Here is a 42,151-nt window from a genome sequence, read left to right as displayed (position 1 = left end):
GAAGCGGGCCGGGGATCCTGAGAGCTAGCCCAAAGGCTTAGCTTAAAACAGAAATGCGCACGGCAAACGCGAAAAATCACGGACATTGTCTGTGATTGTGAAGGAATTAAATACCGTGTGCATGATACGAATGTGAGTTGAATATGATTGAGGGTAGGCACAGATGAGACGTAAATAGTTATTTACAAATTAACTATTTATCACTGGCCATTTCTAACTCAGCAAAGCGCGACATATCATTTTGGGAAGATAATGCAGGCTCAAATTCACTATTCATAAAGCGTTCTACCACTTTTTCTAGCTTAATGTGTATGCCGTTGTTTGAATCCGAATACCCCAATTGGTAACCCGCTTCAAAGGCCAATATTATTGCTTTTTTTGTATTCATAACCACGTCTATTCCTTCGTCTGTTATCGCCTGTCAAAATTATATATTTTATAACAGGTTGAAAATCAATCTATCATATCCATTAGGTGCTTATCTACAGGAAAGTAAATTTTTTCACATTTTCCCGGTTGGTAAGCAATCATTTATCCTATATAGGAATTGTTTCAATTTGCAGAAGGTGTGTGGGGCGATTTGCATTCAGTTTTCGTGTGCAAGAGTGACTTGAGCCGAATCTTTTATTGGGTTAGTATCAAAATGTCATGTTCAATGGCATATCATAATTAGAGACATATCATAAATTGATTTTTCGAGGATGCGAAGTTAATGGAAGGAATATACCAGTTTGTTCAGAGTACTTTCTCTGAAGTTTGCAATATAGATAGTGAAGAGATCACGCCAACGACCAATTTGTTTTCAGACTTGGGCATAGAAAGCATGGACTTTATGGACGTGTGCTATTTAATTGATGAGAAATACAGCATTCGTATTCCCATCGGTGAGTGGATGGGACGGGTTAATGAAGGCGATGAGTCTGCTGCAGACTTATTTGTATTTGAAGGCTTTGTGAAGGCGGTATCTAAGCTAGTTGAAGCTGAATTTGCTTAATGCTACTTTGTCGTTCTAAGATGTGATATCTAAAAGTAATTTATAAACACAACTCTGCCCGTATGCGTATACCCTATGCCTGTGCGGTTGCCTGTGTCTGATGTCAGCTAGGTGCGCTAAAGAATAGTAACTAGTGGACGCCACACGTTACGTGTATGAATGTTTATTTTAGATAGGCCAATTATAAATAATATGATCTGCTGTTGTGCGCAATCGCTGTGTTTTGCGCGACTGAAAGCTGCTAGAGCATGCAAACGGCTGACATATTTTCAATACTGTTACAAAACCGCTGGGTGCGCATTCACAGATAGTTAGGTATCGCGCATGAAGTGGTGTTATCGGTCAGAAGTTTTGGAGAAAACTCATGGATAGTTTGCAGTCGTTTGATGATAACGCACCAATAGAGAGGGTCATTACTGCACTTTTAAAAGATGGAGCCGTTATTCTTGATAAGTTGATCAGTGATGATGAAGCAGAGCAATTAAAAGCTGAAATTGAACCTGCGTATGATGCATTTCATGGCAAGGCCAATTCCAAGTTCTATGGGTTTAAAACCCGCAGGGCTCTGAGGCTGTTTGAGTACTCAAACAAAGCAATTGAGGTGTGTAGCCACCCTCGAGTTCTTGAGATCGCGGACAATATATTGCTACCGCATTGCGACTATTATCAGATAGATAAGTCAGTAGGCATTGAAATCTTCCCCGGTGAAGATAAGCAAGCAATACATCGTGATGACGTACAATATCCAATCCAAATGCAGGGTATGAACTTAATGTTTAGCTGCTTAGTCGCATTGGATGAGTTTACCCATGACAATGGTGCGACCTTGGTGGTGAAAAATAATCGCAGTATTCACAACGAGCCGACTTACGATCAAGCCTGTTCTGCGGTCATGAGCAAAGGGTCCGCGGTGGTTTATTTGGGCAGCACTTATCACGGTGGAGGCAGTAACGACAGTCTTCATTCGCGCAGTGCACTAGCCACCATGTACAGCCTTGGTTGGCTAAGGCAAGCTGAAAACCCATATTTGTCACTGGCGCCAGAAACCGTCGAGAAATTACCACTGAGAACCAAGCAGTTACTTGGGTACAGGCAATTTGGCAAATACCTTGGTCACTATCCTCGGGACCCTGAGCGGCGATATCCTGGTGGGTATTAATCTATGACACCTTTTCACTATTATCAGAATTAGCAAGAATCAGAGTTGCAACATGAATAAATTGGCACCAAAAAACGGCAAATATACAAGTTATCAGGATGTGATCGCAACCGATAAAATTGCCCCGCCGGAGGATATGCATACGCACTCTTCGGCGCAATATGATTTTCACTCTATCTCTAAAGCCCGCTATACCGAAGCTGAATACCATGATTTGGAGATGAAAAAAGTGTGGTCGCGGGTCTGGCAAATGGCGTGCCGGGTCGAAGATATCCCTGAAGAGGGGGATACCTTTGTCTATGAGATAGGCCACCTATCCTTGATAGTTGTGCGCGTTTCGGACGATGAGCCGCAAAGCTTGAGTGAGACTAAGGTAATCAAGGCATATTATAACTCCTGTCGCCATCGAGGACGTAAACTGGTTGAGCATAACACCAGTGTGCAATGCATCAGATGTCCGTATCATGGTTTCACTTGGTCTCTAGAAGGCGAATTGACGGAAATTCCGTATGAGTGGGATTTTTCCAAAATAGAAAAGAAGTCGATGCCACTGCTAGAAGTGCGTGTTGATGTATGGGATGGCTTTGTGTTTATTAATATGGACCCAGATGCTGAGTCTCTTAAATCCTATCTAGAAATTTTGCCTGAGCAGCTTGCAAATAACTTTTATGGCGAGCAAGTTGTTGTAAAACATAGCCAGCAAGTGTTACCTGCAAATTGGAAAACTGTCATGGAATCCTTTATGGAAGGATTGCATGCCCACGAGACTCATGGTCATACATGGGCGCATCTTAGCGATATATTGCAATATGATACATTTCCGGGCGTCCGTCATATATCGAGAAGCTTTCACGCCGTTGGATTGCAAGTCAGTGAAGGCCGAGAAAAGCTGACCGAGCAGGAGATCATGGATCACTTCCATTACAACGTGCATCTTGGCAATCCAGATACACCGTCCCCCCAGTTAGGCCAAGGGGTAACGGCTCGGCAATATATGGCAGATATTATGCGCGCCCAGCACACATTAAAAACGGGCAAAGACCATATGCATCTATCCGATGCAGAGGCTCTGGATGTACTGCAATACACCTTGTTTCCGAATATCATTTTGTTCCGCGGGATCACGCTACCGATTATTTTGCGCTTTAGGCCAAATAAAAATGACCACAGCCAATGTATTTTCGATATCTTTTTTCTTGAAGATAAGCCGAAAAGCCAAGTTGAGTCTCCCGCTGTGGAGACGGTTCATATGGCTTCGGGTGATACCTATGAAGAAGCTGGCGTTTTGGAAGACTGGCTGGGTCATGTGTACGACCAAGATATGGTGAATATTGAGAATATGCATGGCGGCTTGCTGTCAGGACCTGATCAGGAAGTGTATCTAAGTGACTATCATGAGTCGCGGATCAAGCACTTTCACCATGCATTGAACCTGTACATGAATAAAAAGCTAGGAGGCGAGTAATGCTGGTCAACAATGAAACATGTGTGTCTACAAAGCCCTATTTTGAGATCCCAGATAAACATGTGGCCGAGTTTTTAGAGTTTTGTGATAAGTTCATTGCCAAGACGGCTAATGAGCCAAAATGTATGCATTACATTTTTTCTTTTGATGGTAACAAGGGTCATTGCCAGGAGTGCTATGAAGACGCAGAAGGCGTCTTGGCGCATTTGCAAAATATTGATGAGTTAAATCGCCAGGCTATGCACTTGGCGACAATATTTCGCTATGAGGTACATGGTCCAAAAAGCGAATTAGATAAACTCAGAGGGCCACTGGCTTTTTTGAACCCGATTTATTATGAAACCCGATGCGGTTTTCGTAAGGTATTGGAACCGACGAGTTAAGGCTTGGTAGGCGGATACAAGTTGGCCACACAAAATGTGGCATACACCAGAGATGGGGTAGTGATGTCCGCTAGTTTAGATAGCCTTTTTATAAAGTGAAAACTTTGACAAGTGGGGTTTCCCCGCTTTAAACAAAGCTTAGTTAGTTGTCGTTTAAGGGAGCAGGTGCTTTTTGTAAGCACTGTGTTGTCTAGGCGCGTACAGTGAGACGGATGTAGTGGCAGTATCCTCTGCTTCAGCAATATGGATGTGAACACTGGCAGTGATGCTAAGTGGTGAGCGCAAAAATTTGTTAGCTAATGCTTTACTGGTGTGAGTAGATAGGCCGTCAGCGTTTACTCAAAATGAACAAGATAATCTTTATTGGTGCGAAGTTATATTATGAACATGGATGCATTTAAGCAACGAATTCAATTAAAAAATAGTGAAATCCACTTGAGCTCTGCTCTCGAAGTAACCGATGGTAATGCCGCTCTTTTTGCACAACACGTACGTGCATTATTAGAGGGGAAGCTACCCTTAGATGAAGCGCACCTAAAAGGGCATGTCAGCACTGACAGTTCAATTCCTTTTAGTTTGTCTGATATTCAATATGCGTATGTGATCGGTCGAAATCCAGGCGTTGAGTTAGGTGGTCGCTCTAGCAATTTCTATATTGAGATCGATGTTGAAGATGCGGACGTTGACGCATTAACGACTTCACTCAATCATGTGATCTCATTGCATCCTATGTTACGCGCGGTATTAAGCGGTGATGGTCAACAAAAAGTGCTTGAACAGGTGTCGCCCTACCAAATTGAAATACTGGATGTGTCTGGTTTAGAACAGCATGAGCAGCAGGCCGCATTGGCTGCACATCGCCATGAGCTAGAGAGCACATTATTACCTTTAGATAACGCCCCTTCTTTTGTGATCAAGGCCATTCGCCTGAACACGGGCTTGGTGCGCCTAGCAATCTATTTTGATTTGATCTTTGTCGATATGCACAGCGTATACCTGGTGCTACAAGATTGGTTTGGCCACTATCAAACTGGTACTGTGAGCACACAATCACGACCTAGCTTCAGCGATTACTTAAATTGTGAATCGTTACTCACTGATCAAGCGCAAGGTCGAAAAGATGCTGCATACTGGGAAGATAAACTCAATACACTACCACAAGCACCAGAAATGCCGTTAAAAAAGGCGCCTAGCTTACTGTCTCAGCCCCGGTTTTGTCGTTTATCTAAAGCTTTGCCAGCAACGTTCATTGAGCAACTCCGCGTCGTTGCAAACAGTGGCGGAATGACACTCGAGGCCTTATTTCTTGGTGCCTATGCTGAGGTGGTTCGGCAGTGGTCAAAGGCACAGGATTTCACTTTGACCGTGACTCAGATGAGTCGTCGGCCCTATTTCGAAGGTATAGAACACACGGTGGGTAACTTTTTACAACCTGTACTATTGCCTATCGAGGGGGGACAAAACGAGACATTTTCACAGCGATTGCTGGCCTTACAGTCATCCATCATCAACAATCGCTTACACTCGTCCCACAATAGCATCAAGGTGCTAAGAGCGCTGACAAAGCAAAGTCAATCAAATCGTGCGGCTTCATTTCCTGTGGTATTTAGTAATACACTCGACTATGACCTACAAGAAGTGGTGAAAAGCCCTTCTTGGCCAGGCATTCACAGTCGATATATGAGCAATACAACGCCACAGCTGTGGTTAGAAAATCAGCTGACCTATGAGCAAGGACAAGTAACGATAAACTGGAACTATGTTGAAGAGTTATTCCCAGACGGCATGATCCAGGAGATGCAAGAGGCTTATCTGACGCTATTAAATGCCTGCGCCAACGATGCAAAGCTGCTTGATAAGCAAGGGGAGGTCGTTGATTTACCTGAGCATGATGCCAGTGCCCGGCAGCAAGCAAATGACACGGAGATAGCGCTCAACCCGACTTTACTTCAAGATTTAGTATTGAACGCAGCGCACAAGCATCCTGATCAGGTCGCCTTGGTACAAGGTGATCGCCAAGTCACTTACTCAGAGCTGCTTAATAAAGCCCAGTGGATCGCCAATCAGATCGGTCGCAATGTCAATATTTGCGCCAATGATATAGTGGCCGTCACCCAGCAACAGGGCCCAGATCTGGTCATTGCGATAGTCGGTGTGTTGTTATCAGGAGCTGCTTATGTGGCCATAGACCCAAATCTTCCCAGTGCCAGAAAAGTGAAATTACTAGAGCGCTGTGATGCCAAAGGCGTGGTTGGAGATACAAATACCTTAGCTGATTTTAAACAGCTCAGTGATATCCCACACTGTGATTTATTCGGATATGATGCTGCGCAGACGGCATCAACTATGTCGCACCCCGTTCCCGAACTGGATGATTTGGCGTATGTGATCTTCACATCGGGGTCCACCGGAGAGCCCAAAGGGGTGATGATCTCCCATCGCAACGCCGCCAATACGGTAATAGATATTAATCGTCGTTTTAATGTTAGCAGCGATGATGCGGTACTGTCCGTAGCCCCGGCTGGATTTGATTTATCTGTATACGATTACTTTGGCGTACTTGGTGCCGGAGGACGGGTTGTCTTTGGCAAGCCTGAGTCGGCACAAGATCCGCTGCTGTGGTATGAAGAGCTGATCGAACATGACGTGACAATTTGGAACAGTGTTCCGGCACCAATGAAAGCGTTAGTAGACAAAAACACCAGCAATTTGTCTCAGTCCAAACTCAGATTGGTATTGATGAGTGGTGACTGGATCCCGGTTGATTTACCCGATCGAATCAAAGACGTGCTGCCGCACTGTGAGGTTATCAGTTTGGGCGGCGCAACCGAAGGGTCGATATGGTCTATTTTCTACCCTATTCAAGCCGTTGATGACAAATGGTCGAGTATTCCTTACGGAAAACCATTGGCAAACCAGCGTTTCCATGTATTAAACGAGTGGCTGTCTCACTGCCCGCGTTGGGTGACAGGTGAGCTGTACATTGCCGGTGAAGGGGTTGCACAAGGGTATCTTGGCGATAAAGAAAAAACTGCCCAGCGCTTTTTTGACCATCCAGTAACGGGAGAGCGCTTGTATAAAACTGGTGATTTAGGAAAATACATCGCCGATGGCTACATTGAGATTTTAGGGCGAGAAGACAATCAAGTAAAAATCAACGGCTATCGAGTTGAACTTGGTGAAGTGGAAGTGTGTTTATTGGAGCATGAACACATTAGTCATGTTGTGGTGGGGGCACCCGCGCACCCGAGAACAGGACAGAGGCATATCGTCGCATGGATTGTATCTGATAAGCCTCAAGCTGAGTTAGATCATGATGCGTTGCAAACCCAGTTGCGAAACCTAGCCCAGCGTGAACTCCCCAACTATATGATCCCGTCTTATTATATTGTGTTGGATGCGATGCCACTTACCAGCAACGGAAAAATAAGTCACAACGAACTGCCTAGCCCTTGGCAAGATCTGGACAATGAGGCGGAGCAGAGTGTGCAAGCGGGCAATGAAATTGAAGCTGCACTTTTAGATATCTGGATCAAACAACTTCAGCATGATTCGGTCGATGTGACCAGCGGCTTTTTCGATATTGGCGGAGACTCCTTACATGCAGTGGCGCTAATCGGCACGATCAGAGAGCAATTTGGTATTAACACAGATACCGAACAAGAGATCGTGGAAGGGCTATTTATGAACTCAAATATTCAGTATTTTGCCCAACTCATCCACAAGGACAACGAGACAGAAGAATAATAAGGAAAGCGCAATGTACAGCGACGAAGTGCACAATCAAGTTTTTGATTACATTGTTATTGGGGGCGGAACGGCCGGGTGTGTCATGGCTGCTCGATTGTCTGAAGATGAGCAGGTCTCGGTATTATTAATTGAGGCAGGTCAGGACTCCGATGCAAACGAGGAAAATAGCCCGTTAAGAGATGCCTCTCAACTGGTTTTGGACGGGTATAATTGGGATTATGAAGCGAACCTCAGTGGCAGTAACCGCTTCATGTCAGAACAGCCTGAGGTGCCCGCGAAACCGGGTAAGCGTGTACCGGATAAGTTATTTGGTTACAAAGCGGGCAAAGTGATGGGCGGTTCATCAGCGGTCAATGGCGCTGTGGCGCTGCGCGGGTTTCCCAGTGATTTTGACACATGGGCTGAACTGGGTTGTCCAAACTGGCAATGGGATAAGGTAAAACCTTGGTTTGATCATTTAGAAGCTGATGCGGATTTTGGTGACACCGACCGCCATGGTAAAGATGGATACTTGCGGATCCGGCGACCTTCTGAGGCTGAGCTGCACCCACTGGATGTGCTCTTCTCGCAGATCTGTCAAGAATATCACATTCCCTATACTGAAGATTTAAATCACGGTGAGCAAACAGGTGTCGGGTTGGTGCCTTCCAATGTTGGCCGTGAAGCTGAGCGATTGGATGTGTATCGCTCTTATCTTGAACCTATGCGAGAGCGCAAAAACCTCCATGTTTTAACCGATGTGATGGTCTCTCATGTGCAGTTTTCGGGAAACAAAGCGACCGGGGTCAGGGTGCTACAAGGCAACTCAGCGCGTGAACTACAGGGGAAACAGGTGGTGCTCTGTGCTGGCGCGATTGGCAGCGCGGCAATTTTACAGCGTTCAGGCGTGGGGGATGCGACCCATCTAGACAAGCTTGGTATTCCTGTGGTGGCTGATTTACCAGCTGTGGGAGGCAACTTACAAGATCACAGTGCCGTGGTGTTATGGGCCAAGCCCAAACAAGCGCTATGCACCAGTGGCTCTCCATGGCGTCAGGTCGCCGCCCGATTACCCAGTGGTCATGACAGTCAAATTGATGTGCAGATTGGTCTGCTCAACAATGTGAGTAGTAAAACGGTGCCGCGATTTAGTCAACAAGGTGAAGATACCATGCTTATGGGCGCCTCGGTGATGTTGATGCGGCCTCAGGCGCGTGGCCGGGTGTTTATCGAAACGACATGTGCAAAAACCAGCCCTGTGATTGATTTTCCAATTCGCCAACATGAAGAGGATATTAAACGCCTGATAGGCGGAGTGAGAAAGATCTGGTCGGTGATAAGGCATGAGAAACTTGCGGACTGTCTAGAGGACATCCCTATCTGGTCTGACTCCATGATCAACAATGACGTTGTTATGCACAATGCGATGAAAAACTTGGTGAATCCTGGTTGGCATGCCTCTGGCACTGTGTGTATGGGTGAGCCCGGACAAGCGGGCACAGCCGCCGATGAACAGGGCAAGCTCCATGGCCTAGAAGGGATCACGGTTGCCGATACCTCGTTATTCCCGCGTGTCCCGTCGATGCCAACCAATTTGACCACCATCATGGTAGCGGAGCGGATCGCCAATAGTTTAAAAGTAGGAGCACTACAATGAGTGTGGACAAAAAAAGAGTGGTGTACGCCTTTCCGCACTTGGGCGCTGGGGCTGCGGTATATAATGCGTGGAGTAAGTATGCACAGCAACAGCCTTTGCTGCTGTTCAAAGCGATTGAGATCCCTGGCAGAGGGGCTTTAGGCGGTAAGCCACACATTCAAGAGCTGGACGAATTAGTGAATACACTCGCCGATGCGTTACATTTGCACTATCTCAGTACACAAGAGCAGTGTCAGGATTGGATCACATTTGGGCATAGCTTTGGTGGCGTGATCAGCATGGCAGTAAACCAATTGCTAGAGCGTAAATACGGGATGCGACCGACATTCAGTATCATTTCTGCCTCGCCAGCCCCCTGCGTGCAAGCGCAGGAAAATCTGCATTTGCTGAGCGATGAAGCGATCTTGGAAAAAATCAGAAGAGATAAAGGCACCCCCGAAGCGGTGCTTAATCAACCTATGATTGCCAACCGGCTGATCAAGCAGCTGCGCAGTGACTACACAGTGAAAAGCCAGTTTAGCGCGTTAAAACACATGCGAGTTAAGCAGCCACTAACCCTGATCACCGCGTCAAAAGACTTTGATGTGCCAGAGCAGGATGTCTTTGCCTGGCAGGAACACTCCACAGGCAGAACGAAACACGTAGAAGTGGCTGGGGACCATTTTGCAATTTATGACAATTGGGACGTGGTGGAGCGCGAAATGTTGCAAGGGTTAATGTCTGAGCAACCGGTATGTTAAAGAAGCGAGGGGATAGCAGTGAGTAAAGATATCGATTCGTACAACGAGTTTAGAGAATACTGCCGAGATTTTTTGCAACGGGAAGCAGTGCCCTATCAAGCTCAGTGGGAGCAACAGGGATTAGTGGATCGCTCATTTTGGAAAAAGCTGGGTGAAGCTGGGTTGCTTGGTATGGAGATTGACCCCGAGTATGGCGGTCAAGGTCGCAAGGGCATTTCGCATACAGTGATACTGACAGAAGAGCTTATCAGCGCTGGACTGACAGCACCTATCATTATTTCACACAACGATGTTCTGGCCAGTTACATCAATGCACATGGCACAGAGCAACAAAAAAGACGCTGGTTGCCAGCGCTGTGTAGTGGTGAAAAAGTGGCAGCGATTGCCACCACTGAACCTGGGGGCGGATCTGACTCAACAGAGATAAAGACCACAGCAGTGCGGGACGGTGAAAAATATGTCGTCAATGGGAGCAAGGCCTATATTACCAATGGCGTCAATGCAGACATCGTGGTAACCGCGGTACAAACGGGCAGCGGTCAGCGCGGTCAAGGGCTGAGCTTATTGGCCCTTGAACGAGGTTTGAATGGTTTTACACGCGGTGCCGCGTTGAAGAAGTTAGGGTGGCACGCCAGTGATACTGCTGCGCTTTATTTTGAGGATTGTCATGTGCCCGCAGACAACCTAATTGGCCGTGAAAACATGGGCAGCTACTATTTTATGACGGCCATGACTCGAGAGCGTTTAAGCATTTCATCGGTGGCGGTGGCCACCGCTGAAACCATATTGAAAGAGACGCTGGAATACAGCAAAAACCGTATTGCATTTGGTCAACCCATTGGCTCTTTGCAACACAATAAGTTCACACTCGCCAATTTAGATACCGAAGTCAAAATTGCTCGGATCTATCTCAATGATGCGATTGACAAGTTTAATCGCAAAAAACTCAATGTCGATGACGCGGCTCGAGCCAAGCTATGGACAACCAATTTGCAGGTTAAAGTGGCTGAGCAGTGCATGCAGTTACATGGCGCTTCGGGTTACATGAGTGACTCCAGCATGGGGAAACATTGGGTAAATAGCAGAGTGCAGAAAATTTATGGTGGCACCAGTGAAGTGTTGCAAGAAGTTATTGGAAAGTCGATTGGCCTTTAGCAAATTTGGAGAGAATAATGAGCGAAAAATTAGATAGTTATAAATTAACGCAGGACCACCAGTCGTGGACGTCAAAGCCTGCGACTTTGGAAGAGTGGCAAATTGTTAATGAGTGGGCACTGGCTGAAAAATGGGATTTGGGTCTAGGTGATACCGAGTGCTTTTTTAATATTGATGATCAAGGCTTTTATTTGGGCTATGTGAATGGTGAGCCAGTTGCATCGGTGTCAGTCGTTAATTATAGCGATGAATATGCCTACGCTGGGTTTTACTTGGTTGCACCTGGTGCTCGCGGTAAAGGATATGGATTGCGTTTGAGTTACGATGCATTTCACCACTGTGACAAGCGCTCAGTTGGGCTCGATGGCATGCCTGAACAGGAAGAGAATTACAAAAAAGGCGGGTTTGTCACTCATTATGAAACTTCGAGGCTGGTTGGAGTGCACAATCAGCAAGTTGATGCACCACAAGGTGTGCAAAATATTAGCGCGGACAATATCGAGGCGGTTATTGAGTTTGATGCGCAAATTACTGGCTATTCACGTGCTGCGTTACTGCAAAATTGGTTCAGCGGAGAGGGGCGTCACGGCTTTTTAATTGACTCTGGTGATGGTGTCTTAGGTGTGGTCGGGATCCGCCGCTCAACTGACGGGTATCGACTCGGTCCTCTGTATGCGGAAAATCAAGCGGTCAGCGAGAAGTTGTTTGCGATGGCGATGGCGCAGGTGCCACTTGGCACCCAGGTAACGATTGATGCACCGACGCTGGACCTTGGCTTTATCAACACCTTAAAAGCGTTAGGGTATGAGGAAATATTCCATACATTTCGCATGTACAGAGGCACAGAGCCACAAGGTGAAAAGCACAAAATTCAAGCTATTGCCTCATTGGAACTCGGCTGATCATAGCGCTTTATGCGCTATTGATTAGACATAATCACGCCCGAATAAAGAGATAAATAATGACACAACAGCCCACATTATTTGAATGGATGGGGGGACGGGAAGCCGTGTCCACCCTACTAGAAAAATTTTATGAAAAAGTGAAGCAAGATGACTTATTGCAGCCGCTTTTTCAACATATGGCAGATGACCATCACACCCATGTTGCGATGTGGTTTGAAGAGGTACTCGGCGGCACTTCGATTTATACCGAAGAGCGCGGTGGCTTTAAAACCATGATCCGCAGGCATCGGGGAAGAAAGATCCAGCCGGAACAGCGCGAGCGCTGGGTTGCACTGATGTTGCAAACCGCAGACGAAATTGAATTGCCTGCCGATCCCGAGTTCCGTTCAGCCTTTGTCGCATATATCGAATGGGGATCTCGACGAGCACTGGCTAACTCGCAACCGGATGCTCCTCCCTCAAAACGAGAAACTGTGCCGCGTTGGGGATGGGGGGAAGCACCTCCGGGAACTGAGTAAGTTTTAACCTAAATTACACTAATCATTGGTAGACAAAGATGGACGAACATAACAAGAAAGCGCGTATCCTGATAGGCGTCTCTGGATCCGTGGATATCGTTTTACTTCCTAAGTATTTGCAAACGATTAAAGCCAACATAGATTGTACTTTAACGGTATTGATGACTAAATCAGCCGAGGTTTTTATTCCGGCAACCACCATTGCCCTATTCGCAGATCGGGTGATCAGTGGTGAAAAGCCAGAAGATTGGCCAACGGATAAGCCTTCTAGGATCATTGCTGATCATGACATTGTGGCTGTGATGCCTGCGACTGCCAACACCTTAGCTGCAGTGGCAACAGGCAGTGCACCTAATCGACTTGCTACCATTATTATGGCTGCGACTTATCCCGTGTTGTTTTTTCCAGTGATGGGGGCCAGCATGTGGGAGAAACCCGCTGTACGCAGAAATGTGCAGCAATTACGAGAAGATGGTTATCAGGTGGTCGAGCCCGTTTGGCACGAAAACTTTGATGTTTCGTTAGCACGTATGGTGGGACACCCATCTTTTCCAAACCCAGAGGATGTGGTCGCCATTTTACGCGATAGCATTGGACGTTAACAAAGCCGCGCCAAGGTATTAAAACGAAAACAGGTCAACTGGGTGTTGCGTGTTTCTCCAGTTGGCTTTCACAACAACAATAATTAGAAGGTGTGAAGGTATGTACCAAGCGAGAAGAGATAGACGACAAACCATATATGCGCATTGGCAATGGTATTGTTTACTAATGATGAGCCTGTTGTTCCCAGCAACAGCGATGAGTACCCCACACACCAATAAACCAGACTTTATCGGATTTGAAAGCGGTCCGGTTCGACCTTTAGCGATATCTCCTGACGGCAAGCGTTTGTTTGTCACCAACATTCCAGATAATCGTTTGGAAATTTTTGATATTACACACACCACTCCCCGCCTTTTAGGCTCAGTCATGGTGGGGATGGAGCCTGTTGCCGTGGCGGTTTTAAGCAATGACATAGTCTTTGTTGCTAACCACCTTTCGGACAGTGTCAGTGTCGTGAACGTGCGAAACCCTGCAAGCGCGTTTGTTAGTAAGACACTTCTGGTCGGTGATGAACCGCGTGATATTGTCGTCACAGATCCTGATGGCAGTGGCCCCGCCAGCCCGAGGCTATTTGTTGCGACGGCACATCGAGGCCAACACCGAACCCACCCGAGTATTGCCAATGTACCTGGTGCCGGTGATCCACAATTGACAACACCGGGTGTTGGGCGTGCTGATGTTTGGGTGTTTGACAGTCATCAATTGGGCTCCGAGCTGGGCGGAAAGCCACTCAAAATAATGTCCTTTTTCTCGGACACTCCCCGTGCATTGGCGCTCAGCAATGATGGAAAGCGCGTCTATATGGCCGCGCACTTTTCACATAATAGAACCGCGCTGGTGAATAACTTTACCATTTGTAATGGCTTTGAACACGCAGGCCCCTGTGAAACGTTGGATGGTCAAGCGTCACCAAATGGCCCTGTCAACGCAGATGGCAAAGGGATTTTACCAGGAGGGTTGCCAGCGCCAGCTGAGAACTTTGAGGGCTTCAAAGCACCAGAAACCAGCTTGATAGTACAGTTTGACCCTAATGCAGGACCGGCTGATAATGACCTCAATACTGGCCAGTTTGTCGATGCACAGGGCAGAAACTGGAGCAATGGCGTACGTATGCACCTGCCAGACAAAGATGTTTTTGTCATAGATGCATTGGATTTGCAGGAAGTCGCATTTCATCAATCTGTGGGCACGACGCTATTCAATATGGCGGTGAACCCGCGCACTGGTGTGCTTTACGTGAGCAATACCGAGGCGCAAAATATGAAACGCTATACTGGCGAGGGCTATAATGGCAAATCGCTGCGAGGGCATATTGCAGAGTCGAGAATTACCGTGATCACATCAGCGGATGAACATGATCAAGGTGGCAATAATGTCATCCCTCGTCACCTCAATAAGCACATTGACTATAATCAGCCTGTCGCCCCCGCAGAGGTTAAGGCAAGTAGTCTGTCCACTCCTTTGGAAATGGTCGTTAGCCAAGATGGACAGATGTTATATGTGGCTGCATTTGGCTCTCAGGCGATTGGCACATTTAATACCACAGCCCTTGAAAATGATACTTTTGTTCCCAGCGAGGCGTCACACATTCAGCTCTCGGCAGGAGGTCCTGGCGGGTTGGTGCTGGCTGATAACGATAACACTCTATATGTCTATACGCGCTTTGATAATGGTATTTCAGTGGTGGATACCAGAACCAAGCAAGAAGTTGATCACGTCACGCTTTTTAATCCTGAGCCTGAGTCTATCGTAAAGGGGCGCCCCTATTTATATGATGCCAAACTGACCTCAAGTAATGGAGAGGCATCGTGCGCCAGTTGTCATATTTTTGGTGATCACGACTTTATAGCATGGGATTTAGGGGATCCAAATGAGCGCGTTAAAAACAGCTCATTGCCGATCAATTTGCGTGAATTTTTTGAGTTTGCGTCCTCATTTGACCCCGTTGGGGCTGAACGTCTAGCTGCGCTCAATGGGGATGCCGAGGTCAATCAATTTCACCCACTTAAAGGCCCTCTGTTGACGCAGACGCTAAGAGGGATCAGCACACATGGCGCCATGCATTGGCGAGGCGATAAACTCAATGGCGTATTCACCGCAGATCCTGATAACCCCAGTTTGGATGATGCGTTCGATGAAGCCCTTTCATTTATTAATTTTGCGCCAAGTTATGCGTCTGTCAACGGCATGGCTGAGCCGCTGTCAAAATCGCAAATGCTGGAGTTTTGGGCATTTACAAAAGCACTGTTTATGCCACCAAACCCGGTTAGAAATCTGGACAATAGTCTAACGCCAACTCAACAAAATGGCAGAGACTTCTTTTTTGGTCTCAAAGAAAATGTCACCATGCCAGACGGAACTGAGATAACGGTCACACGACGCGCGGTATTTTTGTCTGAGTTAGATAATATTCTGTTGAAACAAACGACCGGATTGGACTTTGTCGGTGGCTTTAGTTGTGAAGGGTGCCACGCATTGGAACCCGAAAAAGGTTTTTTTGGTACCAATGGCAGACAGAATATGGAAGATCCGCAAATATTGAAGATCCCCCATTTACGCAATTTGGCCAACCGGGTCGGTGCGTTTGGCATTGTGCCCAATGAAGATGTGAACATGCATACAGTGCCTGATCCCAGTGTATTTGACTTCAAAGGCGATCAGATCAAAGGCTTTGGCTTTTTGAAAGACGGCGGCATTGATACTATCGGCAACTTTTTTGGCTCCAGTCGTTTCTTTGATACGGGCAAAGGCACTGGATTTCAAACGGCACAACAGCGGTTGGACACCGAACAATATATGTTCGCTTTTCCAGGGGACTTAGCACCGATTGTGGGGCAACAGATCACATTAAAGCGTTATACGGAACCCGGGTTTGAGCGGGTTAAACTGCTGCTCAAACGTGCGAGAGAAAAGTTTGTTTCCAAAACACTCGGTGGCGAAACTGTCGAAGCCGATGTGGTCGCAAAGTGCTTGGTTCACGGCAAGCCGCGAGGCTTTTTGTATAACCAATACGGTTTATTTACCTCTGACAGAGGGTTCCCACTGCTGACACTTGGCCTAGTATTTAGAATGTGTCATGGGCCTGTGACTTTCACCGCAGTTCCTCCGGGTTCAGGTTATCGGATCGGTATTGACAGAAATACTGATGGCCTGCCGGATGGTTTTGATTGGTTTCGCTGGGGGGATTAAAAAAATGAGGTCATAACGACGAGTTATGACCTCAATTAACGGCTGAATTCTCTGTGTGTATCCCTTTGTTCTGCGCGCAGAGGCACCACATGTCTAAACTGTAAAGTGGGAGAAGAAAAATCACGCGTTGTGCACTGGATGGCCAATGCGCCTTGATACTCTGTACCTAGTTGAAACTGCAAAAATTGGTAATTTTCGCTTACCGGGGCGCTAGGCTCGGTATGACATACATGAATACGCTGTTTTAAAAATTGAAAATAAAACTGATTGAGGGGGAGCGACATACCCTGCCCGCACGCTTTGATATATGCCTCTTTTAATGTCCAGAGCTGATAAAAGTGGTGGTGCTGTGTTATAGGGTCCATAGCGGTTAAGGTATTCTTTTCATGCTGTGTAAAGTACCGCGCAGCTATGTCGATGATTTTCTCTCGTCGGTGTATCCACTCAATGTCTACCCCGACTTCTCCTTCGCCATGAACAACGAGTACCACAGCCCCTTTGGTGTGGGACAGGTTAAAGTAAAGAGGTGTATTGAGGCGATTCACAATGGCTGGTTTACCAAAACGGTTCTTTTTGAATAGCCATTGATGTGGCGCAATCTCTGGGCAGTATCGGGACAAGGTGCTTTTGACGAGTGCGCGAGTCACCAAAAATTGATGCCGATGCTCATCGTATCTGAATCGCTGGTATTGTGCTCGCTCTTCATCACTGAGCAGTAATTGATATTGGTCTAATAACGCAGGGCAGGTGATCTGCTCATCCTTTGTAATCCAAAGCGGTATTGAAAGGTGCTGAGTCATACCGCACTCATTAGCAGGATACGGTTTCTATTTCACAGGGGAGCTTGATCTGCACCGTGTTGTTTTCAACCAGAATATCATAACTTGTGAGTGGACGTTTGGTGAGCGATCCCAAAGACGCGCCATCGGATAAATTAAATTTCGCCCCATGTAACGGGCAGATCAGTTTTCCAGCTTTGACTTTGGCATTTGTCATTGGCCGGCTTTGATGGGGGCAGCTATTTTTGAACGCGTAATATTGGCCATCGAATTTGCACAATAGGACATTGTACCCGTTGATTTTAAGTGCCATGCTCTTCCCTTCTTTGAGCTGGTCTTCTGTTGTGGCTATATGATAGCGTCCTTGAACTAATGTCATGGTTTCATCCTTCCAAAACTTATTGTCTGGTTCTTGTCAGAACTATCTCTCATTGCAAAATACATGGCGCATGTTAGATGTTGTGAAATCGGCCTGTTTGAAGCCTGACACCATGCCTCGCGGGACTGAGAGTGATAGACTCCAGCATAGCGTAATCCCTTAGCGAATGCTACATTCAAGTTGTTAAAATCATGAGAGATTTTACGCACTGCTCTAGGCTCGATACAAATGCAAGCGAGCGATGACCGGGGCGACTTTGGCATCTTTGATGCGCTTGCCTGTATAGGGTTTGAGTGGTGATAATTTAGGCCGGTCATTTAACACAATCACAGGTGAGTGGGCAATCATAGTGGTTTTATTGAATTTCCCATTTTGAGCGCGGTTGTATTTGAGATTGACGATAGGAGTGATACGAAGTGGTCTAACGGTTCGAAAATATTCACTATCATTGGCGTTTTCCAATGCTTTCTTTTCTTGCTCTATCAACTTTTCCCAATTACTTGCATTCACATCGGACAGTTTGGATTGCAAGGTTCTATCCAGTTTTTCATGCCAATATTGCCTAGGCTGCACAGCACTTCGGCTGGTTGAATGAGACCAGCTGTAAGATAAACTAAAGGCGTCTTGTGGTGCGAGCAATAAGTTTCTGGAAACAGCTTTGCGGATCAATAATGGCACCGCTTGTGATACAAGTTCAAATCTTTGATCGGGGTTTTTACCAGCATAATGCTGAATGAAAGCGTCAAACTCACTCTTTAATTGATTGACATGTGCCACCCGCTCTCTCAATTCCTGCTCATGAGGCGTACTTAAGCATAAACAACCAGGTAAGCGACGAGCCATAACTCCGGGATGGTCGCCTTTGAGCGTAAAGTCCAATGCATGATGGAGAAAACGTTGACGGGCCTGTTCATTAAACAGCGCATTGGGAAAAATTGTCGGCATATGCTCGGCAATGTTTTCTTCCGTTAATCTTGGCAATTCGTATACAGCAGAGCAAGGTTGTAGCTGTGCATCTTTTAGGAGTGTTAATAGCTCTCCAATATGCGCTTGCAGGTAATGCAGATCGGAGCGTATTTTTCGTATGACGGTTACTTTTTGCATGCTTCTAATTCTTTTTGTACTACATCATACCCTTTGTTTATTCAACGGTATCACGCAGCAACTCTGCTAAATTTTAAATGACTCAGTTAAACATCAAAACGAGCTGAATAAATTGGCCACTACGGCCTGATCGATATCATCCTGAGTATGCTTAATATAAATTTCTGTGGTTTTTAGCGATGAATGGCCCAGTAAAACAGAGATTACTTTTAGATCAGCGCCATTATTATACAGCCAGGTAGCATAAGACCTTCTCAATGAATGAGGTGGGATACGCTGTGCTGCCGAGATCAACCCATACTTCTTGCACAAGTTATAAATTGCATGACCTGATAGCCCCGGCGTATCGGACATTTTATAGTAAGGCTGACCACTTTTAGTCAACCTGATAAATAAGGGGCCATCGCTATATGGATGAATATTTAGCCAATCTTGCAGCGCAAGATAGGTAATATTATGTAGCTTTATTTCACGCTCTTTGTTGCCTTTACCCAGTACAGTGAGATGCTGCGTATCATGATTGATTTGCGCCAATTGTAATCCTGATAACTCAAAACGCCGCAAACCACATCCTATCAACAAATGAAAAATGGCTTTGTCCCGTAAACAAGTCGCAGTAGGCTGCTTTACCTCATCAACCTGGCGCAGCAATTGCCGAAAGCTTTGTTCGCTGATCAACTGATGTTTTTTAATCCTTGATCCCATAGACCTTTTCACACTTTTAACCCGTTCATAGTGCAATGTGGTGATTTGGCCAAGTAGAAAAGCCTCTTTCAAAACACTTTTAATGACCGACAAGTAAAGTGATTTTGTATCTGGGGAAAGACCCACTTTATCTAGAATAGTCAATAAGTTATTTATTGTGTTTTTATCTATTTTTGACCATTTTATTTGGTAGATATCATCGCACCCGAGATGCTGAGCAATAGCCATAAGCACACGCCTTGCGGTCTCTTGGGACTTGTCAGAGTTAAGCGACATAATATACGCATAGATCGGACACTCATTATCACGAACAATTAAATTTCGCCCGCCAGAGTGTGCGCTGATCTCTTTACTTACCTCATTAGGCGGTATGCGCAGTATATGTGACAAACGATAACTCATAATTTATGGCACTTAAAACTATTTGATACGACAACATTACTATAGCCGATCTTCATAACATTTACTAACGTAAATGTATATTTACGTTAGTAAATTATTATGTTAAATAATAAAGTTTTATTAGTTTACCTATACATAGAGCAGTAAAAGTAAAATCTGCTTGCTATTTTATTAATGGCTTATACGCTCATTTTTTAAATGGCCTATTTGTTCAGCTGTAAACGGCGTAGATTTGGCGAATTCAAGTTGAATATGACGCGCTTGAGCTGTTTTACCAGAGAGCGAGTAACAACTTTTCAGTAAGTTGTAACGAATTTCACTGTCATGATCTTTAATGCTATCCCAAGTACCAGGAAAATCATGAAACAATAATTTACTTGGACAAAGGTGTGCCTCACCCAAAATTCTCACAAATAAAATAGTAGTGATCCCATTCACACCTTCTGTTTGTAACATGTGCCACTTAATGAAAAAGGCAGCCCGCTTTGGTTTAACCTATACAAGTCTTCGCCAAACATACGATAGCCAATCAAAAGTGAATAAAGTCTTTAAGAACAATCCGGAGTTAGCCGCCTTGAACAGTTAAATCATCACTATTCAATACCTATTTACCCAAGGTTTCCAGACTGATAATAATGGGTATCTCTTTAAAAAAACGACTGCTATTTATCGTACTTGGACGATTACCAGTTTGAATAATAACGCAAAAGCATAGGTTCCAAGCTACACTCTTACCTATACATCCCCAAGTGTGATCAAGTACTTTACTCTAGCCCACTAAACAGGGGTTAAAATCATAAAAAAAGTAATGGAAATAATATGGGTAATACATTCGAGTACGCTACAACACCACTTGCTTTGGCATCTTTAATCGCCATTCTCGTCGTAGGCTTACTCAAAGTTATCTCGGCAGGAAAAAACAATGCACTAAACCGAATGATCACGCATTATGGATTTACACTGGTGCTCCTATTTGGCTTAGTTGGCAACGGTATTTACCTCTTTAACAGTTATCAATCTTCCGAAGCGCTTATTATTGGAACGGCTATAGATAAAAACAGTGGGAAATATTTACCCCGCGTCCAAGTCGATACAGGTGGTCATGCTCGCGGAATGACAAGTGATACAGGCGACTTTGTCTTGGCTATACCAAAATCTAGAATCACAGATCAATACCAAATTAGCGCTTCGCTAGAAGGATATGAAAGACAAACAGCCACAATTAATCACCAAGCAAAGATGTTTGTTAGATTTGAGCTAGAAAAAACACGATTAAACTTTGATACCGCTATGCAGGTGGCAGACGCGAGGATTGTTGTTGGTCATTACCTCGGTCTTCCAGAGATCCAATTAAGTATAAAATTCAATAATCCATTGTCAGCTGCAATAGTATTCAAGGACTTGCAACTTGATGTGGTTTCACCCACGGGAAACACTCGGCATTTAGCTCAAATCGGGGCCACTCTAAACTCTCATTCCAACCTTCAGGCGCCACTACAAAGTATCTATGTTTCGCCTTCAAGCAGTGCACAATACCTGTTCAGATTCATACAATACGACGTTCAAACTCACCAAATAGCAATATCAGCGCAAACTTCGATGCAAACAAGGCCTGATTTTCAATTACGTGGTCCACAGATAGGAAACACTCTACTGGAGCCAGCATTGACTCAACAGTTAAGTACTTTGATGAGCGCCAGTTGGTTTTGGGAAGTTGGAGAATCCATTGTCAATGTTTCTGCTAATGTTGATGGTGAGACGGTACGATTCTCGAGGGCCATACCAATTACATCAGATCAGATTGACGCGATGAAGGCCATCTCGAATTATTATAAAGACGGGTTTGGTCTATATCCGCAGGTCAGCCTTATGCCAGTAGGATCTGCCATTCCGGGACACCAAATTGAATCTTCAGCACTATAGAGTGCTGAATGCTCGCTTGTTGGAAAAGAAACTATCCGTAGAGTGATTTTCAACAAAAATACATCTTAAATGCCAAAATTTCGCAATCAGGAACCAGGCTTCTTTTCTTTGTTCGTTTTCTTTATGTTGCCGTCGTTATCTGTTTTATTGTTTCAAGAATAGACATACGGTAACGACTATTTATTGGTGCTCACAGCTCTTTTTATCCTTGTCTTTATTGGATATACATCCATTGCTTTCATTTATTTAAAATCATAAATCAACTCAGTAAATCTCTTTTGCGCTGATGGACAAGGTATCATTGACTGCCTCTGGCTATCTTTAATGTACGATGTGTTCTAATTATTTCGCCTGCAGCTAAAAAGTAAAAAGAGCCAGCTAAATACCGGTTCTTTTTTAAAACGGACCAAACTGGTTGATCAGATCCTGATAATCCATTCTGACATGACAAAATATCAGTAAGTAAATATTGAACTGTTGCTCACCAGTGTTCCTAATTTCGTATACAAATCGGTAATTGCCTTTTACTATCTCTCTAAACTCAGGTGAGTCAAAGTACTGGCAAGCTTTACCGCTCTCTGGCAAGGTTTCTAGTTGGCTTTTCCATGCTATGATAGTTGATTTAATACTATCCCTTGCAGCACTGTCTGTTTCTCGGCGAGAACGCCAATTGATGGCATCTTTAATTTGCAATTGTGCGTGTCTAGTTATTTCAATATTTACATTTGCCATTCTATACCTATGTTAAATAGAACTTAGAAAATCATCGATTGGTGTGGTTTTGCCCTCTTCGATATCTTTTCTTGAATTTAATAATAGCGTCATGAATGCCATTTTTTCCTGCTGATGCTGGTACGCTTCGTGCGTTTGGACCACTAATGACTCTTTGCCATTTTGTGTCACAAACAGAGGAGCAAGCCCTAATTCATCAGGCAAATTGGCCGCGTTGGCTTTCATTTGGCTAATTGTAGCGATTCTCATAAGCTTTTCCTTTCAAGCTAAGTTATATTGGAGTCTATATTTAGACTACAAGACCAAATATAGACCAATAGCATATCAACAGTCAACAATCGAACCAAATATAGACTTATTTTGCATCACACTTCGCCTCTCAGATCACAGTCAAAACCTGTCATCGAAACGAACGCCATATGATGCTTGGCTTAAAGGGTTGGGGCCAGCTCAAAGACATAGCTAATGTAACGACACCAGCCAAACCACAAATTTATTTTTGATCGATTACAGTGACTCTTATGGACTTGTCAAAACAAGTCGTCAGCAAAGCCCACTTATTGTTAAACAATCAGGCCTTGGAATTGTTATCACTCACTGAGTAAAAGTAGTCAGATGAAATAGAGGGGGGGATGATGTTTTCACGATACCTAGTATCGAATGGGGCTTTAATCCGATTCGATACCCGCTAACTTTTCAGCTTTTGCCAAGCGCGCTTTATACTGTTTATTTAAGCTCAAAATTTCTTCACAAAAACGTGCTGTTGGATATATTTCGTACTTGTAGTCAACGATGTTACCATCATCATCTTTTTCATTTTCAATTGTATAGCGGTTGATGATATCTGAATCAATCAAATCCTTCATGGTGCTAGTCATATCACGCCTGATTGCAGTTAGACGACTTTTATCGACATCCTCATGGGACGTGATCGACCCAAACTTTAAAGACATGTTTACCAACATAAAGTGATATGTTTTACCCACAGCAGCATATTTAAAGACTTGGTAAAGACGCAATGTTAGCCAGCGACTTAGCGATCGCTTAAAACTTTGTACCCGATCAAAATAATAACTTCGATATGTCAGGCCTTCAATTTGCTGCGACATCACCTCATTTAAAAAGGCCACACATTTGACAGTGGACTTTCCGTTAGCGCCCGAAAAATGAATACTACTGATATAGTTCATTCTCGACTCGCTATATGATTCCGATTCCCCGTTCACTTCTCGGCACTGCATACTCAGTTCTGCGCCCTTTAGAATGAGGAGAGATTCTTTAATCTCATTCACTGATAAGGTTTGTGAAACCGACTTAAGTTCAGATTGAAGCTCGCGTAAGGTAAAGACGATCGCATAACGCTCCCCTACCCGGCCTGAAATTTTAACAATACGCCCTTGAGATCCTAATCTTACCAATGCGCGCTCGACTTTTTCTTCTCTGTCAGAAGGCCAGGCAAAAAAATCGGTATCCTTGCCTTTAATCAAAGCAGGAGAAATATCAAGTACGCCTTCATACAGAATGTTGTCCACTTTTTCAGAGACTCGACGAGATATGATAACCTTATCACTGGCCGCATTAACGGGGATCTGCTCACGCTTATGCCTGATAAATCGAGACCAAAGGTCATAGCCGACAAATGTATTACTTAAGGAGCTTTTTAAACCAGCACTAGAGGTTTTGCAATCAACAAATAAAGAAAGCTGCTCCACTTGGTGTGCACTTTCGATAGTTTCAATATCTCGCCTAATGGAAGCAGGTAGATTGCTCAAAGATACTTTCTTTACTGGTGTTTTCATTACCGACGGCTCCGTACTATTCCGTATAACGCTACAGCATACCACTAAAAATTTAAATGCGGATCTAAAACAAAACATATAGGAAATCTGATCTGGGCAAACAAAACATATAGGAAACCTGATCTGAGGAAATAAAACATATAGGAATTCTGATCTGAATAAACAGAACATAAAGGAAATCTGATCTGGATGTATAGCTAACTTAAAAACCAGTCGACATACCCACCCTTTCTTTGTGCTCTTTCCATGTCCTATCACGACTTTTTTCTAACAAAGCAACAAAAAACAATTTACCAAGCCTCAAAATAACACAGACTTGCTCCATTCAACCATAGAGGAAATCTGATCTAAATAGGAAAAGGCCGCAAGCCAAAAAGGGGAAAGAGAATGAAGTCAAAACCTAATATTTTTTAATGTTTCAACGCTTTCCATCTCTGCACTCAACATGGAGGAAATGAGATCTGCAAGATTTAAATGTATATAACTTATTGAATATAAAGCCCTACTTCTTATTTCGGAGCGCCACGAAACATAAAGGAATCTTGATCTGCATTGCATAACACCTTTCATATATACAACTAAATTGCATAATAAAAAGAAGTTCATCACTTTCAAAATGGATTAAACATAGAGGAAATATGATCCCATATTGCATTGTAACCCCATAATCAATTGAACTTATTGAAATAGTTAAACTGATATTGGATTTCTCTTCAGGATTTAAAACATAGAGGAATTATGTTCTGAATCCCCCCTAAAAAAACCTAACCAATTGAATTTTAGTTACTTATTTAATTTTAAAATCTAGTTAATAACCATACAAACATAGAGTAAATGTGATCTGAGGTGAGTATTCGGCATCAATATCCAATTGAATAAAGTGGCATATTGTCATTATCAGACTTTTCAAAAAGCCCACTTCAGTTTCTCTTTGATATAGATGTAGATCCAATGTCGTTTATTGAACATAGAGGAATTGTGCTCTGTTACACAATAATTAACCAATTTTGAAAGAAAAATGATAATATTATCGTCTAAACATAGAGTAAATCTGATCTCATTAATATGGCGACAAATCGATTCATGGATACTCGTGGCTGGGAAAAACATAGAGGAATCTTGATCTATATAAGTACAGCGAGATAAAAAGCCTAGCCTATACATGTGGATAAGATGCTCTACACTGCTAGTAGATCCGATCTGATCAACAAGGAGATCAGATCTTCTATATGATTTTATGGAAGATACCTTCCTTAATATAGAAGCGATGTGGATAACCAAGCGGAAGAACTGCGAGTAATTCTGATCTCACGGCCAAAAATGTGCATATATTTGTGAATAAGCTGTAGTTAAATATATTGGCACGCTATTAACATGTAGTAATCATGATCTAAAACATGGAGTAAATTCGATCTATACATATAGGAAAATAGATCTGAGAAAATTAATAAAATTAAATATAGTCAAATACTTATAAGGTTTAATAGGACACTAGCCTTTATACCTATATATTAACCAATACTAACCTTATTAATTACCCTTAGCTGTTATAACTCTAAGTTAAATGTGCTTTTCTATCAAATGATAGAAACCATGGTACAGGTATTGAATAGCGAGAAGAGGCTTTATTATTAGCCAATACATCATTTTTTTGTTTGTAAGCTCTTTTTTAAGGTGTATAGTATAATTTAAAATATCAAGGGAATTATTATGGATTCTGAACAAACAACCCATGCGTTTCTGGCACTTAAAGACAGTGCTGATGGGCTCATTAAAAGACGAAATCAGCGATTGTTGATCAACAATAAAAAAGAACAGAGAAATTTCACCCGTGCTGAAGCATCGGCTTATTTGGCAATCAATAGTAAAACTTTAGATAAATATGTCTCTAAAACAAATATTGATCCACGTAGACATGACGATGCTGTATGGTCGGTAAATTTGGAAGAAATTTATTTGATCAGAGATCAATTGCCAGAAGAATTGCGCAAAGAAGCCAAGTTTGTTCGTTCAGAGCACCAAAAAGTGCAAGTAATCGTGATCCAAAACCAAAAAGGGGGAGTTGGAAAAACTGTCTCAGCAGCAACAATTGCTTCAGGGATTGCAACAGAGTTTCCTCAAGAATATCGAGTGGGTCTGATCGACATGGATGGACAATCAACATTGTCTATGTATTATGCTACTGAAGCCATTCAACAAGGGTGTCTTTCTGTGGGCGATTTGATGATGGAGAACTTTGAGTTAGATGAAAGGGAAACATTACAAAGCGCGATCTCCGATGCGTTTTTGCCAACCACCATTCCCAATTTAAGGATCCTACCAGCATCACAATATGACAGAGCATTAGAAGGCTGGTTTCACGAACAGGTGTTCAATAAAGCACTTTCTTCACCATACACCTTATTAGATAACATCATACAAGCGGTTGAGAGCGAGTTTGACATCATTATTGTGGATACCCCACCCTCTTTAGGCTATTCAACATATAATGCCTACTACGCAGCCTCAAGCGTGATATTTCCACTGTCAGTAACACAAAACGATATTGATGCAACGTGTTCCTATTTTAGTTACATTCCAAAAATTTGGTCGCTGCTCCTCAATGAAGGCCACAGTGGATATGATTTCATGAAAATCTTATTGACGAATCATAGAGACAGCGCAACCACCACTGAGTTGATGAACCAATTGACGCAATATTTTGAGCAGCGTATCTATTCGAAAGAATTTAAACACAGTGAAGCGATTAGGCAATCATCAGCCTTACTCAGTACCGTATTTGATATGTCTAAAAGTGAATATCCAAAAGCAAAATCTTCATTCCAAAACGCACAGCAAAATGCATTTGAGGTAACTAGCCAGATCATGCGAGATATTCATTTCGTTTGGTCACAACAACAAAGAGAGAATCAGTAAATGGCCAAAAGACGTGGCGAGATCAACCCTCTGGGCAATACATTCGGTTCACACGAAGCTGAAAAACGAGATGCAAAATCTCGCATTCCTAATTTGTTTAAGCAGCTATCATCGCAAATTGAAATATCCGGTGAAGATGTCACTGAGTATCTTAAGCAACACTTTGGGGTTGAGTCGATTGGTAAAACAAGTCATTGGCAGCTGGCATCGGGAAAAGAAGCGAGCTTCACGGAAATGGTGCTCGATCATACACAGTTAAAAAATGATACAGAAGTTAACTTCGATATAAATGGTCGTGAACAAGCGCTGTTAAATGAGGAGTCTGTTGCTGATTTGGATTCACTTACCTATCAGCAGTTCCACCCGGCTGTTGCTAGATACAATAACGGAAAGATCGAAATACTCGATGGTTCAAGAAGACGAGCCTGGTTTTTATTTCACAAACATGATGGATATCGCGTGCTGGTCACACGGGACGAATTAGCTTTAGAGGATGCGAAAAATTTAGCAAAACAGTTGCAGTCCGCAAAAGAGCATAATTTATTTGAGATTGGACAACAGTGTCTGGCGATGCAAAAACACAACCCTGCACTAAAGCAAGCAGAATTGGCTAAATTGCATAATTGTAGTCAAGCCAAGATCAGCCGAGCATTGAAAGCGGCCAGTGTAGATATTCGACTGATCCAGCTCTACCCTATCGCTGGGGAGCTATCCATCGCTGATTATGATCTGCTCTTTAAAGTGATGAAAAGATATCAGGATACCTTGAACGATGAAATTACTCGTATTCAGGAAGTGTTGGCTGTGCAACTTGATGGCGTCGAGGTACATGAGCATAAAGAAATTATCAGCCAAACCCTTAAAGCAAGTTTGAGCTCAGAGCGCCCCAATAAGCCCGCTGTGGTGACTTCGACTCTGAGAAGCTTTGAGTCAAAAGACATGTTCGCGAGGAAAAAAGAGTCGAATCGCGCAGTGTCATTTGAGTTTGGTCGGATCAAAAAAGATGTATTGAAAGAGATTGAATCTTCTGTGCAAGCAATTTTAGCGCAGCATTATCAAGATTAATATTCGTCTTGCATAATCAAATAAGGGGTTTTTAACCCCTTGATTTAAATTATTAAATCAGTTTATTCAAGTTGAATTCGCCAACCTGTTAGCAAATTATTCAAACTGAATTCGCCAAAAATTAAACGCAATTTATCTTTCTGAGTTGCTTTATTTGGGCTCTGTTGCAAATGCCGTTGTTGCGCGAACCCCCGTTTACTTTTAATTGTAACCCGACATGAAGCTGTTAAAACACCGACACTTTGAGTACGGTACTATTATCTGGACGGCTCGTAGGTATTGAAACTCCACTCCTCCATTTTACTTAACGGCTCGGGTCAATCTCGACTACATATTTTTGTGACGCAGTCTGCAAACGAAAACAAGTCGTTCCAAGCTTCATAAGCTTGAGCAACAATATGCTCTTAGTTTTTAAAGCACTGAGGGAATCTGGCGAAGGTTTTATTGTACCGACATTTTCAAATCGCGCTTCAAGTTCTTAGGTATGCCTGTTTCTGTATTGAAGGAGGTGTGTTTTAGTTTTTTATTGTCATACCTTGGTTTGCGTATGGGATCGCAAGCGTGTCCCCTCCCCCCTTGTCGGATAGATGGCACTAAATAGGGAAATATATTCGAACTTTTGTTGCTATACCGCGCTTAGCAGGACTTTTTCGATTAAAGGTGTATGGTGGTAATGTGCAGATGAAGCGGATATTCTGAAACCTGAACTCAACCCGACCGCTCAAGGCCCCTATGTTTTGATACTTTAGAGATCGAGCCTTATCAATACGTGCATACCCTCGTTTAAAGTGTGCCAAGGCCAATAATCCCTGCTCATTTGTACTGAGCTTGGTGTTCGCGCGAGTGTCCAAAAGTACACTTTTTTAAGTCATTAATAACTGAGTAGTCACCTAGTACTGTATGAACGAACTCGCTCATATTTTTAAAGTTGACTGATATTGATGACAGAGCGGTTACCGCTAGCTGGAAAAAGTGCCCGAAGGACTGGGGAGCCGAAAATGCCTACACACTAATCTCCCCTTGAGTTCAGCTGTATGCCCTAGAAATAGGTAAACAATGATGGTGCTTTTGAAAATCCTAGCTCGGCGAGATCTGCAAGGGTTATGTTGAGTCGCTCTATAGATAAACTGGGCCAAATCAACAAACACAGCGTATGCCACAATCAAAGGGGGTGAGGTGACGTATATGATTAAAAAAGTTGGCTTAAGGTGGCAATACGGCAAGGGAGCACAGAAGAGAGACGTCTGGTGACTAATACTTTGCAGATACGCATATAACAGGCTTATCTGCATCGTGTCGTTTGGCGATGTATAAAACCACAATGTGCGATGATGATTGATACACCCGTACGATATTGCGGTGCCAGGTATGGAGTAGCAGCCAGAAAGGGCAAAAGCGCCTGTGTGATCCCAGCTGCCGTGATAAAGCGAGGGTGAAACAGTTACGACTCTTCTAGCGCTGTGGTGTGTGACTCAACAAATGAGATCAGATCGTTGACTGTGGTGAAATCATTAATGGTTTTATCTGCTGTACCAAACTCGATACCTAAGTGCTCTGTAACTCGGGTAAGTAAAATGAGCTTGTTCAATGAATCGATATTGAGTTTATCTTTTAGCTCAAAGTCATTGTGGATCTCATCTCCACGTAGTGATGAGCGATTCATTTCTTCAATAAAGCCAATCACCAATGTTCTTGCTGTAGATGTTGCTGCGTTACTCATGTTATTTCATGCTCCTTGTATCTGTTATTAATCTAGGTGTAGCAATGTTAGTCTTCATCAACCAACCAATAGCGTTTTTTCTCAAATGGGTAGTTGGGTAAAGTGTGTTTTTCAAAAGCCTTGAGAGGGTAGTAGTTTTGCCAGTTAACTTGCGCGCCTTTGTCGACAATAGTTGCAAGCAGGGACCACAGGTCGGTGGGGGTAAATTGCTCGCTGTCACAGACATATACATATTCTGTGGTGTTGTTTACAGGGCGATTGCGATATATTATCGGGCCTTCACTTGCTAGGTGGACCGCTTGCTCAATGGCTACTTCACCCATCTGGGAAAAGCAACGGGCTTGTGTGTGGTTCAAATTACTGTGATGTATGTGTAGCTCTTTTTCCAGCGTACTGAGCCAGTGTTGTAAAGGGACGCCTTCCAACAACAGTTGGGCATATCGACCGATCCCCTCACCAAGAAACGATGCCATCTTCACTCCCCAATGTTTTAACTGCTCATACAATGCCAGTTCAAATGCAAACAATTGAGCGAATTGCTGCGCAAAGGGGGCCGTGGAGGCATTTATCTTTGTGAGCGCTTCAGAGTCCATCCAGCGTTGATAGGCAATGGTAAAATGTTGGCAGCGCATGTCAGCGGTGAGTGCAGCCAATTGGCTGGGGTGAGCGAATTCTGAGGGGTTACATATATACTGGCTTGGTTTATCAAATGTCGTGCTGCGCTGTTCGCTGTTCGCGTTGATTTTGGCCAAGGCTTGCTCGCGCCACTGCGCTATGCTCATATCCCGGTTGATCACCACTGTAATTCGTATTGGTAAATGTGCACGACTTATGTTGATGTTGTAGGCAAGGGCGCACAGGGGCAAGGGGGGGTCGTCTTTTGCGATACTCTCGATGTATTCGACGAGCTGCGTTTTCGTTTTGGCTGATAAACACAGCACATCTTGTGCCGGCTCTGTTACGTCACTGTCATTGGATATCGCCGCATCAGTTGTGGGAAGATCGCTGAGAATTGCAAAGACATTGGTGCCGCCCACACCCAAACAGTTCAGCCCGGCGTAACGTCGCTGCTGTTCAGGTTCCCACATTTCATAGTCGAGTGCCATTTTAAAAGGGGATTGCGGCAGTTTTAATTTAGGGTTGGGGGCGCGAAAATTAATGGTGGGCACCAGTCGACGATGTTTTATCATCAGCGCAAGTTTGATGAGGCTGGCCAGTCCAGCTGCCTGCTCCAAATGACCAATATTCGGTTTCACGCTACCGATATGACAAAATTGCTTTTTATCGGTATCCAATGAAAATGCTTTTTCGAGCGAACGGATCTCCAGTGGGTCGCCTATTTTTGTCGCGGTGCCATGGCATTCAATATAACTGAGTTGGTCTGCACTGATCCCCGCCAGTGCGATAGCTTTAACCATGGCCTTGGCTTGACCTGGCACACTGGAAGCGGTAAAGCCAAACTTTCCTGCCCCATCATTATTGACGGCGGTTGACTTGATCAGCGCATAAATATGGTCGCCATCAGCCAGTGCGTCTTGATAACGCTTGAGCACCACGGCGCCTGAGCCACTGCCAAAAATGGTGCCATCGGCGTCGTCAGAAAATGTTCTACAGCGACCTGTTGGTGAGTAGATCATGCTTTCAGCCGCATTATAGCCCCGCTCTTGCGGCAATCTGATACAACTGGCCGCAGCGATCCCGATATCGATTTCTCCGCTCAGTAACGCACTTCTAGCCAAGTGAACCGCAACCATGGAGCTTGAACAGGCTGTTTGCACGGAGAGGCTAGGGCCTTGTAAATTTAGTTTGTAGGATACCCGCGTTGCAAGAAAATCTTTGTCGTTGAGTAACTGTAACAAGCTGCCGGTATCACTATTGCCCTTAAAATGCTTTGCCGCTTCTTGATATAGATAGCTACGTGTGATCCCGCCGCCAGTTGCATAGACACCTGTTTCACTCTGTTGAGCCGTTTGCAAAGCACCGGCATCCTCCAAAGCATGATAGATAATTTCGAGCAAGGTCCGCTGCTGTGGATCCATTAATTTTGCTTCTGCAGCAGGGATGCCAAAAAAGCGCGCATCAAACTTGTCGACATCGGCAAGGGGGGTATATGCATTGACGTAACTGGGTTGCCCGAATTCGCTGTCACTGACCCCTGCGTTACGTAATTGCGCGTCGGATAATCTTGCTATGGACTCCCGTCCTTGTGCTAAGTTCTGCCAAAACTGGGTCGGAGAACTCGCTTCTGGAAATCGGCAAGCGAGCCCGACAATTGCTATATCATCTGTAGCCATCATGTATTTTACTTCTACGTTTATATATCTGAGTCACGCTAGATATGAACAGCTGAAATATCATAGCGAGCACCAAAGTGAGGGTGTATATGACCTGTGTGTCGCTATGATCTTGTATGTCTGTGTCTAGCTCGATTACCGTGTTTGATTCTTTATGGCTTTTAGCTCTTCGCTGAGGGCGTCATGTGTCTCCTCTGATTGGCCTGACAAGCCCAGTGTATAGGCGGCAGCGAGATCATCTATGGTAACGACACTGGTGATGGCAACCAATTCCTCGAATGGGTCAACTTCATAGCGCGCTTCTAGATTGCTGATCAGCTCGGCCAGATCCAGAGACGTTAATGACAATTCAGAAAATGCCGTGGCGCTTTCCAGCTGGGTGATCGGCTGCGACTTTTCAGACAGTATCGTGGCCACTTCTTGGATAATATTGTCCAATACTTCATTTTTAACTTGTTGTGCGTCTAACATGTAAAACCTCCATCTATGACGATGTTTTGTCCGGTGATAAAGTGCCCCTCAGTTGCTAAAAACAGCACCAACTTGGCAATCTCACTCTGTGTACCTAAGCGCCCAAGCGGCGTACGGCGCTCAATTTTACCTAAAATGTCATCTGACAGATCTTTCACCATGTCACTGGCAAAATAGCCCGGAGAGACAGAGTTGACACGGATCCCTTTTCTGCCGAGCTCTTTCGCTAAGCTTCTTGTCATGCCATCCATGGCCGCTTTTGTGGCACTGTAAATAGACACACCTGGTAAACCTCTTACGCCCATGATAGAAGAGATATTAATGATAAACCCGTCGCGGTTTTGCAGGAGTTTCTTAGACACTAATTTTGACAGGTAGATCTGTGCTTTGAGGTTGACATCCAGCGCCCGGTCAATGTCAGACGTACGCATTGTGCTGAGCACGCCATCCGCTCCAATGGCGGCATTATTGACTAGGCCGACAATATTGCCGAGTCGCTGCTGGGCTTGTTTGAGAAATTCGGTCAGAGCCTGATAGTCACTGCCGTCAACCGATTGCCAAAAAAAGCGCGGATCATCTGCAAGTGCTGTAACGTGCTCAGTACTGCCTCTTGAAAATGTTGCAACGGAATATCCTTGCTGCAAAAATTGGGATGCGATTTCGAACCCCAATCCTCGGCTCCCACCGCTGATCACAATTGTACCCTTTTTATTTTCCACTGGTTTGTGTTCCTTGTATCTTATTGATTTTTTTAAACCTTTCGCTATGATACTGCTCATTTACAAATTCGAAGTGTCTTGGAATTTTGTAGGGGGCTAAGGTTCGCTTACAGATATCTAAAATGTGTTTTTTTGCTTGCTTCGGATCGACCTCTTCATCAGTGTAAATTGTCGCGGCGACAATTTTTCCGGTGATCGGGCTCTTTTTCCCCCATACGGATGAATTCTTTACAAATGGAATTTGTAATAAGAAGGCTTCAATTTCGGCTGGAAACACCTTTTCACCCGCCACATTTATCACCGTACTTTGGCGCCCCAAAATGCGTATATACTCTCCTTGTTGTTCCACCAAATCTCCAGTACACAGCCACCCGTCACTCATTGCGGGGTTATCTTGGTTGAGGTAACCAAGCATGGCTGTTGGCGATTTGACCCACAGCACGCCATCTTGCACCTTATAGTCGGTTTTTTTTATTTTTAGCCATAGCGAGTTACCTGCCTTCGACTCCGTGGGGAGTACGCCCAGCTCGCTCATACCATATGTCTGTTTTAGTGCGACTTGTGGCAATGCTTGTTGCAGCAAGTCGAGTGTTGCCTGTGGCATGACTTCTGAGCCATATGCGATCACAGTAAGCGAACTCAGATCTGCGCGTTGATGGCTGCGGTTGATCAATACCATGTTAAGAAAAGTCGGCGTAGTGGGTAATACATTGATGCGGTGCCTTTCAATGGCCTGACATACCGCTTCGGGGGTGCGTTCGGTCATACTGACCAAGGCGCACCCAGTCATTAAACATTGCATTAGGACATCAAAGCCACCAATATGATCGAAAAATAAAAAACCTGCGATGGTGGAAGTGGGGTGGTCTTTGCGAACTTGATAACGCTGCAAAAGCTTGTCCAAGCTGAGTAAAATTGCTTTGGGTGTACCTGTGCTGCCAGAGCTGTATAAGATCAATCCGGACTCTCCCAATGTGTCCAGTTGCTTTAATAACGCAGGCCTAGTGGTTGCAACGGGGGCTAGTGCGCTGCAGCACATGGTGTCGTCGCGTGTGTCGCACAGTAAATCTGGATGAACCGTGTTAATGATCGTGTCTAGGTGTGTAGCCTCGCTATTGAATAAGGGAGCGATTGTACACTGCTTGATATAAGCACAGAGCATCAACCCTAATGTTGTTGCGTTAAATACGCCATTGATGACAACGACACTGTGCTCTGTGATCGACTCGTTGATCAGCCAGTTGTGAGTACTTTGGGCAATGGCGTCAAAGGTAATGTGTTTTTCTTCTGCCACAACCGCGAGGGTATCACCGAACTGTTTTACACGATCCAAAATCCATGTTCTATCCACTAGGTTAGCTTCCTTTTTAAGTTGCTCATAAATCGTCATAGCTTATTGCCACTGACATAAACAGGTGCTATTACGCCGATCGCCACGCGTGACGACACATCCTTGATAGAACGGCGGGAAGCCTACAAGGTGATAGGGGATCAGCATCAAGTGACCTCAAAACACAGGCGATGCTTATGGAATTATAAGCGCAGAAATACCGCCCAGTTTAAAGGGATCTTAAATTATTATTTGTCTAGGCACTCAGGGTGTGGTGATTTTCTGATGTATGACAAACAGCACACCGACGGCGTATTTTCAGCCGTGTAATTGAATGATGAAAAACATTGTAAACATTGATAAATAACATGTAAAGCATGTATTGAGTCACAAGGTGAAAGGGGAAGGTTGGCGTATGTTTGCAGAAAATTGTCTGTTTATTGGCCTAATAAGCAGTGTGCACAGGCACGTAAAGTGTGACTGTGCACGCCTTGGCAACGCTAGATTATGTCGCTTTATTCAACTTCAGCAATAGCGTATGGCCTTCTACATCATAACGCGCAACCGTGTCATCCGATGCAATATCGCGCTTTTCAAAGCTCAATGCCAATGTCTCCGATGAGATGGTCTCTGTATGTGCAGCGATAGCCGCATCGAGTGCGTCATCACATGCATATTCGACATGAATACGGTCCTCGATCTTAAAGTCTAACTGCTTACGTGTTTTCTGAACACGGTTAACGATTTCGCGGGCCAGACCTTCAGCCAATAATTCCTCGTTTAGTTTACAGTCCAGTTCAATGGAAATATAACTATCCGAAATGACTTCTGAGCCTTCTTTTGGCTCACGGAAAGTGAGGATTTCTTCTTTGTCGAAGCGCATGCCTTCAAGTTCAATGCTGCCGTCTTTCTCTAGTTGGCGTAGTTGCTCACCAGTGAGTGCCTCAATAAGCGTTTTATATTGCTTAAATGATTTGCCCAACTTCTTGCCCAGCAAAGGTGAGTTTGGCTTGGCGTAGAAATTGATGAAGGTGTCTTCATCTTCACGGTAGACGACTGATTTTACATTCAGCTCAGATTGCAAGTAAGACTCTAGCTTCTTGATCTCTTGAAGTAGACCTGTATCGCGGTGGATCACGGTTAGGCTCATTAGAGGGATTTTGGTCTTGATCCGCTCTTTATTACGTTTTTGACGACCTAGCAGTACGACGTTTTGCAATAGCGCGAGTGCATCTTCAAGCTCTGGTTGAATGAGTGCTTCATCCACGGTTGGATAAGTACATAAGTGCACTGACTCTGGTTGCTCCTCTTTTTCTTGCAGGGCAAGCATTTCTTGATAGATATGCTCAGACAAGAATGGTGCAAACGGGGCCATGGCCAAGCTTAACTCGTAGATACAAGTGTACAGCGTCTGATATGCACACACCTTGTCTTCCGTCAGTGTTTCAGCCCAAAAACGTGAGCGATTAAGGCGGATATACCAGTTAGTCAATTGCTCAATAAACTCAAACAACACTGGAATAACGTTGTATAGCTGATAGTTTTCGATCTCCGTGGTGACCTTTAACTTCAATGTTTGCAGCTTTGACAGTATCCAATGATCCAACGGATTGGTGATTGTGTGCGCGGTATTTGACGGTTTCCAACCATCGATCTCTATATAAGTTTTCAGGAATTTAAAGGCATTCCACCAAGGTAGCATGGCACGACGAACAGTCAGTTTCACACCTTCGTTTGAAAAGTGTTGTGGTTCGCCTTTTACCAAACCTGAGTTGATTAAATATAACCGCAGTGCATCGGCACCAAACTCTTCCATGATGTCATCTGGCTGGGTGTAGTTGCGCAAGCGCTTCGACATTTTTTTGCCATCTTCTGCCATCACGATGCCATTAACAATGACGTTCTTAAATGCGGGCTTGTCGTGTAAAGCCTGGCTTAATACCAATAGGGTATAGAACCAACCGCGTGTTTGATCCAATCCCTCGGCAATGAATTCAGCCGGAAAACTAGACTCGAAAAGCGACTGATTTTCGAACGGGTAGTGGAGCTGAGCATACGGCATAGCGCCTGACTCAAACCAACAATCTAGCACTTCCTCAATCCGCTGATAAGTGCCTTCTTCACCCGCCACACTGAAAGAAATATCATCGACGTAGTCACGGTGCAAGTCATCGACACGGATCCCTGAATAGTGCTCCAATTCTTCTATGGAACCAATACACAAATAGTTGCCAGTTACGTCGTTGCGCCACAGCGGGATGGGTGTTCCCCAGTATCTGTTTCGCGAGACAGCCCAGTCAATGGCGCCTGCCAACCAGTTACCCATTCGGCCTTCTTTAATATACTCAGGAACCCAGTTGATCTGTTGGTTCAATGCCACGAGTTTGTCGCGCATTTGTTCTACTTTGACATACCATGATGGAATAGAACGATAGATGATCGGCGTGTCAGAGCGCGGGCAGAACGGGTAGCTGTGCACTATGGTGGTGTGGCTGTAGAGGTGACCGGTTTCTTTTAAGTGGCGAATGATTTTTTTATCCGCTTCTTTGACGTGCATACCGCTAAAGTCCGTCACTTCTTCGGTAAACTCGCCAACCATATTCAAAGGACACACAACGGCCTGAATATTTGCCTCTTTCATAACGCGGTTATCGTCTTCACCAAATGCTGGTGCGATATGTACGATACCCGTACCACTGTCCATGGTGACATAATCGTCTGCAAGGACAACAAATGCGCCTTCATTCTTTAATTCTTTGAAATAATCAAATAGCGGCTCATAGCGTTTTCCGACCAATTCCGCGCCTGTAAATTCTTGCACTACGGTTAAGTTTTTCCCTTTACCTATGGCTTCAAGGCGCGCTTTGGCAATAATAAAGTGGATATCTTTATCTTCATCTAACACTTTTATGTAGTCGGCGTCGGCTTTTACACATAACCCCAAGTTAGAAGGTAATGTCCAAGGTGTGGTGGTCCACGCTGCGATATAGCAGTCTTCGTCTTCTAATTTGAATAACACTTCAAGTGCAGGATCTTGCACATCTTTGTAGTTAGAACCCGCTTCGAAGTTAGATAAAACGGTGCCCAAAGTGGTAGAGAACGGTACAACCTTGACGCCTTGGGTGATAAGGTCTTTTTCCCAAAGTTGTTTGAACACCCACCATACAGACTCCATGTACCAAGGTTCCATGGTTCTGTAATCATTATCAAAATCGACCCAGCGGCCAATACGTGTAACGGTAGAGCGCCACTCTTTGGTATAGCGTTGAACGATACCTCGACACTCATCATTGTATGCTTTGATCCCTAAGGTCTCAACGGCCTCTTTGGCTGACATGCCCAAGGTTTTATCGGTTTCATGTTCAATCGGTAGGCCATGACAATCCCAGCCAAAACGGCGTTGGACATAATAACCTTTCATCGTAAAGTAGCGAGGGATAATATCTTTAATGGTGGATGCCAGCAGGTGCCCATGGTGTGGTTTACCAGTTGCAAATGGAGGTCCATCGTAAAATGCATAGGGTGGATTGTTGGCTGTTTGACGAAGAGATTTTTGGAAAATATCCTGTTTTTCCCAAAAATCAAGGACTTTTCGTTCCGCATCAACAAAGGAAAATGTATTCTGATCTGTATCGAGAGTATTGCCGTTCATTCTGCCAAAGTAACCTTTAATTAGAGTTCATTATGCTGTAGCGATAAGCTGATATTTCATCATACCATAAATTCAACAACGTAAAAGGCTTACGGTACTTATGGGATTATTTTCCAAGAGAATGATTGGTTCTGCGTGTGTTTTTACTGGCGCCGAGCACCATTGGGTGTTCACTCACAGTAAAACCCTTGTATATCTGAGCCTAAATATGTTATCAATTTAACTGTTTAACCTATTGTATTTATTGTGTGTTTAAACTACTTGGCGCAGTTATGACATGGTCCGTGGGGCGGGTGATTAATTGCACAGAGATTATTTCCTTAATTGCAATTAAAGATTTGTCTCACGCATGAGACAAAATGGGGTGAGCGAAACAAAAAATACGTGTAAAAATTCCTAAGCTGATTTTGCCAACGAACAATGGTTGGATTGTGTGGGAAAATTTTGCATAATCAAAAATGATTCAAATACGATTTCTACAACATCACATTGTCAGTGCCAGGGTGTTTGCCGCATGTGCAACGCTATAAAATTTATGTGTAACGATACATAGGGTGCTGAAGCGCAGTCGTTTTGGGCTGGAATAATTTAAGGATAAAATTATTGATGACGATACAAGCACTGTTAGGTATAGATACTGACTTTTCACCTGTGAAGTCAGATCCCAAGCCGGCTGGAGAAATGGCATTTAGCATGATGTTTTTCTCAGACATCCGCAAAGACATTACCAGCTCAGAGAAATACGACTTTATCACCGCGCTGACGCAGTTTGCAGATCAGTCTAAGTTCACCGCGGTTTACTTGCCTGAACGCCACTTCCACGAGTTTGGTGCGATTTTTCCTAACTCTGCGGTCATGGCTGCTTACCTTATCCCACAAACAAAACATATCCGCTTTCGAACTGCGGGTGTGAGCTTGCCACTGCACCACCCAGCAGAAGTGGTGGAGTGGTGGGCGATGAATGATATTTTGTCCAATGGGCGTGTTGATTTGGGGTTTGGTTCTGGGTGGAATAAACCGGACTTTATTTATGCCCCGCATAACTATGATGACCGCCGCGAGAAAATGACGGAGCAGATCGCCATCGTTAAACAACTGTGGGCAGGGGAAAGTGTTGAGTTTGAGGGGCCTGATAACGCTTATTATGCGACCAAAGTCTACCCAAGGCCAATTCAAAAGTCGTTGAATGTGTGGATGTTAGTCGCTCAAAATGACAAGGGGTTTGAGCAGGCAGGTGCGAGTGGTCACAATGTATTTACCATGCTTTACGGCGTTGATCTTGCCTCCATGGAGCGAAAAATCAGCATTTATCGGGCGGCGAGAAAACGAGCCGGTTTTGACCCTGAGACGGGGGTGGTCACACTGATGCTACACACCTTGATTGGGGATTCCATCTCGCAAGTAAAGCGCGCAGTGGAAAGCCCATTCAAAGCATATATTCGCAGTTCAATGGAAGCCCACTTGGCCAGTGACTCGTTGCAGAAAAAGGGCGCTGCTGAATTTGGTGAGCAAGATAAAGACAGTATTTTGGAGTATGCTTTTCAGCGATATTTTAAGACCGGTGCATTGTTCGGCACCGTTGAAGATGGCAAGCGGATCGTCAAACAGGCGCAGGACATCGGCGTGAATGAAATTGCGTGCTTAATGGACTTTGGCGTGGATTACGCATCAGTAAAGGACTCTTTACCCCATTTGGAGCAGCTCGTAGCAGCATATACAGGAGTGAAATAAGTTTTGGATATTGAAAAACAGCGACTGGCGATCAAGGATTTGATGCGTGAATACGCGACAAAACACACCGCTCAATCCGCCAACAAAGAAGGTGCCGACGAAGGAAATAGCAACTCCTCAGAACTAGAACCTATCGCCATTGTCGGGCTGGAAGGGTATTTACCTGGCTGCCAATCAGTAGCCGAGTTTTGGCAGCATTTAGATAAGGATGAGTCACTGATCGAGGAAATCCCTCAATCGCGCTTTGACTGGCGTTTATATGCTGATGAAGCACAAGATGGAGAGGTTCAGTCCGATAAAATGCGGTGTCGTTGGGGGGGATTTATTCCCGATATCCAAAGCTTTGACCCACACTTTTTTAAGTTATTACCCGATGATGCAGAGCGCATGGATCCCCAGCAACGTTTGTTACTGATGTCGGTGTATAACACCTTGGAAAATGCAGGCTATTGTCCGCAAGCACTGAAAGGCTCAAATACCGGGGTCTTTGTTGGTTTTGAACGCAATGAGTATTTATTGAACCTGATTGAGTCGGGCTATGATACGGGAGAGAGTCTACATCAATCGGACAGTATGATTGCCAATAATATCTCATACTACTTCGATTTTTCGGGTCCCAGTGAAGTAGTCAATACAATGTGCTCCGGTGCTGCTGTGGCGATACACAGAGCTGTAGTTGCACTGCGCGCGGGGGAGATTGAGCAGGCCATAGTTGGGGCGGCTAATTTATTGCTGCGACCAGATACCTTCGTGAAATTGTCGCAATCGCAACAGATGAGTCCAACACCGACAGTGAAATCATTTGGTGAAGATGCCGACGGCTATTTACGAGCGGAAGGGGTCGCCAGTATTTTACTTAAACCTTATTCCCGTGCGCGCAAAGATGGGGACGCTATTTATGCTGTGATCAAAAATTCAGCGGTAAATTATAACGGCAATCGTTCGGCATCCATTGCTGCACCCAATACCAACGCACATGCATCTCTGATCCAAGCATGTTACGCCAAGGCCAACATAGATCCGCGAGAGGTCGACTATATAGAAGCTCAGGGCATGGGCAATCCGGTTGCCGATATTTGCGAGTGGGATGCATTTAACCTTGCACTTAATAATCTGGCGCAGCAACAGGGAGTGGCATTGCGCCCGGCGCAGTGCAAAGTGAGCACTTTAAAACCCATGATCGGTCATATGCACTCAGCGTCTTCGTTGGGGGCTTTGTTCAAAGTCATTCATAGTTTGCAAAGCGAAAAAATACACAAGATACTCGGAATTGAGCAGATCAGTGCGGATATTGACCCCAAGCACAGTGTCTGTCAATTGGCAACAGACACCATACCGTGGCCGAAGACGTCGCGCAATCGACTGGCGGGGATCCATGCGTATGGGGCGGGTGGCAATAATGCCCACGTGTTAATTGAAGGTCTAGATCAGGTGTCTGAGCCGAGTGTTAAGGGGGAGCCCGAAGGTGAGCAAGTTTGGGCGCTGCCGGTGTCAGCACTGAATAAAGCGTGTTTCACTGCCCAACTCTCTGCGCTACACGCAGTATTACGTCAGTACGCATACCCACTTTCACGTCTGGCATTTACATTGCGACATGGCCGAGACAGCCACGACTATCGCTGCATCTTTTTGGCGTCATCGAGGGAGCAGCTACTGCAGCAGATCGAAGATGTACTACAGGCGCGAGCGAATTCAGATGTATTTGAACATGGGCAAAGCCAAGCGCTTAGTGAGCGGGCCCAACCGATTGCGGCACAATGGTTAGAAACCGGCCAGTGTGAGTGGCCTGAAATATCGCCTGAAGGGCGTCAGCGCGTGCACTTACCTGGCACACAATTTAACCTAACAAGCTATTGGATAGCACCTGATATAGCGTCACCGGCGCACGATACCGCGATGCACATGGATTTAGAGCCTGTACCGGCGGGCGCTG

At 44.6% G+C, this 42,151-nt stretch carries 32 protein-coding genes (1 of these 32 running past the window's edge); 17 read left to right on the top strand and 15 right to left on the bottom strand.

Annotated elements, in window-relative coordinates; translation table 11 throughout:
* Positions 1 to 193: 193 nt before the first annotated feature.
* Entirely contained in the window at positions 194 to 388 is a 195-nt protein-coding gene (locus N483_RS25005; RefSeq protein WP_023402297.1) for a hypothetical protein, read from the bottom strand.
* Between the two features lie 324 nt (positions 389 to 712).
* On the opposite strand from N483_RS25005, the gene N483_RS25000 reads away from it, so the two are divergent.
* The 12 genes from N483_RS25000 (at position 713) to N483_RS24945 (ending at position 16,497) form a co-directional block, all read left to right on the top strand.
* Positions 713 to 994, top strand: a complete 282-nt coding sequence (locus tag N483_RS25000) for a phosphopantetheine-binding protein (RefSeq protein ID WP_023402296.1) — start codon at positions 713 to 715, stop codon at positions 992 to 994.
* Between the two features lie 364 nt (positions 995 to 1,358).
* Complete coding sequence (locus N483_RS24995; protein WP_023402295.1) at positions 1,359 to 2,153, top strand: phytanoyl-CoA dioxygenase family protein; 795 nt, start codon at positions 1,359 to 1,361, stop codon at positions 2,151 to 2,153.
* A 52-nt stretch (positions 2,154 to 2,205) separates the two neighbouring features.
* Positions 2,206 to 3,618: an aromatic ring-hydroxylating oxygenase subunit alpha gene (locus tag N483_RS24990; RefSeq protein WP_023402294.1), complete on the top strand. Its 1,413-nt coding sequence runs from the start codon at positions 2,206 to 2,208 to the stop codon at positions 3,616 to 3,618.
* The gene (locus N483_RS24985) at positions 3,618 to 4,001 is read left to right on the top strand and encodes a putative quinol monooxygenase (protein WP_023402293.1); all 384 of its coding nucleotides are present in this window, start codon (positions 3,618 to 3,620) and stop codon (positions 3,999 to 4,001) included. Before N483_RS24990 ends, N483_RS24985 begins: the two co-directional genes overlap by 1 nt.
* A 381-nt stretch (positions 4,002 to 4,382) precedes the next feature.
* Positions 4,383 to 7,748 carry a non-ribosomal peptide synthetase gene (locus tag N483_RS24980; RefSeq protein ID WP_023402292.1) on the top strand — a complete coding sequence of 1,122 codons (3,366 nt, stop codon included), beginning with the start codon at positions 4,383 to 4,385 and terminating at the stop codon, positions 7,746 to 7,748.
* 13 nt (positions 7,749 to 7,761) lie between these two features.
* Positions 7,762 to 9,387, top strand: a complete 1,626-nt coding sequence (locus N483_RS24975; RefSeq protein ID WP_023402291.1) for a GMC family oxidoreductase — start codon at positions 7,762 to 7,764, stop codon at positions 9,385 to 9,387.
* Positions 9,384 to 10,127 carry a thioesterase II family protein gene (locus N483_RS24970; protein ID WP_023402290.1) on the top strand — a complete coding sequence of 248 codons (744 nt, stop codon included), beginning with the start codon at positions 9,384 to 9,386 and terminating at the stop codon, positions 10,125 to 10,127. The genes N483_RS24975 and N483_RS24970 overlap by 4 nt, the downstream gene beginning before the upstream one ends.
* Positions 10,128 to 10,145: 18 nt before the next feature.
* Complete coding sequence (locus N483_RS24965; protein ID WP_023402289.1) at positions 10,146 to 11,282, top strand: acyl-CoA dehydrogenase family protein; 1,137 nt, start codon at positions 10,146 to 10,148, stop codon at positions 11,280 to 11,282.
* A 17-nt stretch (positions 11,283 to 11,299) separates the two neighbouring features.
* Positions 11,300 to 12,184 (top strand): GNAT family N-acetyltransferase, encoded by an 885-nt coding sequence (locus tag N483_RS24960; protein WP_023402288.1) that lies wholly within the window; start codon positions 11,300 to 11,302, stop codon positions 12,182 to 12,184.
* A gap of 59 nt (positions 12,185 to 12,243) precedes the next feature.
* Positions 12,244 to 12,705, top strand: a complete 462-nt coding sequence (locus N483_RS24955; protein WP_023402287.1) for a group II truncated hemoglobin — start codon at positions 12,244 to 12,246, stop codon at positions 12,703 to 12,705.
* Positions 12,706 to 12,743: 38 nt separating this feature from the next.
* Entirely contained in the window at positions 12,744 to 13,307 is a 564-nt protein-coding gene (locus N483_RS24950; RefSeq protein WP_023402286.1) for a flavoprotein, read from the top strand.
* Positions 13,308 to 13,407: 100 nt separating this feature from the next.
* Positions 13,408 to 16,497: a YncE family protein gene (locus N483_RS24945; protein ID WP_023402285.1), complete on the top strand. Its 3,090-nt coding sequence runs from the start codon at positions 13,408 to 13,410 to the stop codon at positions 16,495 to 16,497.
* Between the two features lie 35 nt (positions 16,498 to 16,532).
* Here the strand turns inward: N483_RS24945 and N483_RS24940 are convergent, their stop codons facing one another.
* The 5 genes from N483_RS24940 to N483_RS24920 all read right to left on the bottom strand — a co-directional run bounded on the left by N483_RS24940 (position 16,533) and on the right by N483_RS24920 (position 20,322).
* Complete coding sequence (locus N483_RS24940; RefSeq protein ID WP_023402284.1) at positions 16,533 to 17,297, bottom strand: 4'-phosphopantetheinyl transferase family protein; 765 nt, start codon at positions 17,295 to 17,297, stop codon at positions 16,533 to 16,535.
* A gap of 10 nt (positions 17,298 to 17,307) precedes the next feature.
* On the bottom strand, positions 17,308 to 17,655 hold the full coding sequence (locus N483_RS24935) for a Rieske (2Fe-2S) protein (protein WP_023402283.1): 348 nt from the start codon (positions 17,653 to 17,655) through the stop codon (positions 17,308 to 17,310).
* A 213-nt stretch (positions 17,656 to 17,868) separates the two neighbouring features.
* Entirely contained in the window at positions 17,869 to 18,759 is an 891-nt protein-coding gene (locus tag N483_RS24930) for a DNA replication protein (RefSeq protein WP_023402282.1), read from the bottom strand.
* A gap of 93 nt (positions 18,760 to 18,852) precedes the next feature.
* Complete coding sequence (locus tag N483_RS24925) at positions 18,853 to 19,854, bottom strand: tyrosine-type recombinase/integrase (protein ID WP_172642437.1); 1,002 nt, start codon at positions 19,852 to 19,854, stop codon at positions 18,853 to 18,855.
* 183 nt (positions 19,855 to 20,037) lie between these two features.
* Positions 20,038 to 20,322 (bottom strand): hypothetical protein, encoded by a 285-nt coding sequence (locus N483_RS24920; RefSeq protein WP_023402280.1) that lies wholly within the window; start codon positions 20,320 to 20,322, stop codon positions 20,038 to 20,040.
* Between the two features lie 363 nt (positions 20,323 to 20,685).
* On the opposite strand from N483_RS24920, the gene N483_RS24915 reads away from it, so the two are divergent.
* A complete protein-coding gene (locus N483_RS24915) occupies positions 20,686 to 21,789 on the top strand; it encodes a hypothetical protein (protein WP_023402279.1) in 1,104 nt (367 codons plus the stop codon).
* Between the two features lie 396 nt (positions 21,790 to 22,185).
* Here the strand turns inward: N483_RS24915 and N483_RS24910 are convergent, their stop codons facing one another.
* From N483_RS24910 to N483_RS24900, 3 genes are all read right to left on the bottom strand, one after another.
* Positions 22,186 to 22,521 carry a type II toxin-antitoxin system RelE/ParE family toxin gene (locus tag N483_RS24910; protein WP_023402278.1) on the bottom strand — a complete coding sequence of 112 codons (336 nt, stop codon included), beginning with the start codon at positions 22,519 to 22,521 and terminating at the stop codon, positions 22,186 to 22,188.
* Positions 22,522 to 22,533: 12 nt separating this feature from the next.
* On the bottom strand, positions 22,534 to 22,770 hold the full coding sequence (locus N483_RS24905; protein ID WP_023402277.1) for a type II toxin-antitoxin system Phd/YefM family antitoxin: 237 nt from the start codon (positions 22,768 to 22,770) through the stop codon (positions 22,534 to 22,536).
* A 419-nt stretch (positions 22,771 to 23,189) separates the two neighbouring features.
* On the bottom strand, positions 23,190 to 24,320 hold the full coding sequence (locus N483_RS24900; RefSeq protein ID WP_023402276.1) for a hypothetical protein: 1,131 nt from the start codon (positions 24,318 to 24,320) through the stop codon (positions 23,190 to 23,192).
* A 1,710-nt stretch (positions 24,321 to 26,030) separates the two neighbouring features.
* On the opposite strand from N483_RS24900, the gene N483_RS24895 reads away from it, so the two are divergent.
* Entirely contained in the window at positions 26,031 to 27,236 is a 1,206-nt protein-coding gene (locus tag N483_RS24895) for a ParA family protein (protein WP_023402275.1), read from the top strand.
* A complete protein-coding gene (locus N483_RS24890) occupies positions 27,237 to 28,301 on the top strand; it encodes a ParB family protein (protein WP_023402274.1) in 1,065 nt (354 codons plus the stop codon).
* 1,441 nt (positions 28,302 to 29,742) lie between these two features.
* Here N483_RS24890 and N483_RS24885 read toward each other — a convergent pair.
* The 6 genes from N483_RS24885 to ileS all read right to left on the bottom strand — a co-directional run bounded on the left by N483_RS24885 (position 29,743) and on the right by ileS (position 38,487).
* The gene (locus tag N483_RS24885; RefSeq protein ID WP_023402322.1) at positions 29,743 to 30,021 is read right to left on the bottom strand and encodes an acyl carrier protein; all 279 of its coding nucleotides are present in this window, start codon (positions 30,019 to 30,021) and stop codon (positions 29,743 to 29,745) included.
* Between the two features lie 47 nt (positions 30,022 to 30,068).
* A complete protein-coding gene (locus N483_RS24880; protein ID WP_023402321.1) occupies positions 30,069 to 32,318 on the bottom strand; it encodes a beta-ketoacyl synthase N-terminal-like domain-containing protein in 2,250 nt (749 codons plus the stop codon).
* A 132-nt stretch (positions 32,319 to 32,450) separates the two neighbouring features.
* Positions 32,451 to 32,786 carry a phosphopantetheine-binding protein gene (locus N483_RS24875; RefSeq protein WP_023402320.1) on the bottom strand — a complete coding sequence of 112 codons (336 nt, stop codon included), beginning with the start codon at positions 32,784 to 32,786 and terminating at the stop codon, positions 32,451 to 32,453.
* Entirely contained in the window at positions 32,780 to 33,505 is a 726-nt protein-coding gene (locus tag N483_RS24870) for an SDR family NAD(P)-dependent oxidoreductase (protein ID WP_023402319.1), read from the bottom strand. The genes N483_RS24875 and N483_RS24870 overlap by 7 nt, the downstream gene beginning before the upstream one ends.
* The gene (locus tag N483_RS24865; protein WP_023402318.1) at positions 33,495 to 34,895 is read right to left on the bottom strand and encodes an ANL family adenylate-forming protein; all 1,401 of its coding nucleotides are present in this window, start codon (positions 34,893 to 34,895) and stop codon (positions 33,495 to 33,497) included. Before N483_RS24865 ends, N483_RS24870 begins: the two co-directional genes overlap by 11 nt.
* A 445-nt stretch (positions 34,896 to 35,340) precedes the next feature.
* Entirely contained in the window at positions 35,341 to 38,487 is a 3,147-nt protein-coding gene (gene ileS, locus N483_RS24860) for an isoleucine--tRNA ligase (protein WP_023402317.1), read from the bottom strand.
* A 606-nt stretch (positions 38,488 to 39,093) separates the two neighbouring features.
* On the opposite strand from ileS, the gene N483_RS24855 reads away from it, so the two are divergent.
* Together N483_RS24855 and N483_RS24850 are read left to right on the top strand one after the other, a co-directional pair.
* Positions 39,094 to 40,218: a MupA/Atu3671 family FMN-dependent luciferase-like monooxygenase gene (locus tag N483_RS24855; RefSeq protein WP_023402316.1), complete on the top strand. Its 1,125-nt coding sequence runs from the start codon at positions 39,094 to 39,096 to the stop codon at positions 40,216 to 40,218.
* Between the two features lie 3 nt (positions 40,219 to 40,221).
* A protein-coding gene (locus tag N483_RS24850) for an SDR family NAD(P)-dependent oxidoreductase (protein WP_023402315.1) crosses the window boundary here: on the top strand, positions 40,222 to 42,151 show its 5' end (the start). It continues 7,151 nt past the right edge of the window; 1,930 of the gene's 9,081 nt are visible here — the first part of the coding sequence; the start codon lies at positions 40,222 to 40,224; its stop codon lies beyond the right edge, outside the window.

It is taken from the genome of Pseudoalteromonas luteoviolacea NCIMB 1944, from assembly GCF_001625565.1.
In the GTDB taxonomy this organism is placed as follows: Bacteria; Pseudomonadota; Gammaproteobacteria; order Enterobacterales; family Alteromonadaceae; genus Pseudoalteromonas; species Pseudoalteromonas luteoviolacea_F.
This window is presented reverse-complemented; position numbering and strand designations above follow the sequence as displayed.

Coding starts and splice junctions, on each gene's coding strand:
- N483_RS24905 (WP_023402277.1), bottom strand. CDS start 22,770: ATGAGAATCGCTACAATTAGCCAAATGAAAGCCAACGCGGCCAATTTG.
- N483_RS24880 (WP_023402321.1), bottom strand. CDS start 32,318: ATGATGGCTACAGATGATATAGCAATTGTCGGGCTCGCTTGCCGATTT.
- N483_RS24890 (WP_023402274.1), top strand. CDS start 27,237: ATGGCCAAAAGACGTGGCGAGATCAACCCTCTGGGCAATACATTCGGT.
- N483_RS24960 (WP_023402288.1), top strand. CDS start 11,300: ATGAGCGAAAAATTAGATAGTTATAAATTAACGCAGGACCACCAGTCG.
- N483_RS24900 (WP_023402276.1), bottom strand. CDS start 24,320: ATGAAAACACCAGTAAAGAAAGTATCTTTGAGCAATCTACCTGCTTCC.
- N483_RS24935 (WP_023402283.1), bottom strand. CDS start 17,655: ATGACATTAGTTCAAGGACGCTATCATATAGCCACAACAGAAGACCAG.
- N483_RS24995 (WP_023402295.1), top strand. CDS start 1,359: ATGGATAGTTTGCAGTCGTTTGATGATAACGCACCAATAGAGAGGGTC.
- N483_RS24940 (WP_023402284.1), bottom strand. CDS start 17,297: ATGACTCAGCACCTTTCAATACCGCTTTGGATTACAAAGGATGAGCAG.
- N483_RS24930 (WP_023402282.1), bottom strand. CDS start 18,759: ATGCAAAAAGTAACCGTCATACGAAAAATACGCTCCGATCTGCATTAC.
- N483_RS24945 (WP_023402285.1), top strand. CDS start 13,408: ATGTACCAAGCGAGAAGAGATAGACGACAAACCATATATGCGCATTGG.
- N483_RS24875 (WP_023402320.1), bottom strand. CDS start 32,786: ATGTTAGACGCACAACAAGTTAAAAATGAAGTATTGGACAATATTATC.
- N483_RS24970 (WP_023402290.1), top strand. CDS start 9,384: ATGAGTGTGGACAAAAAAAGAGTGGTGTACGCCTTTCCGCACTTGGGC.
- N483_RS24980 (WP_023402292.1), top strand. CDS start 4,383: ATGAACATGGATGCATTTAAGCAACGAATTCAATTAAAAAATAGTGAA.
- N483_RS24885 (WP_023402322.1), bottom strand. CDS start 30,021: ATGAGTAACGCAGCAACATCTACAGCAAGAACATTGGTGATTGGCTTT.
- N483_RS24975 (WP_023402291.1), top strand. CDS start 7,762: ATGTACAGCGACGAAGTGCACAATCAAGTTTTTGATTACATTGTTATT.
- N483_RS24895 (WP_023402275.1), top strand. CDS start 26,031: ATGGATTCTGAACAAACAACCCATGCGTTTCTGGCACTTAAAGACAGT.
- N483_RS24950 (WP_023402286.1), top strand. CDS start 12,744: ATGGACGAACATAACAAGAAAGCGCGTATCCTGATAGGCGTCTCTGGA.
- N483_RS24855 (WP_023402316.1), top strand. CDS start 39,094: ATGACGATACAAGCACTGTTAGGTATAGATACTGACTTTTCACCTGTG.
- N483_RS25005 (WP_023402297.1), bottom strand. CDS start 388: ATGAATACAAAAAAAGCAATAATATTGGCCTTTGAAGCGGGTTACCAA.
- N483_RS24910 (WP_023402278.1), bottom strand. CDS start 22,521: ATGGCAAATGTAAATATTGAAATAACTAGACACGCACAATTGCAAATT.
- N483_RS24920 (WP_023402280.1), bottom strand. CDS start 20,322: ATGTTACAAACAGAAGGTGTGAATGGGATCACTACTATTTTATTTGTG.
- N483_RS24990 (WP_023402294.1), top strand. CDS start 2,206: ATGAATAAATTGGCACCAAAAAACGGCAAATATACAAGTTATCAGGAT.
- N483_RS24915 (WP_023402279.1), top strand. CDS start 20,686: ATGGGTAATACATTCGAGTACGCTACAACACCACTTGCTTTGGCATCT.
- N483_RS24985 (WP_023402293.1), top strand. CDS start 3,618: ATGCTGGTCAACAATGAAACATGTGTGTCTACAAAGCCCTATTTTGAG.
- N483_RS24955 (WP_023402287.1), top strand. CDS start 12,244: ATGACACAACAGCCCACATTATTTGAATGGATGGGGGGACGGGAAGCC.
- N483_RS25000 (WP_023402296.1), top strand. CDS start 713: ATGGAAGGAATATACCAGTTTGTTCAGAGTACTTTCTCTGAAGTTTGC.
- N483_RS24865 (WP_023402318.1), bottom strand. CDS start 34,895: ATGACGATTTATGAGCAACTTAAAAAGGAAGCTAACCTAGTGGATAGA.
- ileS (WP_023402317.1), bottom strand. CDS start 38,487: ATGAACGGCAATACTCTCGATACAGATCAGAATACATTTTCCTTTGTT.